We start from the raw sequence: 57,671 nt of genomic DNA on the forward strand, positions 1-57,671 counted from the left end.
GACCAGCCGCATGACGTGGTACCCGAACGGAGACTCGGTGATCCCCGACTGATCGCCCACCTTGGCGAGGGCGAAGAGCGCATTGACGAAGCGGCCGTCGAGCGTGCCGCCGCCGCGCGTCCGGCCGTCGGCGGCCACGGGAGGGAGCACCTCCACGCGGACCTCGAGGCCGGGCGTCTTGGGTCCGTCGGCCAGGGCGAGGAAGTCGTCGGGGGACTTGGCCGACGCGACGGCGGCGAGGATGCGCTCGGCGAGGCGCCGAGCTTCGACCGAAGACTTCCCCTCACCCACGAGCGCCACGGCGTGCACGGCGACGCGCAGCTCGGGGTGATCGAGCTCGAGCCAGGCCTCCTTCGTGAGCGTCGCGACCTCGGCGTCGGTGGGCGGTCCCGCGGCGACGGCCTCGGCCTGCATGCGATCGACGAGGCTCCGCGCCACCGCGGCGCGGACGCGGACGCGCACGGCGGGGCGTTCGTCGACGCCCGTCTCCGCCGCCTCCCGAGCGCCGACGGCGTCGCCCACGAGCCGCTCGAGCGCTTCGTCGCGGGAGAGGTGCGACTCGGCGGCGGTGCGGCCGACCAGCGACGCGGGGATGGAGATCGTGCCGCCCACTCGGGCCACGACGTCCCCCCCGAGCGTCGCCGTGGCGGGCGCCTCTCCGCACGCCGCGCACGCGAGAATGGCCGCGAACAGCCCGAACAGCCTGTGCGCGCCGTGGCGGAGCCTCACGCGCGCGACCCCGAGAAGCGCAGGGCCACGCGCAGGGCCAACGCGCCGGCGACGAGCCAGAGCAAGGCGCGGAGATCGGCGGCGCCCGCGAGGGCGACCCCGCCCCACCCGAGGGCCGCGCTGCCGGCGCCCGCGAAGAGCAACGCCAATGACTCGTGCGACCCCATGGTGGCGCAGGATAGCGGTCCGGCCCAGTCCCACGCAAGCCCGGAGCGCGGATTATTTCGCTATCATTTCAACAGCTTAACAACTACCTGGCGCTGAGCTCGAGCCCGAGCGCGAGTCCGCCGACGACGAGCGCCACGGCGGCCCAGCCGTAAGCGCCGCGGTGCACCTTGCGCGACCTCCCGACCTGACCGGCGACCGCGATCTCGGCGAACACCCCGAGCACCGCCATTCCGGCGAGCAGCGTGTAGAGCCGGACGAGCAGCGCGCGCTCTCTCGGCAGTGCCTCCCACCCGATCGCCTGGAGCGCCGCGGCGAACGCGACGCCCGCGACGAGGATCACGCCCCGCCATCGGGCCGAGCGCTGCCGTGGCGGCAGCCGACCGCGCTCGATCACCCGCGCGTCGTCGGCCTCGCGGCGCGGGAACGCAGGCGCCGCCAGCGTGAAGGCGAAGGCGCCCCAGCCGAGCATACCCATCACCCCCCGCACGGCGTCGAAGCGCGAGGGGCCGACCGCGGCAGGCACGAGGGCCCAGACGAGCAAGCTCGAGCCCACGAGGCCCCACAAAGAGACGTTCCGAGCGACGTGGGGCCTGTCGCGATCGATGGCGATCGCCGCCACGAGGGCGAGCGGGCCGAGGACCACGAGGATCCGCGTCTGCCACGGGACCCCTCGCGCCAAGCCGCAGCTCGCCACGGTGACGGCCCACGCGTACAACCCGGGAATGGCGGCCTGGGACGAGGGACCGAGCGACGCGAGACGCTCAGCCGGGCTCTTCACGGCGACACCTCGCCTCCGGCTCGGGGCCGCCATCGACCTTCGTTCGCCCCTTCGGGGCTCACTTCCCGGTTCATGGCGACACCTCGCCTCCGGCTCGGGGCCGCCATCGACCTTCGTTCGCCCCTTCAGGGCTCACTTCCCGGTTCATGGCGACACCTCGCCTCCGGCTCGGGGCCGCCATCGACCTTCGTTCGCCCCTTCGGGGCTCACTTCCCGGTTCATGGCGACACCTCGCCTCCGGCTCGGGGCCGCCATCGACCTTCGTTCGCCCCTTCGGGGCTCACTTCCCGGTTCATGGCGACACCTCGCCTCCGGCTCGGGGCCGCCATCGACCTTCGTTCGCCCCTTCGGGGCTCACTTCCCGGTTCACGCGGGCGCCCCTTGGCCGAGCCGACTGGCGGAGACGAGCCCGTCGGGGCCGGTGAGCTCGCGCGCCGACGACAGCCCAAGCGCGCTCCACAGGCCCTTGTCGAGCAGGTGCGAGGGGCGCACGTTCTGCAGGGCCGCGAGCATGATCTGCTTCGTGCCGGGGGTCTTCGCCTCGAGGTCGTTCAGCATCGCGCCGACGACCTTGCGCTGCAGCTGGTCTTGCGAGCCACAGAGATCGCACGGAAGCACCGGGAACTGCCGCAGCCGGGTGTACTCGGCGATGTCCTCCTCCGCGCAGTACACGAGCGGCCGTATGACCACGTGCCCCTCCCCTGAGACGAGCACCGGCGGCATCGCGGCGAGCTGCCCCGCGAAGAGCAAGTTCAAGAGGAGGGTCTGGAGGATGTCGTCCCGGTGGTGACCGAGCGCGATCTTCGTGCACCCGAGCTCGCGCGCCACGCGGTACAGGATGCCGCGGCGCAGCCTCGAGCAGAGCGAGCAGAACGTCTTCCCGGCCGGGATCTTCTCGGTGACGATGGAGTACGTGTCCTCCTTCACCATCGTGAAGTCGTGGCCCTCGGCCGCCATGTAGTCGACCAGGGTCTCGGCGGGAAACCCGGGGTGCCCCTGGTCGACGTTCACGACCTTGAGCTCGAATCGGATGGGCGCGCGGCGCTGGAGCTCGCGGAACCGGTCGAGCATCGTGTAGCTGTCTTTGCCGCCGCTCACGCACACCATGACCCGATCGCCGTCGGCGAGCATTCCGAAGTCGGTCACGGCGCGCGCGAAGGCGCGGGAGAGGCGGCGTTCGAGAGCGACGGCGTCCATGTTCCTTCAACTACCACGAGGCGCGCGGGACACGAGGCCGGCGTGCGCCCGAGCGCCAAAGACGCCCGAGGCGACCGCCGACGTCAGCCCGCGGCGAGGACGAGCTCGAGGAACGTGAGCACGCCGTGCCCGGTGCCACCCTTGGGGTTCCACGCGAACGAGCGGTCCGCCATGGCGGGGCCCGCGATGTCGCAGTGGATCCAGTTCTTCGCGTTTCCGATGAACTCGCGGAGGAACAGCGCGGCGGAGATGGAGCCGCCCCAGCGGTCGCCAGTGTGCTTCAAGTCCGCGACTTCGCTCTTCATTTGGTCGCGGAGCTCTTCCAGCAGTGGCATGCGCCACATGTTCTCGCCGGAGACCTTCACCGCCGCTTGGAACGCGGTGGCCGCCTCCTCGGTGGCGGCGTACCACCCGGAGCACGTGTTGCCGAGGGCCACCACGCAGGCGCCGGTCAGCGTCGCGTTGTCGACGAAGAGATCGGGCTCGAGCTCACGCGCGTACGCCATGGCGTCCGCCAGGACGAGGCGGCCCTCCGCGTCGGTGTTGACGATCTCGACCGACTTGCCGTCGAGGGAGCTGAAGATGTCACCCGGTCGGTAGGCCGCGCCGTCGGGCATGTTCTCGGCCGCCGCGAAGATGCCATGCACTTCGACATCGGGCTTCAGCGCCGCGATGATGTGCATGAGGCCGACGACGTTGGCGGCGCCCGACATGTCGTGCTTCATCTCGCCCATGCCGGCCCCCGGCTTGATGCTGAGACCGCCCGAGTCGAAGGTGACGCCCTTTCCGACGAACACGATGCGCTTCTTCGGCTTCGCCGGCGTCCAGCTCATGTGGACGAGGCACGGCTTGCGCTCGCTGCCCTGGCCCACGGCCTGGAGCAGCTTCATGCCGCGGCGCACGATCTCCTTGTAGTCGAAGACCTTGATGGCGAGGCCGCTGCCCTTCGCCATTTTCTCGGCGAACTCCGCGAGCGAGTCGGGGTAGATCACGTTCGGCGGCTCGTTCGACAGGTCGCGCGCGATGTTCACGCCGGCGGCGACATGCTGGGCGAGCTCGACGGAGGCCTTCATGGACGCGCTGACCTTGCCCTCCACCGCCAGCGTGACGTGGCCAAGGTCGGCCTTCGGCTTGCGGTCGCCGGTGAGGTACTTCGAGAACCGGTAAGCCCCGAGCTCGATGCCCTCGACGACGAAGCGTGCGCGCGCCTCGAGGCCGTCGGGGAGGGCCACGACGAGGCGCTTCGCCTTGTCGGCGTTGGCCGCGCGGCCGACCTTCGCCCCCACGGTGCGCAGATCGCCGTCCGTGAGCTTCTCCGGGTCCCCCAACCCGTAGATGATCACGCGATCGGCCTTCAGCTTACCGAGCGTGGGCAGCGAGACGACCTGGTCGCGCTTGCCCTTGAACTCGTCTTTCTTGATGAGCTTCGAGAGCTGACCGCCGAGCGCCTTGTCGACCGCGTCGAGGCTACCCTTGCCCTTCCGCTTCGTGCCGTCGAGCGACCACACGAAGAGCGCGAGGACGTCGGCGGATTCCTTGGTCGGATCGGTCGCGCGGAGAGTGAACTTGACGGTCATTCGAGGTCCTCGGGCTGGGCTGCGCCTTCGCGCAGAAGGGGGGCCGTCGCTATACCCGATTTCGGACCGCTCTTGTGCAGGATCGCCCGGCGCGCCGCGTCATGGCGCCGGGCGCCTCACCCGACGAGCGCCGGACGCGCGCCTCGGGTCATGCCGAGGTGGGGGACAGCGTCCGGCACGGTCGCGAACGAGCTGCGGCCTGGAACGCCGTCGACGCGCAGCGCGAGCGAGGTCGGGGCGGTCCCGAACGCCCACGCGACGCGGCACGGGAGGGAGAGCTCGACGCCGCTCACGGCGTCGGTCGCGCGCACGACGAGGCTCGCGCCGGCCTCGACCGGGACGGGCGACACCACGAACAGCGCCGCGGCAGTGACCGACCGGAGCTCAGCCGAGACGATACGGCCCGCCCCGATCAGATCGACGGTGGCGGTGGGGTTCGGGCGCGCGAGAGGCCCAGCGGTGGGCAGCTTCAGCTCGGGCGTGACCAGCTGCAACAGCGAGAGCAGCTCGATCTGCTCTGCGCCCGTGAGGGGCTCCCCCGCCAGGTCGTGGCGGGCCTTGAGACCCCAGAAGCGAACGAGGAAATCGAGCTTCTCCATCATGACGCACCTTCTTTCGAGGTCACGCGAGCCGTGCGGGGAGTTGCAGCGCCCGTGCCAGCGGCGTGTGAACCCCTCTCCGACGTTCGAGAACGCGATTCGACCTGACGGGTCGAACGCCGCGCGAGGCCAGGCCGTTCCGTGCGGCGCGCGGCCGGGCCACCAAGTGAGAGATCGCGGTGCTCGCGAGCACGGCCGAAGCCCGCCACCCGCGTCTGCGGGATCGCGCGCGCCTACGTGTGGCGCAGCAAACCTTTCCTCGCCGCGACTCGGGCGCCATGGCGCGGCCACTCACGGCTTGCGTGCGCCCCTCCTCGCGGCGAAAGTACCCGCGCATGCGTACTCTCCCTCCACGCGCCCCCCGCGCGCGGCTCGCCGGTCTGCTCGCCGCGTTCGCCGCGTTCGCCGGGCTCGCCGCGCTCGGCGCGCTCGCGGGGTGCGCGCACGGTGGACCGGCCGTGTCGCTCGCGGAGGGCCCTCGCTCGTACAACGGGAGCGAGTACGGCCAGGTGATGGACCGGTGGACGCGCTCGCACAGCCTCGTGCGCCTGCCGACCGTGGACGATCGCCTCACGGTCACGTCCACCTACGAGGGCTGGGACTTTCGCTGGTCGTACGCCATGCGCTACGCGCGCGACTACCGCCTGAGCGCGGCGGAGCGGCAGGCGCTGCTCGACGCGAGCCTTCTCGAGACGCAGACCGCTCACCGCTTTCAGATCGCGCTCTACGGGAACCTGCCGCCCCGGATGACCGACCTGACCCGTCCAAACGCCGCCTGGGTCGTCCGGCTCATTGACGATCGCGGCAACGAGACCGCGCCGATCCGCGTCGAGCAGGTGCTCCGCCCTACGGCGATCGACAAGGCGTATTTCCCTTACCTCAGCGTCTGGCGACAAATCTTCCGCGTCGACTTCCCGCGGAAGAAGGCGGACGGATCGCCGACCATCGCGACGAACGCGCGCTGGTTCGCGCTGCAGTTCTCCGGCGCTTACGGCCAAGACGTGGTCACGTGGGACCTCGTGGGGGCCGCGCCGGGGCCGGAGGCGGCTCGCTGAGCGCCTGTCGCGCGCGGGCCCGCGGAGGGGTACGCTAGGCCGCGCGTGCCCCACGACCTTGCCCCGTCTTCCCGGCTTGCCCGACCCGACCCGCTCGCCCCACGGGCCGGGCGCCACCGCGGCCCGCGCGTGGCCGCGCGTGTTCTCGTCGCGCTGCTGTGCGCGGGGGCGTCCGCGCACGCGGCGGGGCCCGTCCTGCACGAGCGGATTCCGCCCGATCCGCGCGAAGACGTGGCGCTCGCGGTCAGCCTCGACGGTGAGCTGCCCGCCGCGATCAAGACGCGGAGCGGGCTCGTCAGCGCGCCCGATCCGGTCGCCCCAGACGACACGAAGCGCCCCCCCTACGCGCCCAGCCGAGGCGCTGGCGGCGCCCCCGACGCGACGTTCACGGCCGATCGCGACACACGCAAGCCAGACACCCTGCCATACGACGAGCCGTTTCGGCCCTCGACCGCGCCGTTCAAGCGCCTCGCGGCCTACGACGCGGTCGACGACGACTTCATGCTCTTCGTGCGGAGCCCGAGGCTGACGCAGGTGTCGCTGCACAGCGGGCCGGTGATCGAGGCGGTCGAGGAGACCTTCTACGCCGACCTCGTGATCGATCTCGCGCCGGGTGACCGCTCTCGCATTCCGACGGTGGGCCCCGGCACGCGCATCGTGAAGGCGCGCGCGGGCGTGGGGAGCCAAGACGTCCCGTTTCGCGTCGTCCACGACGGCGCTGACAACTGGTTCGTGGAGGGCGACACCCCCACGCGAGCGCGCCTCGTGATGCAGCTCGCGGCGCCGCGCGCGGCGTTCGGCGGCGTGTTCGGCGAGACCACGTGGGACCACCTGCCCAAGGTCCCGCCGCTCCCACCGCGCGTAGCCGCCGCACACGAGCCGGTCGCGCGGTCCCTCGGGCTCAGCCGTGGCCTCCCACCGCACGAGAACGTGGCGCGCATGGTCGCGTACTTCCGCTCCTTCGAGGACTCGTCGGAGAGCCCGCCGCAGGTACGTGATATCTACACAGATCTCGTGCTCTCGAAGAAGGGCGTGTGCCGCCACAGAGCCTTCGGGTTCCTCATCACCTCGCTCGGCCTCGGCATTCCCACGCGCATGATCGCCAACGAGGCCCACGCCTGGGTGGAGGTCCACGACGGACAGCGCTTCGTGCGCGTCGATCTCGGCGGAGCGGGCAACATGTTGAGGGAGCCGCTGTCGACGAACGTGCCGTTCGAGCCGCCCCCTGATCCGTTCTCGTGGCCGGTGGGGGCCTCGCGGGGCGACGATCTTGGCGGGCGGGCCGCGGCGCCCGGCTCCCCTCGCGCTCAGGACCCCGACGCGGGGGCGGGCGGCGCGCTCGCCACGCCGAGCTCGAGCGCGAGCGGCGCGAGTTCGAACGGAAACGCGAACGACCCAAGCGCGAGCGGGAGCGGAAACGCGAGCGGAAGCGCGAGCCGGGACGACGACGCGCGCTCGCCCCTCGCCCATCGGCCGCGAGCGGCTGTCGCGCTGCACATCGCGGTGAGCTCGGTCTCGCGCGGAGGCCGGCTCGAGGCGTCCGGCACGGTCACCGCCGACGGCGAGCCCTGCCCCCGCGCGCCGCTCGAGCTCGTGCTGCGCGAGAAGGGCGGGCACGAGACCACGCTCGGCGCGCTGGTCACCGACGCCGAGGGGCGCTATTCGGGCGGCGTGTCTCTTCCCCGTTCGCTGCGCGTCGGCGACCACGACGTGTTCGCGCGGACCGCCGGCGACGCGCGCTGCGGCGGAGGCGCTTCGAAATGAGCGCCGCCTTCGTGCCATTCCTGTACGAGCTCCGCGCCCGGAAGGTGAAGGTCGGTCCGCAGGAGGCGGTGTCGCTCGCGAAGGCGATGATCTTCGGACTCCACGAGAGCTCGCTCGACGGGTTCTACCACGTCGCCCGCGCCATCTGCGTGCACCGGGAGACCGACCTCGACGCCTTCGACGAGGCCTTTTCGGCTCATTTCAAGGGCATTTCCGCCGCCAGCACGACGCTGCTGAAGGAGCTCGAGGACTGGCTCTCCGATCCGGTGCTCCGCAAGCAGCTCTCCGCCGAAGAGCTCGCCGCGATCGAGTCGCTCGACATGGAGGCGCTCCGCAAGCAGTTCGAGGAGCGCATGCGTGAGCAGCGCGAGCGGCACGACGGTGGCAACCGCTGGGTGGGCACGGGAGGCACGAGCCCGTTCGGAGCCCACGGCGCGCACCCCTCCGGGCTGCGGGTGGGGCCGGCCGGCGGCGGGCGGAGCGCGATGGGCGTCGCCGACGCGCGGCGCTTCCGCGGCTACCGCTCCGATCTCGTGCTCGACGTCCGCCAGATCGAGGTCGCGCTGCGCAAGCTGCGCGTGTTTCTTCGCGAGGGCCAGCAAGACGAGCTCGACATCGACGAGACCGTGCACGAGACGGCGCGCAACGCCGGCGAGCTCGAGATCGTGCTGCGGGCCCCGCGCAAGTCGCACACACGCGTGCTCCTGCTCATGGACGTCGGCGGGTCGATGGATCCCCACTCCGAGGTGGTCTCGCGCCTGTTCTCCGCCTCGAAGCGCGCCTCGAACATCCGCAGCTTGAAGACCTACTACTTCCACAACTGCGTCTACGGCCGGGTCTTCGAGACCGAGCGGTTCACCGACCCCGTGCCCGTAAAGGACGTGCTCGAGCAGTGCGGCCCCGAGTGGAAGCTCGTGCTCGTGGGAGACGCGGCCATGCACCCGACCGAGCTGCTCGGCGCGGGCGACTGGGAGTATTACTCGCGCGGAGGCGTGGAGATGCTCCCGGGCGTGCGCTGGCTCATGCGCCTCGCCGACCACTTTCGACGCGCCGTCTGGCTGAACCCCGACCCGCCCACGTACTGGCGCGGCGGCACCGCGGAGCAGATCGGGAAGGTGTTCTCGATGTTCCAGCTCACGCTGGACGGCCTCGGCGAGGCCGTGCACCACCTGTCGCGCGGGGACTCGCGCGGCAAGTAGCGCACGGCACCGCAGGTCAGGTGCCGGGCTTCTTCGGCGCTGCGCTCGGCTTCGGCGCCGGCGCGGCCGAGGGCTTCGGTGCGGCCGAGGGCTTGGGGACGGGCTTCACGGGGAGGGCCGCGGGCTTCTTCGCGCTCGCGCTCGCGCTGGGCGCGGCGCCCGGGCCGTCTTCGGGATCGCCGGTGGGCGCGGCCGTCGCGCTCGCGGTGGGCTTGGGCTTCACCGGCGCGGTGACCGCCGGCTTCGGGGGTGGCGGCGCGGGCTCCTCCTCCTGGTTCGCGTACACGATGGCCGCGATGATGCCGACGACGGTGAGGATCGTGACGACGAGAAAGAAGATTTTCCAGAACGAATACGGCGCTTTGCCAACAACCTCTCCGGTCTGCCCGTTCACCAGGAAGCGGTAGACCTTGTCGTTGTAGCGGTAGGCGGCGATCCAGACGGGCAGCAGGATGTGCTTGAACGTGACCGCCGTGTAGTTGTTTGACACGCTGAGCGAGCGGTGCGTGTCGCCGCCGATGTCACCGGCGCAGCGCCCCTCCTGCACCTGCGCCATCTTCTGCATGCCCACACCCCACGCGGGCATGAGGTCGAGCGAATAGGCCTCGGCCCGCCAGCCCGCGAGGTAGTGCGGCGCGTAGGGGATGAGCTCGCGGGTGTTGAACGAGGAGAACTTGTCGACCAGGTCGGTGGGCAGACCCTTGCCCGCGCAGACGAGCGTGTCGTCGAAGAAGTCGTTGCGCGAGCCCCAGGCGGACTCCCAGCGCGTGCGCTGCACCTGGCGCGTGCGCGTCACCGACTGACCGTTCTCGTAGGAGGTGTAGGTCTCGGTCTCGTAGTAGTACCAGCCTCGCTCGGCGGTCCAGTTCGAGTAGACGTGCGAGTCGAAGGTCCAGAAGGGCACGTAGACGCCGCCCATCTCGTGGACCTTGGCGAGCTTCGTGAGGTCGTTTGGGCGAAACCAGAGGCTCGCGAGCCACTTGCCGAAGAGGCCGTTCGCGCCCTCCTTGTTGATCTTGAACGGGACGAGGCTCTCGGGGCGAATGGCCTGGTCGTTCGTGTGGGCTTGAAGCACCTGGTGCGAGCCGCAGAACGCGCACGCCGTGGTGCGCTCGCCCTCGCCGACGTTGACCGTGGCGCCGCAGTCCTTGCAGTTGATCGTCGTGACCTGCACGCCGAGACCCTTGGCCGCCATCTGCATCCCCTGCTCGATGGGGATCTCGCGGACGCCGCCGCCCTGCTGGACGACCTGACCACCGGGCGCCTGCACGAGCTCGGGGCGGGTCTGCACGGCCTGCTGGTGCCCGCAATAGGGGCACTTCATGGCCTGGGCGCCGGCGTCGTAGTTGAGCTTGGCTCCGCACTGGGAGCAGGGGAACGATTGGGCGTCGCCGCCGGCGGGCTGGGTCATGGGTTTCCTTGGGCGGACGAGTCTACCGCAATCGAGACGGGGTGTGGTCCATCGCCTTACCGCGGCCCAGGCGGGGCGTCGGCGAGGCCGGCCACGTGCTCCTTGCCCTCCCTCACGTCGACCGACGAGCCGACGAGATCGTGGCCAATCGGCTCGTACTTGCCGCCGAGGCACCGCGCGAGGAACGCCTCGGTGAGCGCGTTGAACGACGTTTGGTTCTCCGGTCGGGCGAGGCCGTGCCCTTCGTCGGGATACACCGCGTAGGTGATCTTGGCGCCCGCGGCCTTCGCCGTGGCGACCAGCCGATCGACGTCGGCCTGTGGAACGACCCTGTCGCGCGCGCCGTGACCTACCAGCAGCGGCCGCTGGATCTTCGCCGCGTGCGTGATGGGAGAGCGCGCGGCGAGCAGCTCACGCCCCTCGGTGGTGCGCGGGTCGCCGACACGCCGGCGCATCTGCTCGAGCTCGTCGATCCAGGTCGGCGGGATGGAGCCGAGCAAGCTCTCGAGGCTCGGGGAGCCCGCGATGTCGACCCCACACGCGAACGCGGCCGGAGTGAGCGCGAGCGCGGCCAGCGTGGCGTAGCCACCGTACGCGCCGCCGACCAGCGCGGTCTTCCCCTTGACGGCGATGCCCTCCGCCTCGGCCCACGCGACCGCGTCGACGAGGTCGGCGTTCATCTTCGCGCCCCACTCGCGGTCGGCCGCGCTGACGAACCCCTTGCCGAAGCCCGTGGAGCCGCGAAAATTCACGGCGAGCACCGCGTAGCCGCGGCTCGCGAGCCACTGCGCCTCGGGCACGAGCCCCCACGAGTCGCGAGCCCAGGGGCCTGCGTGCACGACGAGCACCATCGGGAGCGGCGCCGTGGGGCGGCCGTCGTGATCGGGATCGGCGCCGCGCGGCAGCGTGAGATAGCTCACGAGGGGGAGCCCATCCCGCGAGCGGAGGACCCGCGCGTGCATCGGCTCCAGTGGCAGCGCCTCGAGCGCAGTCGAGGCAGAGAACAATAGCGTTATCGAGCGCTTAGACTCAACCCGGCGAGACCCAAGCCGCGGCCTGTCGTACCGGTAGTAGCGCGTGGGCGCGTCGGCGGCGTGCACGGCGACGAGCCAGCGGGTGTCGTCGAGGCTGCGCGTGATGATGTCGAAGCCGTCGCCGTGAGCGAGCTCGCGGAGCGCCTCGAGATCGGGCGCGAGCGCGTCGCCGACGAGGTGCCAGCGCACCTTGTCGTAGGTCGCCTGCACGGCCTGCGGCGCCTGCGTGAGCGGGTCGAGGGTGGCGCCCTCCACGTCGGCTTGCCCGTCGTCGACGAGGACGCTGGCCTGGCCGCCGGCGAGGTCGATCGAGACCAGCGAGGCGGTGTCTCGCGCGCGGCTGTCGGTGAGAAAGAGCCGCTGGCCGGCGGCGTCCACGCCGAGCACCGTGGTGGTGAGGGCGTCGTCCGCGGGCACCTTCCCGAGCGGCGCGAGCTTGCCCCCGCGGGTGGCCGCGTAGAGCTCGGAGCTCCCGTCGGGGAGGTTCCTCGTGGCCACACGCGGGCGCAGGTTCGCGTCGAGCACGAAGCTCGACATCTCCGCCTCGTTCTTGACGAGGAGCCGGCGGGCGCCCGTCACGACGTTCACCGCATAGAGGTCATGAAAGCGGGGCGCGCGGTCGTTCAGGCCGAGCACCACCTCCGCGGGGCGGAGGCGGCTACGACCCTCGATGCGCGCCTGTATGCGCGCGAACGGCGTGAGGTCCTTGTCTTCGCGGGTCGCGACGTCCACCGAGTGAACGTGGAAGTTCTCGTCGCCGCCCTCGTCGCGGCGAAAGAGCACGTGCTTGCTCGTAAAGGCCCAGGCATAGCTCCGGACGGCGCGGGTCTCGTGGGTCACCGCGACGGCGCGCGACGGTTCGAGCGCAGGCGCGACGAACACGTTGTGCACGCCCTCCACTCGCGCAATGAACGAGACCCAGGCCCCGTCGGGGCTGAGCTTCACGGCGCTCCGCTCGGGCGGGGCGAAGAAGAGGCCGCGGCGGGGCAGAGATGGATCGGGCGAGCCGGTCGCGGCGATCTCGCGCGGGGCGGGCGGCGTCGACGGGGCGGGGGCGCTGCGCGCGACGCTCGTCGGCGTGTGCGGCGGGGCGCCCGCCTCGCACGCGGCCACGGAGACGACGAGCGCGACGAGGGGCGACGAGGCGCGTGACGGTCTCATGGGTGCGTTTTACACAATTCTCGGGGCTCCGGCGCGCGGCGCGCGACCACGCCCCGGCGCGACGCGCCCGGGGCTTCGTGCTCTACTTGCACTCCCGGCGGCTCCGCGAACCATGCGACTCTTCTCTCACCTGCGTCCGCTCCCTCGCCTGGCGCCGCGCCTCGTGGCCGCGCTCGCGCTCGGAGCCTCCACGCTGTTCGCGAGCCCCGCCTTCGCCGATCGCGTCGCGGTGCTCCCGTTCCCGCCGAGCGAGCCGCGCGCCCAGTCGGCGACCGAGGCCGCGGTGGTCGCGCAGCAGCACTCCCTGCCCGCGGCGCCCGATCTGGCGCGCGGCGCCGCGGCCGTCACCGACGGGAGCGCCGACACTAGCTCGGAGTACCGCGCGTTCGGGCGGGCGGCCGCCGCCGCGTGGACCGTCCGGGGTACGGCGACCCCGCGCCCCAACGGCTACCGCCTCGAGCTCGAGGTCTGCCAGGTGGAGACAGGCCGGGTCGAGCTGCTCGCGCGCGAGGTCGACGACGTCGGCGAGGTGCCTCAGATCGGGGAGATGCTCGCGCTGTTGCTCCGTCACGAAGGGATCGCGAACGCGCGGCTGCCCTGGGAAGGCGGACCTCCCAAGGCGCCGGCCCTCCCCCCGACGCCTCCGACGCCTCCGACGCCTCCGACGCCTCCGACGCCTCCGCCGGTGGAGCACGCGTACGCGGAGGGTCGACCGCTCGCGATCGGCGCGTCTCTCGGCGTGGCGGGCGCGGTGGGACGGCCCTCCAACGCGACGGGGTCCGCGACCCTCGTGCTGCTCGGAGCGTCGGCCGCGTACCACGTGGAGTCGGCGCCTGGGCTCGAGCTCCGAGGAAACATCGAGGGCGCCGTCGCGGGGCCTGGCGCGCTCGCGATTGACGTCGGCGCGAGGTATGCGCTGCCGCTCGTGGCGTCACGGCGGCTCTTCCTGCTTCCCGACGTTGGGCTCGGCACGTTCGTGACGCTCGGCGCCCAGCGCGACGCCCGGTTCTGGGCGCGCGGCGCGGCGCTCGCGTCGCTTGGGCTGGGCGATCGCGTGGCCCTGGAGGCCGGGCCGTGGGTCGGCGTCACCCCGGGCGGGAGCGGCACGCTCGTCTTCGTGGGCGCGACCGCACGCGCGCTCGTTCGGTTCTGAACTTCGGGGTCCTGCCCAAGCGTTCCGCGTGCTAGCAGCAGCCCCGTGGACACACACGTCTCCACACACATGTCCGCACGGGCCTCCGCGCAGGTCGAGCTCCCCACGCGCCTCGCCACGCGCGCGCTGGCCGGGCGCGTGGCGCGGCGGCTCGTACCCGGCGACCTCGTGCTGCTCGAGGGCGAGCTCGGCGCGGGGAAGACGTTCTTCGCTCGCGCGCTGCTTCGCGCGCTCGGCGTCCCCGCGGCGCGAGCCATCACGAGCCCCACTTTCATCCTCGTGAACGAATACGAGGCGACGCGCGGCCCGGTGCTCCACGCGGACCTGTACCGGCTGCGCGAGTCGGCGGGGGAGGCGGGCGAGGCGCTCGCGCAGGAGGCTGCCGCGCTCGGCCTGAGAGAGCGGCGCGGTGAAGGGGCGGTGGTGCTGGTCGAGTGGTCTCGAGGCGCAGAGGAGGTGCTCGGCCCGGCGGCGCGACTGCGCGTCGCGCTCTCCATCACGGGCGCGCATGCCCGCCAGGCTACCCTCACGGGGGACCTCGCGGCGGCGCTCGGCGACGAGCGCCAATGAAAATGGAGCGCCCCGATCCGGTCATCGCGCTGGGCCTCGCGCTCGCGCTCGCGGGAGCCGGCGCGCTCCTCAGGCCGCGCGGAGGGGGAGAGCATGCCGTGGAGTCGGCGCTCGTCGCCGGCCGGGCGCGCTACGCGCTCGACCTCGGTCGCGGCGTGGTGCGCGTGGCCGACGCGCTGGGCGGCGAGTCCCTCCCGATCGAAATGGCGGTGGTCGTGGACGGCACGCTCCGGCCGCTCGCGGGCGCGACCACGGGGCCCCGGACCCGCCGCGTCGTCCAGGTGATCGCGGGCGCCGTGACCGTGAAGGTGATGGTGCGGATCGACCACGGCGTGCTGCGCGCGCGCGTGCTCGAGCCGGAGCGCCTCGCCCCCCACCGCGTGGAGCTCCGCTACGAGCTCACGGCGACCTCGCCCGTCTGGGTGCCCGGTGGCGGCGAGCTCGCGGCAGGGGCGCCGCTCCCGATGAGCGCGGCTGTGCTGGACACCGGTGCCCACCCGCTCGTCATCGCCGCGCCCCACGGCGGTCACGCGGTGCTCGTACCCCTCGCCGGGAAGCACGAGCCCGCCGATCTCGACGCCGGCGAGGCGGAACGCGGCGACGACGACGGCGACGCGGGCGCTCCTCTCGAGCTGCCCGAGGAGCCGACGTCGACGGGGCGCCTGGTCGTGACCACGGAGAGCCTCGCGCCGCCGCCGAACCCGAGCCCCACCCCGACCAGCGGCTCCCTCGACGCAGGGCGCGCGACGGCCCCCGAAGGGGGCGCTGGCCCCGACGCCGCCATGCGCTCGCTCGACGCGGGCTCGGTGCACGCCGGCGACGACGGCGACGGCGACGGCGAGGGCGAGGCGGACGACGCCATAGACGAGGCCGACGGCGACGACGCCTCGGCGCCGGACGCGTCGACCGCCCCGGGCGACGGCGGGGAGGCTCGGCCCCCGGCGCGCCCCGAGCTCGTGGTCTTCCTCGGACGCTCACCCGCGGGCCTCTACGGCCAGCTCTACAAGCTGCTCGGGCTGCCGACGGCGCGCGTCGCCGGGCGCGTAACCGGCGCCACGGGCCGGCCACTGCTCTTCGGCGTAGACGACACGGGTCGCTCGCAAGTGCGCACGCGCGTGGACGCCGACGGGCGCTTCTCGGTGGAGGTGCCGCGCTCGGTGGAGCAGTGGTTCGCGATCGAGGGCACCGCGACGAGCGCCCCGCTCCGCTACCCACCGGGCACCGAGTGGCCGCTCGTGCTCGACCTGTCGCCGGGCGGCGAGCTCGCCGTGAAGGTCACCGATCCGGACGCGCGCGGCGCGCTACCGGCGCGCGTGTGGGTGCACGGCATCGACGGCACGCTCGATCCGTCGTTCGGACCCCACTTCCGAGCTTCGGGCGCCGGTCCCCTGATCGACGCGCTCACGGGCGAGCTCGTGACGCCGCTCCCGAAGGGGCGCTACCGCGTCGAGGCCACCCACGGCCTCGAGTGGACCGTGGACGCGCGCGTCGTGGAGGTGCGCAGCGGCAAGCGCGAGCGCGTGGATCTCTCGCTCCGACACGTCGTCGCGACGCCCGGCCTGGTTGCGTGCGATCTACACGTACACGCGCGACCGAGCTTCGACTCGCAGGTCTCGGTCGAGGACCGCGTCACCACGCTCGTGACGGCCGGCGTCGAGTTCGCCGTCCCCACCGAGCACAACATCGCAGGCGACTACGGGCCCGCGATCGCGGCGCTCGGCGTGGGCCAGAGGTTCGCGAGCGTCACCGGCGTGGAGGTCACGACGTTCGGGCCGCGCTACGGGCACTTCGGGGTCTTCCCCTACCCCACCGACGTCCCGGTGCCGCCCTACAAGCAGGCGCGCGCCGGGCAAATGTTCGCCGCGGCGCGCAAGGGCGATGCGACACGGATCGTGCAGGTCAATCACCCACGAATGGGCAAGGGGATTGGCTACTTCAACATCGCCATGTACGACGCCAAGTCCGGCATCGTGCCTGGGAAGATGCGCACCGACTTCGACACGATCGAGGTCTACAACGGCTATGAGATCCAGAATCCTGCGCAGGTGGAGACGGTCCTCAAGGACTGGCTCTCGCTCCTCGCGCACGGCCGCAGGTACGCCGCCACGGGCAGCTCCGACTCGCACACCGTGCAATACAACTGGGCCGGCTACCCGCGGACCTACGCCTACCTCGACACGGCGACGGCCGGCGAGCCGGGTCACCCCGCGGACGGCAAGGCCGTGGTGGCGGCGCTGAAGGAGGGCCGCTCTCTCGTCACGAGCGGCCCCATCGTCGAGCTCTCGGTGGCGGGAGGGCGCCCGGGCGAGGAGGTGACGACCCACGACGCCTCGGTGGTCGCGCACGTGCGTGTGGTGGCCGCGCCCTGGCTCGACGTCACGAGCCTCGAGCTGATGCTCGACGGCAAGTCGGTCACGACACGCGCGATCCCCTCACGCCCCTCGAAGGTGGGCGCCGAGGAGGGCACCCTCGCGGAGGCGCAGACACGCGCGGTCCGCTTCGAGGGAGACCTCCCAGTGTCCCTGGGCCCAGGCCACCATTTCCTGGTCGCGGTGGCGCGCGGGAAGCGCAACGTAGACGACGTCCTGCCGTTCATGCCCTACGCGCCCATGGGCTTCACGAACCCGGTGTGGGTGACCGCGGGCCCCTGAGCCCACTCGCCCGATAGGCCGGAGCGGCACGACGCCGAGATCACCCGCCGCGTTGGGTGGACCTTTGGTAACCTTCGACGGCCAACGACCATGAACGCGCGCGCCCCACACGATCCCCCGCCGGGCACGCCCTTCGGGCGATACCGACTTCTGGAGCGCCTCGGCAAGGGCGGGATGGCCGAGGTCTTCAAAGCGAAGAGCTTCGGGGTCGAGGGCTTCGAGAAGATCGTCGTCATCAAGCGCATCCTCCCGGAGCTCGCCGAGAACCCGCTCTTCGTTGACATGTTCATCTACGAGGCCAAGCTCGCCGTGCGCCTCTCGCACGCGAACATCGTGCAGGTGTTCGACCTCGGCATCGCGAAGGCCGAGGGCGGGCCCGGCTCCTATTTCATGGCGATGGAGCTCGTGCACGGCTTCGATCTCGCGACGCTGCTGTCGCGCTGCCGGCGGCTCCAGCGGCCTCTGCCGCTCGAGATGTGCGTGTACATTGCATCCGAAGTGGCGAAGGGGCTGGACCACGCACACCGCCGACGCGACGAGCAGAACCTGCCGCTCGGCATCGTGCATCGCGACGTCTCGCCGCAGAACGTGCTGCTCAGCTTCGAGGGCGAGGTCAAGGTCACGGACTTCGGCATCGCGAAGGCGCGCGGGGCGCTGGAGCCCACCACCGTGGAGGACACCCGCGCGAGGAAGCTGCACGGGAAGTTCGCCTACATGAGCCCCGAGCAGGCCATCGGGGAAGATGTGGACGCGCGGAGCGATCTCTTCTCGCTCGGCAGCATGCTCTACGAGTGCATCACGGGCGTGAACCCGTTCAGCGGACCCACCACGTTCGAGACCCTGCGGCGCGTGCAGATGTGCGAGCACCCGCCCGTCGAGCTGCTGCGGACCGACATCCCCTCGGACCTGGCGGCGCTCGTGAAGCAGGCCATGGCCAAGGACGTGGGCGCGCGCTTTCAGGACGCGGGGCGTATGTACGAGGCGCTGCTCGCGTTCCTGTACCAGCAGGGCAAGCGGTTCGGCCCGCACGACCTCGCAGAGTTCTTGTCGGGCTACCGCGAGCCGCGGGGCAAGGCCGACTCGGTGATCGAGCCCACGCTGGACACCGAGCTCCCCGCCGCGGCCCTCACGCCCGCGCGCGCCGCCCCGTCGGTCCCGCCGCGCGTGGAGCCCGACTCGGGCCTGCTGGCCGCGGCGGCCGACCTCGGCGAGCTGCGCGAAGTGACGAGCCTCGCGCTGCAGTTCGGGCCGCGCGACGTGAACGATCCCGCGGTACGAGACGAGGCCGCCCTCACACTCGAGCGCTACGGGGGCACCGTGCTGCACAACGACTCGTCCGAGCTGGTCGCGATCTTCGGCCTCTCCGAGCCGGACGCCCGTGACACCGAGATCGCCACGCGCTGCGGCCTCGTGCTGCTCCGGGCGCACGGCGCCGCGCGCCCCAGCGCCGGGGTCACCACGGGGCGCGTACACGTGTCGCCATCGGGCGAGCCCAGCCACGACCACCGCCTCGACGGGCTCGTCGCGGCGGCGCGCGAGCTCGCGCGATCGGGCGAGGGTCTGCTCGCGATGAGCCCTGCGGCATACCGGTACGTACGCGACCTGTTCTCGTTCGAGACGCTCAACGACGTGAGCGCGCGCGGCGCGCAGTCGACCACCCTGGTGGTGCGGGACGTCCGCAAGCTCGCGGAGGCCTTCGGCCGCTTCGTGGGGCGGCGGGACGAGCTGCGGCAAATCGGTGAGGTGCTCGCGCTCTGCACCCGCAGGAAGCTCCGACTCGTGACGATCCGGGGGGACAACGGCATCGGCACCACGCGCCTGCTCGCGGAGATGGAGCGGCGGCTGAAGAAGGGCGGCTACGACTTCGCGATGCACGTCGCCACGTGCCCTCCGCGCGGCGCGGCGTTCCCACGCTCGGGCATTCAGTGCATGTTGCAGGTTCTCTGCGGCCTCCGTGAGGGCGCCACGGAGGCGCAGCTCGCGGAGGTGAAGCCGCGGCTCCGCGCGCTCGGCATGCAGGAAGACGAGGTCGACGCCGTACTCTCGGTGCTCGGCGCGAGCAGCCACAAGGCCAAGTCGGGGAGCGCGGACGCGGCGCTCGTCGCGGGCTTCGCGCGCATGGTGGCGAGCCTCTCCGACGATCAGCCGCAGGTCCTCGCCTGGGACGGCGCGCAAGCCCTGGACGCGGACAGCTTCGAGCTGCTCGAGGCGGTGGTCGGTCGGCTCCCGACGGCGCGGGCGGTGCTCGTGCTGGCCGGGCGGTCGAGCTTCTCTCACCCGCTGGAGCGGTTCGCGTCCCACACCAGCATCGACCTGAAAGATCTCTCGGCCGAGGACGTCGAGCAGCTCATCGCGCTGCGCCTCGACGTGACGCAGGTTCCCCCTCCGCTCCTGGCGTTCGTGCGCGAGCGGGCCGGCGGCCACCCGCTGTTCGTCGAGGAGGTCCTGAAGGGCCTCGTCGACGCCCGGGCGCTCACCGTCACCGATCGCTCGGTCAGCAGCATGCGGCTCGTCGGGCAAGACCTCGCGCTCCCGAAGACCCTCCGCGGCCTCGTGTCGAACCGCGTGAGCCGGCTCGGCAGCGCCGAGCGAGCCCTGCTCCAGGCGGCGGCGGTCGTCGGCGACGAGGTCGAGCTCCCGGTGCTGGCCGCGATGACGGGCGCCGCGATCCCTGCGCTGGCCAAGCTCACGGCGACCCTGAAGGTCGAGGCGTTCGTCGCGGACAGCGGACCGGCCGCGCTCCGCTTCACGTCGCCCATCGTGCGCGAGATCGTGGTCGACGCGCTCACGCCGAAGGCCGGCGTCGCGCTCCACGCGGCGGCGGCGACGGCGCTGGAGCAGGTGTTCGCGCGCGATCTTGGCGCCTACGCGGTGCGCATCGCGACGCACCTCTACGAGGCGGGCGAGCGCGAGCGCGTCGCCTCGTATTTCGCGATGAGCGGCAAGCGGCGGCTCGCAGCGCGTCAGCTCGAGGCCGCGGCGAGAGACTACGCGCGGGCCATCGAGCTCTGCGACGTCGCCACGCGCGAGCCCTCGCAGCTCACCGAGTGGCTCACGGATCTCGCCGACGCGGTGCGCCTCGTGCGCGCGGCGCCCGAGGCCTTCGAGATGACCGAGCGCGTGGTCGCGCGCGTGGACGCCGCGGGCACGCAGGGCGAGCGCGTCCGCGCGCGCATCGCCTCGGGGCGCATCCTCACCGCGCTTCACGCCTTCGACGCCGCGCGCGCGCAGCTCGCCGAGGCCGAGCGGGTCGCCGGCGGCGACGAGGGCATGACCAAGTCGGTGCTCACCACATCCGCCGAGCTCGCGGCGCGGCAGGGCGACTTCAAGCGCTCCCACGCCCTCCTCGAGCGGCTCGAGACCATGACGTCGGCCGACAGCGCCGACCGCCGGCGCGCCGACGAACACCGCATCCTGCTCTTCCTCGCGGGCTCTCACGCGGCGCTCGGCAACCAGCAAGACGCGCGGCGGTACCTCGCCCGGGCCGAGCTCCTGCTCCCCGGCGACGCATCGGCCGAGTGCGAGCGCCTGAAGGCGGCGGCCCTCGTGGCCTATTTCGCACGCGACTTTCGGGGCTCGGCCGCCGCGAGTGAGCGCGCCGTCGACGCCGCGCGCGAGCTCGGCCTCGGCTACGAGGTCGCGCTGAACCTGCACAACCTCGGCGACGCGCTCGTGCGGCTCGAGGACTACCCCCGCGCGTACGGCGCGTTCAAGCAGTCCCTCGCGCTCTGCGACGAGGCCACCTTCGACCGCCTCGCGAGCCACAACCGCATGTTCTTGGCGTTCCTCGACGCCGTGAACGACGACAGCGCCGGTCTCGTGCAGCTCCACCTCGGCATCAGCTACGCCGAGGCGCGCGACTTCACATGGGACGTGCTCACGGGGCGCTGGCTCCTCGCCAAGCTGTTGCTCCGGAAGGACGATCTCAAGTCCGCGCGCGCCGAATACGAGAGGCTTCGCCGCATGGCGAAGGGCGTCGGCAACCACCTCATCGAGGGCGACTGCGACGAGGCGCTCAGCCTCATCCCCCGAGCCTGACGGATTCCCGTGGCGCCGCGTATACTCCCGGGCGGTGAGGATCACGCGCGCGCACCTCTTCGTGGGATCCCTCGCGCTCGCGGGATGCGGCGGCCCGCGGCTCGCGCGCGACGGCACCCTCGTGCTCCCGCAGGAGGGCGGCAACGGGTCCGTGCTGACGGCTAACGGTGTAGAATACACCGATCGCATCTCGAAGCCGACGCCCGTGGTCTCGCGCGATCCGAACGAGCCCTGGCGCGCCCCGATCGGCTTCATCCTCCCCCGGGACGGCCGCTTCGTCGAGACGAGCCGGCCCACGGTCTTGGCCACCACGGGCCTCGGCATCGTGCTCCGGCCCAGCGACACCCGCGTGCCCTCGTGGGGTGGTGAAGTGCTCGTGCGGGTGGACGTGCTGGCGCCCGCGGCCGAAGGCAGCGCCCGCTGGGGCGAGAACGTCGTGCTCGTGGTCGACGGGCGCGGCGCCGACACCCTGAGGCTCGCGGAGGCCGCCCTCGAGCAGCTCGCCGGCCGCGACCGCGTGAGCATCTGGGACACCGCCGGGCCGCGCCTCGTGCTCCCGTTCGTACCCGCGAGCAACCGCTCGATGGCGCTCGCCGTCCTGGAGAAGCGCCTGTCGGCGAGCACGCCCGGCGCCCCCGATCTCGCCGCGACGCTCACCCGCGTGTCGGCCGCGATGCCGAAGGGCCCGGCGGCGGCGCGTGTGCTGCTGCTCACCAGCGGCGCGTCCGATCCGTACGCCAAGCCCACCGCGACCGCGCTCGAGGCGCTCGGACGCACGAGCCTCTCGGCGGTCGGGACCACGCCCGTCAGCGACTACGGGCGCCTGTCCGCGTTCACGGCGCTGAGCGGCGGCACCACGGGCGCCGCGGCAGACGTCGAGGCCCGCGTCGAGGCGGTGCGCGAGGCCATCCCGGTCTCGGGCGTCACGATGTTTCGCGACGTGCGCCTCACGTTCGAGGGCACGCCCGCGCCGTCGCACGTGCTCGAGGCGACCGGCGGCGACGTGCGGTGGCGCCTCGACGCGGGCGAGCTCGCGCTCGGCGACGTGCGCGCGGGCGAGGCTCGCACCGAGGTGCTCCGGGTGACCGTGCCCATGTGGGTCCCGGGCGAGCGCTTCCACTTCACCGTGACGGCCACGTACAGCCCAGCCGGCCCAGCCGGCGCGACCGGCTCGGCCGGCGCGAGCGGCACGGGCAGCGCGGGCCCGCGGCGCGCGTTCGCGGCGACGTTGCCCTGCGTGTACGACGACAACCTCGAGCGGATCGCGAAGTCGCGGAACGGCGACGTCATCGCGTACGCGTCCGCGATGGCCACCCTGAAGCGCCTCGATGCGGCCTTCGTGGGCTCGAGCGTGCAGTCGATTCCTGGGGGGTTGCGAGCACTTGCTGAGCTCCACGCGCGATCGATGGCGGCCCTCGCGCGCGACATGAAGGACCCCGCGATCGCCGCGCAGGCCGATCTCCTCGGCGCCATCCTCGGCGCCACACGGTGAGCGGACGCGCCTGACGCGCCAGCGCGATCGCGATCGCGATCGCGCCTACACTGCGCCGCGGATCAGCGCACCAAGCGACGCGTGCATCCGCCCGTTCGTCGCGAGGACGCTCCCGTCGCGCACGTCGACGGCCCTGCCGGAGACTGAGCTCACCGCGCCGCCGGCCGCGCGGACGAGCGCCGCGCCGCCCGCCAGGTCCCACGGGTTCAGGCGCTTCTCCCAGTAGCCGTCGTAGGTGCCGTCGGCGACCAGGCAGAGGTCGAGCGCCGCAGACCCGCACCGCCGCACGCCACGGCACCGCCGCTTCACAGCCACGAACGCGGCGAAGTTGTTGTCCTCGTTGGTGGCGCGATCGTACGGAAAGCCGGTCGCGAAGAGGCTGTCTTCCAGGTCGGCCGTCGCGCTCACGTGGCAGGGCGCGCCTGAGCGCAGCGCCACGAGCGGCTCGCCTTCCACGGTGGCGGCGCCCACGAAGACGAGGCCGAGCGCGGGCGCGGCGACCACCCCCACCACGGGCAGCTCGTCGCCCTCAGCTCCGGCGGGCACCACGAGGCCGATCGACACGGCAAAGAACGGGTGCCCGTGGACGAAGTTGGTGGTGCCGTCGAGTGGGTCGACGAAGAACGTGGGGCGGCCGCGAGGCGACTCGCCGCCGTACTCCTCCCCCACCACCGCGAGGCCCGTGCGCTCGAGCCGCGCGAGGACCAACCGCTCAGCCTCGCGATCGAAGCGCGTGACGAGATCGCTGCGCCGCGCCTTGTGCTCGACGTCGAGCGGCGCGCGAAACCCGGTGAGCAGGTGGGCCGCCGCCTCGCCGGCCGCCTCCTTCGCGACCTCGAGCAGCTCGAGGAGTGTGCCGTCCGTGAGGCGCTCGGTCATTGTCAGTCACGCTCCCTAAGCGCCGCGAGCAGCTTCTGGTGGATCCCGCCGAACGCCCCGTTCGAGAGGAGCGCCACCGTGTCGCCTGGGGCCGCGTCGCGCGCGAGCTGCTCGACGATGGCGTCGACGCTCTCGGCGTTCGTGGCGTGCGCGCCGATCTCGCGGGTGAGCCGGGCGACGTCCAGGCGCTCCGCGTCGGGCACGTTGGTGCGCCCGAGCGGGGCGAAGACCACGCGATCGGCGCTCTCGAACGCGCGCGGATATTCGGCTTGGTGGAGCGCGCGGCAAGCCGTCGCGCTGCGCGGCTCGAAGACGGCGAAGAGCTTGCCTGCGCGGTGCTTCTGCCGGAGCGCGCGGAGGGTCTCGAGCACCGCCGTGGGGTGGTGCGCGAAGTCGTCATACACGCGGACGCCGGCCGCCTCTCCGACGAGGTCCTGCCGGCGCTTCACGCCTTCGAAGGTCGCGAGCCCGGCGCGGAGCTCAGCGAACCCAATGCCGAAGCCCTCGGCGCAGGCCGCGATGACCGCGAGCGCGTTGCGCACGTTGTGAGCGCCCGGGCTCGTCATGGAGAAGCGCCCGGCGGACGAGCCGCCCACGAAGACGTCGAACGCCTGCACGCCGGCCTCGTCGATGGGGACCGGCGCTGCCAGCCAGGTCGGCGGCTCGTCGCGCTCGTCTCCGCCCGGACTGGCGATCGCGTCGCCGTCGAGCGCCACGTACACCACGCGGCAGCGCGCGCGCGCGGCGACGGCGCGCACCTTGGGATCGCGCGCGTCGACCACGAGCAGACCGCCCGCGGGCAGGGCCGCGACGAGCCGCTCGAACTCGCGCACGTACGACGCCTCGTCCGGGTAGATGTCGATGTGGTCGTGCTCGATGCTCGTGAGCACCACCACGTCGTCCTCCGACACCCCAACATAATCGAGGAATTTCGGAGCTTTATGCCAGTAAACGGCGTCGTATTCGTCGCCCTCGACGACGAACGGCGCGCGCCCTCGAGGGGCCGTGGAGGTGCCCCCAAGGCGGTGCTTCACCCGCCCGATCTTGGCGCCCTTGCCGAAGTTCTTCGGCACGCCGCCGATGAAGAAGCCGGGCTCGGCGCCGGCCTTCTCGAGCAGCCACGCGGCCATCGACGAGGTCGTGGTCTTGCCGTGCGTCCCGCAGACCACGAGCGCGCGGCGACCCTCGAGGAAGTGCGCGCGGAGAGCGCCCGACATGCTGGTGCGCGGAAGGCCGCGCGCCTCGACGGCCTGCGCCTCCGGGTTGGTGGCGCGGATGGCGTTCCCCACGACGGCGAGGTCGACGTCGCCGGCGACGTGCGCGGCGTCGTACCCCCGGAGACAGCGCACGCCCGCGGCCTCGAGCGCCGGGCCGATGGGGGGGTCGAACGCGAGATCCGACCCGCTCACCTCATGCCCCGCCTCGACGAAGAGCGCGGCGAGCGCGCCCATCCCCGTGCCCGAGACCCCGACGAAGTGGACGCGCACGTCAGGCCTTTCGGAAGGTGAACGCCTCGTCCACCACGTCGACGTGCACCACCGACCCGGGCGCGTAGCCCCCCGCGAGGATCTCCTCGGCCAGCGGGTCCTGGACGTTCTTCAGGATGGCGCGCTTCAGCGGCCGCGCACCGAACGCGGGCTCGTAGCCGAGATCCACGAGGCGGGTCTTCGCGGCGTCCGACAGCTCGAGCCGCAGCTCGCGATCTACGAGCAGCTTCTCGAGGCGCTTCAGCTGGATCGTGACGATGCCAGAGAGATCCGGCTTCGACAGGGGGCGGAAGATCACCACGTCGTCGATGCGGTTCAAGAACTCGGGCCGGAGGAAGTTTCGCAGCTCCTCGCGGAGCACGTCGCGCAGGGCTTCGCGGCCGTCGGCCGACTCGAAGAGCTTCGCGTCGGTCTCCAGGATGCGCTGCGACCCGATGTTGCTCGTCATGATGACGACCGTGTTCGAGAAGTCGGCGGTGCGGCCGCGGCCGTCGGTGAGCCGACCGTCGTCCAGAACCTGGAGGAGCAGGTTGAAGACGTCGGCGTGGGCCTTCTCCACCTCGTCGAACAGCAGCACGCTGTAGGGGCGTCGACGGACGGCCTCCGTCAAGAAGCCACCCTCCTCGCTGTCGACGTAGCCGGGCGGCGCGCCGACGAGGCGCTGCGCCATGTGCTTCTCCATGAACTCGCTCATGTCGAGGCGGGTCATCGACTGCTCGTCGTCGAAGAGAAACTCGGCGAGCGCCTTGGCGAGCTCTGTCTTCCCCACGCCGCTCGGCCCGAGGAAGAGGAAGCTCCCGATGGGCTTCCCCGGATCGCGGAGGCCCACGCGGCCGCGCCGCACGGCCTTGGAGACGGCGCGCACGGCCTCCTCCTGGCCAACGACCCGCGCGCTGAGCCGCGCCTCCATCTTGAGCAGCTTCTCGCTCTCCGCCTCGAGCATCCGCGCGATGGGGATGCCCGTCCAGTCGCCCAGCACCACCGCGACGTCCTCTTCGGTGACGATGCGGGTCGCGCCGGCGGTCTCCGACTCGCGCGAGACCGCCCCCTCCGCCGCCGCGAGGCGGCGCCTCACGTCCGGCAGCTGCACGTGCTCGAGCTCACCCAACTTCGCGAAATTATGTTCTTTTCTCGCGACCTCGAGCTGCGCTTCGAGCTTCGTCAGCTCCTCACGGAGCGCGCCCGCGGCGGCGAACGCGCCGCGACGCGAGTCGAGCTTCACGCGCATGTCGGAGACGCTCGGCTCGAGCTCGCGGATCTCCTTCTCGATGCGCTCGCGGGTCTTGCGGCTCATGGGGTCTTCGTCGTGGATGACGCCCGCGAGCTGCGACTTGAGGGACGCGAGCCGGCGGATGGCGTCGTCCATGTGCGCCGGGATGCCGTCGAGCTCCACCCGCTTGCGGGCGGCGGCCTCGTCGAGCAGATCGAGGGCGTTGTCGGGCAGCGCGCGATCTTGCACGTAACGCTTCGCGAGCCGCACCGCGGCGACCACGGCGGGATCGCCGATCTGCACCTGGTGGTAAGCCTCGTAGCGCGTCGCCACGCCGCGCAAGATTTCGATCGCCTGCTCCGGCGTCGGCGCGTCGATCGAGAGCGTCGTGAAGCGGCGCAGCAGGTTCGGGTCCTTCTCCTGCAGCTTGCGTACGCCTTCGGGTGTGGTCGTCGCGAGCAGGCGCACCTCGCCGCGCGCGAGCAGCGGCTTCAGCAGATCGCCCACGCTCGCGCCCGCGCCGCCCTGACCGAGCAGCGACTCGAGGCCGTCGATGAAGAGCACCGTGTCCTTTTGCTTGACCAGGGTGAGCACCTGCTTCAAGCGCTCCTCGACCTCGCCTCGCAGCTTCGCGCCGGCCATCAGCGAGCCCACCTCGAGCTCGTGGATGACGAGACCGGCGAGGTTGTGCGGCACGTCTTCGGCGGCGATGCGCGAGGCGAGCGCGCCCACGATGGCGGTCTTGCCGACGCCGGGCTCTCCCACCAGAAGCGGGTGGTTCTTCTGGCGGCGTTCCAGGATTTGCAGGACGCGCCGCACCTCGACGTCGCGCCCGATGACGGGGTCGAAGCCCACGTCGCGCGCGCGCGCCGTGAGATCGTTCGTGAAGCGCCCCACCCCGGCGCCGGTGTCGGTCGTGGCGGACGGCGACGCGGCTGCGCTCGCGGGCACCTCGCGGGGAACGCTGTTCAGCGCGTCCATGTGCGAGCGCAGCGAGCCCGGCCCGAGCCCGAACGCCTGAAGGACGACGGCGGCCGGCCCGCGGATCTCCTGGGAGAGCGCGTTCAGCAGGTGCTCGACACCCACCAGGCTCTTGTCGGCCTCCTTCTCGGCCCGACCGAGCAGCTGCAGCGTCGCGGTCGAGAGGTACGCGAGCCCGCCCTGCTCCTTTGGCAAGCGAGAGAGCTGGGTCTCCGCCTCCACGGCGATGTCGGTCGCCGACGCGCCCGCCTTCTTGAATACCTCCTGTACGCCACGATCGCGCTCGATCGCCCGCGACAGGAGGTGCAGCGGGAGGACCTGGCCGTGCTTGCGCTCGTCGGCGAGCGCTTGGGCCCCGGCCACGAGGGCCTTGGCGTCGGGGGCGTAGCGCTCGAGATGAATGGTCTGTTCGACTCCCATGGGGAGCCGATGCTATCACGCGCCCCGAGACGTGGCGCCGCAGTTCGGGGCGCCGCTGAGCCCGGGCCCCCGCAGGCAGTCGCGTGCACTCTGCATGCGTCCCTTCCGCTCCGTCAGCACGGTGCTATCCTCGCGAGCTCATGGGCTCACGCGTCGTCGTGTATGTCACCACCTTCTGCGGGTATTGCGTGCGCGTGAAGATGCTCCTCGACCGCCGGGGGATCCCCTACGACGTGATCGACGTCAGCGGAGATCACGAGCGGCGCGAGTGGCTCGTCGGCGTGACGAAGCGCCGCACGGTGCCTCAGGTGTTCATCGATGGCGTGCCTGTGGGCGGCTTCGACGACGTCTCGGAGCTCGACCGCAGCGGCCGCCTCCGCGAGCTGCTCGACGCGCCACCTCCAGCCCCCCCGGCGTGACCCCGCTCGAGCGGCGAGCCGAGGAGGAGCAGGGAAGCACCGCGACGCAAGCCGGCGAAGCGCCGATCAAGCGTTCGGCGCTCTAGATGCCGAGCCAGGGCGCCGCGGGCACGGTCTGGCTGCCGCGGCGGATCTCGAAGTAGAGCATGGCGCCGTGCCCCTCGTCGCCCACGGTGCCGAGCCGCTCGCCCGAGCCGATGTCGTCGCCGACCTTCACGTCGATCGACGCGAGGTTCGCGCTGACCGAGTAGTAGTGCTCGCCGTGGTCGAGGATCACGATGCGGCCGTAAGCGCCATAGCGATCGGCGAACGCCACGCGGCCCGCGAACACGGCCCGCACCGCCGTGCCGAGCGGGGCGCGCACCTCGAGGCCGGGGCCGTCGGTCCCCTCGCGGTGGGCCTGCCGGGTCTCGGCCCGCCCGGTCACGGGGAACAGCAGACGGCCGCGCGCTGCGGTGAACCCGCCAAACGCCGTGTCGGCCGACGCGCCGGTGCCGCCATACACGGCCACGTACCCACCGCCGGGCCCCGCGGACGTGAACGCTTGGTCGAACGCCACCTGCCGGCGCTGGTCGTCGGCGGCGGCCTGGCGAGCCGAGTCCATGGCGCTGCGCTGGGTCGCGAGCGAGGCGCGATCGCGGGCGATTCGCTCGAGGCTCCGCGCGAGCTCGCCACCCCGGCCGCGGAGGCGTCGCTCCTCGGCGAGGTCGCTCGACAGCGTGCGCCGCGCGCGCTCGACGCGCATCGCGTGGGTGACCAGCGCGTTGAACCCGCCGCCCACGGGGAGCATGCCGGCGCGCGAGAGCTTGTAGAACGCGCGCCCACGCGCGAGCGCCCGGCCGTGGATGCCGGCGAGGCGCGGCCCGAGCTCGCGGAGCTCTTTCTTGGCGTTCTCCTGCTCGTTGTCGAGCTCGGCGATCTTCTTGTCGAGCGCCTCGAGGGCGAGCGCGGGGGAGTCGGGCGTCGTCATCGGCGCCAGCGGCGAAGGCGGGAGCGTGCGCTCGCCGGGATCGCGCGGCGCCGCGTGCACCGCTCCGGCGACCAGCGCGAGGAGCACGAGCACCCCTCCGCCGAGCCGCGAGGCGGGCGAAGCGAGCGACGCGCGGCGCTGCGGTTCGAGCGCGCGCACCGCTACACCGTCACGAGCTTGCGGAGGCCCAACGAAGCGGCCGTCATCCCCAACATGCCGCCAACACCGACCATGCCCAGCGCGACCTGCCAAGGGAGGAACGAGGGCTCGACGCCGACGAGCATCGCGAGCTCTCCGTCGAGCCGCGCGCGCACCACGAAGAACAGCACGGCGAGCAAGGCGATCGCCGCCGACGCCCCGATGGCGCCCTGCGCGCCGCCCTCGAGGAGGAAGGGGCCCTTCACGAAACGATCGGTCGCCCCGACGAGCTTCAACACCTCGACCTCGGTCTTGCGGCGCTGGAGCGCGAGCCGGATGGTGGAGCCGACGACGGCGAGCACGGACGCGAACACGACGAACGCGAGCAGGAGGGCGGCGGTGACGCCCCCGCGCACGAGCTTCGAGAGGCGCGCGGTCCACACCTGGTAGGTCTCGACGTCGTCGACCGCGGGGAGCTGGCGGATCTTCGCGACGGTGCCGTCGAGCTCGGCGTCGGTCATGTCGGGCCGGACCTCGAGCTCGAGCGAGGCGGGGAACGCCTCGACGGGGAGCGAGGCGAGCTCCGAGGCCGCGCGCGCCTCGCTCGCGCTGAACTCGGCGCGCGCCTGGCCGCTCGACACGTACCGCGCCGACAGCACGCCGGGCACCTTCTCGAGCGCCTTCTTCAGGTCGTCGATGTCCTCTTGGGAGGCGCCGTCCTTGAAGTAGATCGAGGCGCGGCCGGCGTGGGCCCACCGCTCCTCGACGGCGCGGAGGTTCGTGACCACGAGCAAGGCAGCGCCGAGGCACACGAACGCCACGGCGAGCGAGAAGATGCTGAGCGCGTGCAGGCGCCACTCGCGCAGCATGCCTCGCCGGGCCCGGCGGGTCGTGTTCAGTGAGGCGTCGATCATGGCGAGCGCGGGTCCTGAGCGAGCGGGTAGATAGCAAACTTCACTAACGTATTCGCTCGGTTAAAGTGGCAGCTCGTTGTCGTACAGGTCTTCTTCGGGGGTGGCCACGCCGCCCCGCACGTCGACGGCCTTGCCCTCGTCGAGGACGATCACGCGGCGCGCGCGCTGGTCGAGCAGAGAGCGGTCGTGCGTGGCGAAGAGGACCGTGGCGCCGGCCTCGTTGATCTCCTCGAAGAGCCCGAGGATGTCGATCGCGAGCTGGGGATCGAGGTTGCCCGTGGGCTCGTCTGCGAGGACGAGCGCGGGCTCGCCGACGATGGCGCGCGCCACCGCCACGCGCTGCTGTTCGCCGCCGCTCAGGACCCCGGCGAGGTCTTGGCCGCGGCCGTTCAGGCCCACGCGCTCGAGCACCTCGCCCACCCGCGCGCGAATGAGCCGCGGCGAGAGGCCGATCACCTCGAGGGTGATGGCCACGTTCTCGAACACCGTCCACGACGAGACGAGCTTGAAGTCTTGGAAGACGACGCCGATGTTGCGTCGAAGGAACGGGACGGAGTCGTCGCGGAGGCGGGCGACGTCGCGGCCCATGAAGAGGATGCGGCCCTCGTCGACGCGCTCGGCCCGGTAGAGCATGCGGAGCAGGGTGCTCTTGCCGGAGCCGCTTGGGCCCGTGACGAAGACGAACTCGCCGCGCTCGATGATGAGGTTCATCCCCCGCAGCACGGGCGCGCCCGCGCGGTAGGACTTGAAGACGTCCTCAAACATGAGGATGGGCCGCTGGGCGGCCTCTCGCGTGAAGCGAGCCCCCGGTCGGAGCATCGGTTTGAACGATCGTTCTTCGTCCATTGGGGACATGCCTTGGCGGTAGCAGGAACGATACGAGAGCACCAACTTTTCAGCAAGCCAGGGGCCAGGCCCACCCGAGACCACACAAGTGCCTGTAACCACTTACTTTGTTATGAAAGTTTGGGGCAATTGAATGAAGCGCGTGCGTGGGAAGTCTCTTGACGACGACGCGCTTTCTCCGTTGCATCGGCGAGACCGCCAAGAACGGGAAACAGGTCGAGGGAGTTCGCATGAAGAAGGTCGTTCTGGGGTTGGCCACCGCCGTCGCATTTTTCGCCACCGGGGACGCCGACGCGCAGCCGTCTGTGCGCGGACTGGGCCAGCCCGCCGCGGGCCAACCGGCCGCGCCGAGCGCAGGCTTCACCGTCAACAACCGCGCGATGCACGCGGTGCCGTTCTCCGGCACCTCCGACGTGATGAACATGCAGAAGCTCTCGGCCCTCCGCGCGCGGCAGCCGAAGCCGTGTGGCCCGACCGAGGTCGCCCCCGGCGTGTGGGTCCGCATCGACTGCCACCTCGACACCTCGCGCATGATGAAGGCGAGCGTCCACTTCAGCCCGGCGAAGATGCGCCTCGCGAAGCAAGGCAAGCTCGCGACGCGCCCGTTCACCACACGCGCGGGCGGCGCCCTCGCGCCGACCAACCGGAGGTTCTCGGGCGGCGGCGGCGCGACCCCCGCGCCGGCTCCGGCCCCGGCTGCCGGCATGAGCGAGCGGGCTGGCACCCCGGGCGCCTCGACCAACACGGGCACCGAGCGCGGGTCGTACCCGGCGGTGGTCGACCACCGCGGCGAGGCCATCGAGGGGCCCGTCAAGAACCAGGGTTACGTCGGCTCGTGCACCGCGTTCGCGCTCTCAGCCACGCTCGACAACGCGATCCGCCGCGCGGGCATCCAGGAGGCCAGCTCGCCCTCGCACATCTGGTCGTTCTACGCGATCCCAAAGATGTCGGCCGCCGGCGACACGAACCTCGGGCAGAGCATCGCCTCGTGGACCACCTGGCCGTACAGCGGCAAGGAGGCGTGCAAGATGAGCTCGCCCCAATACGAGGACTGCGGCGACGTCTACAACGTTCGCCCGGGCACGGCGCGGCAGGACAGCACCTACGTCGCGAACCTCAACAAGGCCACCCAGAGCGGCACCTTCAAGATCGGCGCCATCGAGCAGCTGAAGACCCTCCCGCCCGACATGGACGAGCTCGAGGCGACGCTCGCGAGCGGCGCCGACCTGTGGATGGCGATGAAGATCGACGGCTCGAAGTTCTCGAAACTGAACAACTTCGTCATCCCCGACTGGACCACCGCGCAAATCTCCGGCGGCCACGCCATGGCCATGTCCGGCTACCGCAGACTCCCGAACGGCAAGCGCGAGTTCTTGCTCCACAACTCGTGGGGCACCTCGTGGGGCGACCAGGGGTACGCCTGGGTGAGCGAGAAAATGGTGGCGACCATGATGCACTACGCCTTCCGCGTGAAGCTGGAGGGCCAGGCGCCGCCCGCCGCCGGCCTCACCGACGACGACTGCGCCTGGGACGAGCTCGTCGACAGCGCCACCGGCCGGTGCGACAAGATCTGCTCCGACGATTCGCGCCCGAACAACGGCTGCGGGAGCACGGCGTCGAAGCGCTGAAGAGTTTGGCGGCCGCCGGCTATCGTCCCCTGGAAGCGTGATCCCGTGGGTCGAGGGTCATCGGTCGAAGAGGAGCGCGGGGGTGCTCCTTTTTCGACGCCGGTGGCAGGAGCCTCACTGTTCGCGGGTTCGCCGAGTGGGTTCTCGCGGCCCTTCTGATGCAATCTACACGGAGCTCCGTCAGCCGCCGAACTTGAGCGGGTAGCCCGCGACCTCGGTGGGGAGGGCCGCAGGCGGGAAGGTCCACGTCTTCACGTCGCGCAGGAGGCACGCCTCGACCGAAGGGCTCTTCAGCGTGCTGCTCACGATGGAGGCCGCGCCGACCTGGCCGCTTGGCTCGATCCGGAACTGAACGACGACGTCGCCTTTGAGCCCTGGCGTCTTCAGCGCCTCGGCCGCGTAGCAGGCGCGGAGCGACGCCGTGTGGGCGACCACCGTCCGACGGATCTTGTCCGCAGGGAGACCTCGCGCCGCGCCCGCGTCAAGCGCGGCGTCGGGCCGCGCGCCCGCGTCGAGCGGGTCGGATCGCACGCCCGCGTCGAGCGCCGCGACGGCGACCGCGTCCGCCGGCGCGGCGGGCTTCACGGTGACCGCCAGCAGCTCCTCGGGGATGGGCCGGATCGCGCCCAGCGCCTGCTTGAAACGCGCGACGACCGAAGGCGGTGGTGCGGTCGCCGCCGGGTCGTCGGCCCCGCCACGGTCCGGGGGCGGCAGCTCCGCGGGGAGCGCGCGCAGCACGCCAAGGCGACGCCACGCCTCCCCTTCGGCCGCGACCCCCACGGGGAGACGGGTGGGCTTCGCGCGCGACGCGAGCCCGAGCGAGGCGCCGTGAGCGAGCAAGCTGACCACCAGCGCGAAGACCGCCATGCCCTCGATCCTCGCGCTCCTCGGCGGCGGCGTAGCGACGGACACGTGCTGGAAGAAGAGCCCGAACTGTCCGTACTGAAGGACGCCGTGGTCGCCGGGCATGATGGGCACCGGGCCACCTCGGCCGATCTCCACCGGGTCTTCGGCTCGCCCACGGAGCTTCAGCAGCCCGCCCACGGCTCCGGTCGCGTCGAGCACCCAGCCGCCGTCGACGGCCTTGATGGGCGTGGGGCTCGGGGCGAGGCCGTCCGGAAGTGGGAACGAGGCGTGGCGGTGCTCGCCGAAGACGAACGAGCGCCCCCCAGCCAGTGTGCGGAGCGCGAGTACGGTCGTGCCCCACACGCACGCGACGCGGAGCACTTGCGCGCGGAGGACCGCGGGCTCGGTCATCCTTTCACCCGGAAGCGGTAGGTGTTGTAGCGATCGAGCGTGCTCCCGGCGTCTTCCCAACCGTACCGGTAGCGGCCGACGTGCCACAGGCGGACGCTGGTGTCGGCGAACAGCCCGAACCCCGCGGCGCGCGCGCGCTCGAAGAAGGCGTAGTCCTCCGTGAGGTACCAGGGCTCGGGGTCGTCGTCGGAGTCGAGCAACATCGGAAGAAAATACGGAACGACCGGGCGCTTGAAGCGGCGGTTGCACACGGGCAGCCGGCACACCTCACGGATCGCCTCGTAGACCTCGCGCCGGGTGTGCACGAAGCCGAGGCCGGCGTAGCGCACCGAGAGGAGCCCTCCCGATTTTCCGAACACGATCTCGTCAGTGCCTGGGTGCACGTAGCAGGCGAGCTCGCGGGCGCCCTTCTTGGCGTAGAGGCCGCAGGTGAGCGGGCGGTCGTGGGCGCGGAGGCGCGCCACGTCGGCGGCGTCGAACGCGATGTCCGCGTCGATCCAGAAGAGCTCGTCGAACCCGTCGGCGAGGGCGTCGGTCGCGAGCTGGCTCCGCTGGAGATCGATGCCCGCGCTCGAGGAAGCGCGGCGGACGATGTAGCCCTCCTCTTCGAGGCGCCCGAGCGCGCGCTCGCACTCGATCTCGATGTGCCCGCTGTAGGGCACGAGCACGACGCAGCGGGAAGGATCCATGGCGGCTTCGCCGACTCGCGGGGCCGACGCGACGCGCGTTCGGGACGGGAGGGCCGCGCAAGTCAAGCCGGTGCCGCCCGAGGTGTCAACGCCGCGCCTCGCCCGCGCGCACGCGCAGCGCCTCTCGTGGCAGACGAGCCGGCGGGGAGCCGGGCACCGCCGCGCACGCCCGGCGCCACCTTTTCCGATTCGTCGCGTAGCCTCTCGTCATGGTGCTGAAGGCAAAGCGGAGCGCGTGCGCGCTCACGATCGGCGGCCTCGATCCGGGCGGCGGCGCCGGGGTGCTCGCGGACGCGAGGGCGTTCTCGCGGGCGGGCGTGCTCGGGTGCGCGGTGACCGCGACCCTGACCGTACAGTCGACCTCGGGCCTCCGCGCGGCCCGCGCGCTCGACCACGCGGAGCTGGAGGCGCAAGCGCGCGAGGTGCTGCGCGTGCAGTCCGTGCGGGCAGTGAAGACGGGCGCGCTCGGCTCGGCCGCGAACGTACGCGCGGTGGCGCGGCTCCTCGGCCGACACGCGGAGCTGCCCGCGGTGGTGGACACCGTGCTGCTGCCGACGCGCGGCTCGGCGCGCCTGCTCGCGAGCGGCGCCGTCCGCGCGCTCCGCGACCAACTCTTGCCCCACGCCACCCTCGCGACCGTCAACGTGCCCGAGGCGGAGGCGCTCACGGGAATGCGCGTCACGCGGCTCGCGGAGGGCGAGGCCGCCGCGCGCGAGCTCCTGAAGACCGGCGTGTTCGCCGTGCTCGTGAAGGGCGGGCACCTCACGGGCCGACACGCGACCGACCTGCTCGTCGGCCCCGACGACACCCTCGAGCTCCTGCGCGACCGCCTCGATCTCGGGCCGACACACGGCACCGGGTGCACGCTCGCGTCGCTCATCACCGGGCGCCTCGCGCGCGAAGAGTCGCCGGCGCGCGGGTGGGACGACCTCGTGGCGGCGGTGCGCTGGGCGAAGCGCGTGCACCACGACGCGCTCTCGGAGGCTCGCGACGTCGGGGGCGATCTCCGGGTCCTCTTCCTCTGATTTCTCAATACATTCCATGAGCTTACTTCTCTCCACGCTGCTCGGCCCGCTCACACCTCGAGCCCCCGGCTCGCTCACTCCACTCGCCGCTTCTCCTGGTCCGTCAGAGGCGACCGCGCCGACGCTCGACCGCGCCGCCCTCGCCGGCTTCGCGGCCGATCGGCTCGGGTTCGCGTTCGTCGGTGGCTACGGCGCCGCCCTCACGTGCCTCGTCCCGTCGATCGGCGCGCGGGCGTGTCTCGCCGCGACGGAGCGTGGCGGCGCGCACCCGCGCGCGATCATGACCACCCTCGGAGAGGCCGACCCGACGGGCGCGCGGCGCCTCGACGGCGAGAAGACCTGGATCACCCTCGGGACGCTCGCCACGGAGCTGCTCGTGGTCGCGCGGCTCGCGCGGCCCGGAGTGGGCGAAGGTCGCCTCGAAGGCAGGGGCTCGCTCCGGGTCGTTCGGCTCCCGGCGGGGCGCGAGGGGATCACGCTGAGCGCGGGCGTGGCCACGCCGTTCGCGCCCGAGGTGCCCCACGCGGAGGCCCGGTTCGAAGGCGTGAGGATCGCGCCCGACGAGGTGCTCGAGGGCGACGGCTACGACGACTACCTGAAGCCTTTCCGCACGATCGAAGATCTGCACGTGCTCGGCGCCGCGCTCGGCTACCTCGTGCGGGTCGCGCGAGAGTACGCGTGGCCGCGGCCCTTCATCGAGCAGGCGCTCGCGGCGCTGCTCACGTTGCGCGGGCTCTGCGCGCTCGACCCGCGCGCACCCCAGACGCACGTCGTGCTCGGCGGCGCGCTGTCGCTCGTGCGCGCCCTCGTCGACGACGCCACGCCCCACTGGGCGCTCGCGCCGGCGGACGAGCGCGAGCGGTTCGCGCGCGATCGGATGCTCCTCGACGTGGCGGGGCGGGTCCGCGCGGCGCGCCTCGAGGCCGCGTGGGGGCGCCTCTCGGGCGCCTGATCCTCCCGGCGCTACACGAAGTCGTCGACGGGCCCCGCGCCCTCGCGGACCACGGTGGGCGGCATCGTGGTCAGGTCGACCACCGTCGTCGGTACGAGCCCGCCCCCGCCGCCATCGACCACCAGGCCCAGGCCCTTGAACGCCGCGTCGATGTCGCGGGCGTCGACCAGCGGGTCCTCGCCCTGCCGCTGCGCCGTCGTGGAGATCACCGGCCGCCCGAGCTCGCGCGTGATGGCGCGGATGATGGCGTTGTCGGGCACGCGGATGCCGACGGTCTTCTTCTTCATTTGCACGAGCTTCGGCACCTCACGCGTGGCGTCGAGGATGAAGCAGTACGGCCCCGGCAGGAGGTGCTTGAGCGTGCGGTACTGGTGGTTCTCCACCACGGCGTAGCGCGCGATCTCCGAGAGATCGGCGCACACGAACGCCAGATCACGCGACCGGTCCATGCCCTTGATGGCGTAGAGGCGATCGATCGCCTTCTTGTTCATCAGGTCACAGCCGAGGCCGTACACGGTGTCCGTGGGGTACGCGATGACCTCCCCGGCGAGGAGGGCGTCGACGGCCCGACGGATCTTCCGAGGCTCCGGGTGATCCGGGTAAATCTCGAGGATCATCGGCTGCGCGCATTACCGCATGGCGGGGCGCGGGTCACCCGAAAGCGCCGCGGCGTCGTCGCGTCCCCGACTCTCGTGGCCAACACTCGTGCGCTTCGCGCTAGTCTGACCCGAGCTCCGTCATGTCGATTGCACTCGTCCCGCCCTGGTTTTTCCGCCTCTTCGGCGCGCTCTTCGGCCTGCTCTGGGGCAGCTTCCTGAACGTCGTGATCCACCGCGTGCCGCGCGAGCTCAGCGTGGTGACGCCGCCGTCACACTGCCCCGCGTGCAAGACCCCCATCAAGCCCTGGCGCAACATCCCGGTGCTGTCGTGGTTCCTGATGGGCGGCAAGGCCGCGTGCTGCGGCGTCAAGGTGAGCCCACGCTACCCGCTCGTCGAGCTCATCGGCGGCGGCGTCGGCCTCGCGCTCGCAGAAACATGTATTCTACAGCACGCCGGCGACTGGTCGCTCTGGCGCGCGCTCGCGGTCTTCGGTGCCACCTTCGCGGTGGCCTTGGCGCTCGTCGCCGCCGCGTTCATCGACCTCGACTTCATGTACATCCCCGACGCGGTGTCGATCGGTGGCGCGGTCGTGGGGGCGGCCACGGCCACGCTCCGCGGCTTCTCGCTGATCGACGCGGTGGCGAGCGGCCTCGGCTCGTTCGTGCTGCTCGCCGGCTTCGATCGCTTCTATCGCCTCGTGCGCGGGCGGAGCGGCCTCGGCATGGGCGACTGGAAGCTCCTGATGCTCGCGGGGGCCTGGTTCGGCTGGCGCGGCGCGTTCTTCGTGCTGCTCGCCGGGTCCGTGCAGGGCTCACTCACGGCGCTCGGGCTCCGCATGTTCGGCGTGAAGATCGGCCTGCCCGAGGGCGTGAAGGAGGAGCTGCGCGAGCTCCGCGAGGCCGCCGACGCGGGCGACGAAGAGGCCAAGAAGGCGCTCGAGGAGGACATGCTGAGCGGGGTCGGCGACGACGACGGCGTCATGCAGTCACCGCTCGCGTTCGGGCCGTTCCTCGTGCTCGCGTGGTTCGAGTTCCTGTTCTTGGGCGACCGCATCCTCCGCGACTACGACGGCTGGCTTCGGGCGCTGTTCGGGTAGTCGGCCCCCGGCGGGGCGCTCTCATGGAGCGCTCCTCGGTGACAAAAGAAGAGAGACCTCGCGCCCTGGGGCGGAGGCCTCTCCTTTTCGCTCGCGGCTCCGCTCAGGCGCGGTCGGCGAGCGGCACGATCTCGCGGGCCTTCGCGCCGGTGTAGATCTGACGGGGCCGGCCGATCTTGGTGGCGCCGTCCTCCATCATCTCCTTCCAGTGGGAGATCCAGCCCGGCAGGCGACCGAGCGCGAAGAGCACCGTGAACATGTTCGTGGGGAAGCCGAGCGCGCGGTAGATGATGCCCGAGTAGAAGTCGACGTTCGGGTAGAGCTTGCGCTCGACGAAGTACGGGTCCTCCAGGGCCGCGGCCTCGAGCTGCTTGGCGATGCCGAGCAGCGGATCGTCGATGCCGAGGTTGGCGAGGACCTTGTCGCAGGCCTCCTTGATGATCTTGGCGCGCGGATCGAAGTTCTTGTAGACGCGGTGCCCGAAGCCCATGAGGCGGAAGCCGGAGGTCTTGTCCTTGGCCATCGCCACGTACTTCTTTACGTCACCACCGTCTCGCTGGATGGCCTCGAGCATCTCGATGACCTCCTGGTTGGCGCCGCCGTGGAGCGGCCCCCAGAGCGCGAGGATGCCCGCCGCCATGCTGGCGAACACGTTCGCACGAGAGCTGCCGACGAGCCGCACGGTCGACGTGGAGCAGTTCTGCTCGTGGTCGGCGTGGAGAATGAGGAGGAGGTTCATGACCTTCTCCACCTCGGGGTCGACCTGGTAGGGCTCGGCCGGGACGCTGAACATCATGTTCAGGAAGTTGGCGCAGTACTTGAGGTCGTTGCGCGGGTAGACGAACGGCTGCCCGATCGATTTCTTGTAGGCGAACGCCGCGATGGTGCGGATCTTGGAGATGAGCCGGGCGTACGTGATCTCGAGCTGCTCCTTGTCCGAGAAGTCGACCTCCTCCGGGTAGTAGGTCGAGAGCGAGCACACCATGGCCGAGAGCACCGCCATGGGGTGCGCGGTCGACGGGAAGCCGTCGAAGAAGTGCTTCATGTCCTCGTGGATGAGAGAGTGCCGCGTGAGGAGGTCGCGCCACCGCTTCAGCTGCGCCACGTTCGGCAGCTCGCCGAAGATGAGCAGGTAGGCCACCTCGATGAACTCGCACTGCTCGGCCAGCTGGTCGATGGGGTACCCCCGGTAGCGGAGGATCCCTTGCTCGCCGTCGAGGAACGTGATGGCGCTCTTGGTGGACGCCGTGTTCATGAAGGCCGGGTCGATGGTGACGAAGCCGGTCTTGGCGCGGAGGTTCCCGATGTCGATCGCGCGCTCGTCCTCAGTGCCCACCACGACGGGGGCCTCGAACGTCACGTCCTTGATCTTGATCTCTACCTTCTCGGTCACGGGGGCCTCCAGGCGGGTCGGGGCGCGCCGAGGCGCGGCGGTGAGTGAGGGTCGCGTATATACTCGCGACGGGTCGCCGAGAGTACTGGAAACTTACGCGGTGCGTAGTGGACCTGCCGCGAGCTGCCCCTGCTCCGCGTGCGGCTGAGGTAGGGTCATGTAGGATCTGCTTGGGGCTCGTCCGCCCGCCCCCCGGTCACTCCGCACCGGTCCGATCACACCCAGGCGTTGTTCAGGATCTCGCCGACGCCACCCGCCCCGGGGACGATGTACTGGTGCTCGTCGAGGCCGCGCTCCTCGCTCCAGCGGCGACCCGGCACCGTCGCGAGCACGTCCGACGCGCTGAGGCCGCGGTCGAGCCGCAGCGAGTAGATGATGGTGTCCGGGTGCGCCGCCAGCACGTTGCGGATGTACTCGGGCGTCACGACGAGGTGCAGCGTGATGCACAGCTTCGGCGTGCCCTCGAGCCGCGTGCGGTAGTGCGTGAGGGCGCTGTTGATCGACGAGCCGGTCGCCCCCATGGGGTCGGGGAAGACCAGGATTCGGTCCTCCACGTCGCGACCAATCTTCGCGTCGTGCCAGGTGGCGCCGATCACCTTGCCGTCGGCGTCGGTCGCGCGCGACATGAACAGGTGGTCTTGCCGCACGCCGGCGGGGTCGAGCACCTCGTTCAGGAGCTCGTAGACCACCTGCGACGGCATGGTGCCGGCGCGCGCGATGCCGATCGTGACGACCTGGGTCGCGTGATCGATCGCGAGCCCGCGGTAGACCGCCTCGGGCGACTTGATGACCATGCGGGTGGGCACGGCGACGCGCTCGCGAGGGAACTCGGCGGCGACGACGACCTCCGCGAGCTTCTCGTAGAGGGTGCGCACGAGGCGGCCCACCTCCGGCTGGACCGTGTCGCGGGCGCAGAGGCGCGCGAGCTGCGTCCACGCCAGCGGATCGTCGAGCAGGTGGACGTTGGGGCCGTATTCGTGGGCGATCTCGAGGGGCCGGTAGCGACTCGTGGCGTACGCGCTCTCCACCATGGGGGGCATGATGGCCCCGCCGCGCGCGCGCGTCTAGATGGGAGTGGTGTGAGCTCAGCGCCGCTTCTTGCGGCGCCGGTTGTGGTGCAGCACGAGCTCCCCGTAGTCGGGCGTGACTGGAGCCTCCCCGCCTCGATACTGCCCGGCCGCGGCCTTCGCGTACTCGGGGAGCGCGGCGACCATCGCGTCGAGCTCGGGCAGCGCCGCCACTCCGCGCGGCCTCGCCCACGTGTCGAGCGCGGCCGCGAGCTCGGCGATGCGCACCCCGCGCAGGTGTCCGCGCCGAGCGAGCTCCGCGTAGCTCTTGGCGAGCCCCTCGCCATCGAACCGGTGCTGCACGACGAGCTCGATCGCGACCCGGAGCACGCTCTCGGCCGGGACGCGGCCGTCCTCGAAGACGACGAGGGCCGCCTGCAGGTAGTTGTAGAAGGGCACGACGCGGCGCCCGTACACGTCGAAGTCACCGGGCGGCGACTGCCCCTCGAGGTGGATGAGGACCCGCTCGAGGACCTCGCGCTTCGGGATGGCCTCGGCGTACTCCGCGATCTGCTCGGCGACGTCTTCGTAGACGCGACCGCCCGAGCACACCCGCGCGAGCTCGGCGGCTGTCACTCGACCGGCAACCACATCGCCATACAGGCAGTACACGAACGCGTCGGCCTCCGCGTCGTCCCCGAAGAGGGTCTCGCGTACGCCCGCGGCGGCGATCTCCGGCACGGCCTCGGCGCAGCTCTCGAGGAGCGCGGGCAGCTTGTAACCAAGCTGATCTCGCAACGCGCGAAAGCGCAGGCGCAGCACGTTCTTCAGGTTCGGCTTGAGGACGAAGCTCTGCCAGGTGATGCCGTCGAGGCGGAGCTTGTCCTCGAGGCGCCCGCGCATCTGCTCGGGTGAGCCGGACAAGATGTGGACGGCGACCCCCGCCGCGCCCATCTCGCGGAGCAAGGTGGACGCGCCCGGGTTCGTGCGCTTCTCGTCCGCGCGCTCGAAGGCGGTGCGGATGAGGTCCTTCATGGTGTCGAACTCGGTGCGAAGATAGGTCTTGTCGAGGTCCCACCGCGCGATGTGGGGCGGCACCGCGCTCACTTGGGGACCCTCGGGGCGGCGGGAGGCCGGCTGCTCGCGCGGGGCTTCGTCGCCGCGGCCCTCTTTGGAGGCAGCGCGCGCGGCGGCAGGATGTCGGACTCGGTCGTCAGGCGCTTCGCCAGGAAGATCGCCGCGTCGAGCTTCTGGAAGCTGCGCGCCTTGTAAAAGCGCAGCGCGTTGTCGTTGTTCTCGGCGACCTCGAGGACGAGGTGCGTGCACCCTGCAAGCTTCGCCATGTGCTCCAGCTGCTCGAGCACGAACGAGCCGATGCCGAGGCCCTGGTGCCCGGGGTGCACGGCGATCTCGTCGACGAACAGGGGGCGCATGTCGCGCCGGGCGAAGTAGCGGTGGTTCATCCAGTTGTCGGCTCCGATGTCGAGGGCGCACTCGGCGTAGCCGACGATGGTGGTGACCCCACCGGTGCGCAGCTCGAAGAGGAGCTGCTGGATGCCTTCCTCCTCGTAGACCTCGAGGAACTGCTTCTTCGAGCGCGGGCGCTGGTACTCGACGGTCTCGCGGTTCACGTCGCGGAAGCAGAGCTTCAGGAACTCCCAGGTCCTCGGGAGGTCGCGCCGGTGGATGCGACGCACATGGATGGCCCCCTCGTCGGAGGCCAGATCCGGCAGCACGTCGCCCGGGGTCGCCGCCTTCTTGCGCTCACTCGCTACGCGTCGCGCCATCGCCTCGCAGTCTACGCCAAGTCCGCCCGCGTCGAAGCCGATCGTCACTTGGCCGCTGCCGGGCGGCTCTCGTCCCCTGCAACCGCGTCGACGAATCGGCGCGGTCAGCGCGGCGGCGTACACGACAGGGCCGGGGCGGTCGCGCAGCCGCCCGCGCAAGCGACGCGGACGCGGCGGCCGAGCGCGCAGAAGGTGAGCGTCGCGCCGTCGCACCGCGGCGGCTCGTCCGCGGCGCAGTCGTTCTTGCCGAGGACGTAGCACCCAGCGGTCGTCGCGGAGCCGTCGCACCGCAGACCGAGGGCCCCGCAGTCGACCACCGACACCGCGCTCTTCTCGGTGCCGCGGGGGCCGGTGCACGCGACGAGGCGATCGCCCTCGCAATAGCGTGCCCCTGGCGCCGAGCACCTGGGCGAGCCCTCCGCTTCGCACGACGCGCGCTCGAGACCGTCCGCGTCGGTGCGCGCCACACAGCGCGTGCCGGCTCGACAGGGGATGCGCTCCGCGGCTCCGTCGACGCACGAGATGACGGCCGCCACCCCCTCGCAGCGCCCCTCTTTCGCACCGGGAGGGCAGAGCGTCGACGAGACGCAAGCGCTCTCCGTGAGGCCACCGGAGTGCTTGATCGCCTGGCACTTGCCGCCGAGGGCGCGACAGTCGACCCGCTCGGCCTCGTCGGCGTCATCGCCGCAGTCGATGAGGGCGTCCCCGACGCACGCGGACCCCTCGCCCGGGTGCGCGCGGCAGTAGGCCACCGCGGGCGCGTCGCCCTCGCCCTCGCACGCGTGCACGGCGGCGCAGGTCGAAGCCCGCGTCGCGCAGGTTTGGGCGGCGCTCGGGGCATGGGCAGGGGAAGAGCCAAGGTCGGCGAGCCACGCCGCAACGCAGCGGCCGGGATCGCGCGCGCCCTCGCCCGCGTGACCGTGGGCGCACGAGGCGCGGAGGACACACGCGCGGGTCGCGTCGGCGAGCCACGCCGGATCGCGGCGAGCCTCGGGGGAGCTCGCGGGCGTGCACGCCGCGGCGAGCGCGAGGCCCGCGACGAGCGCCGCGACGACGCTCCCCGCCCGCGAACGCGCGATGCGAGCTGCTCCACGGGGCGACGATGGGGGCGTAGGGAAGCTCACTCCGGCCTCAGGAGACGATCGCCCGCTTCATTTGCTCGAGCGACAGCAGGAGGTCCTTCGACCCCGACTCGAACGCGAGCGGGAGCGCCTCGGCGAGGTAGCGCTCGGCGTCGCGTGGGCGATCGCGCCCGATCGAGACCTGCGCCAGCGCCCCGAGCACGCGCGCGCGCTCAGCCCCGCTCGGGCCGGCCATGTCGAGCGCCTCGCGCAGCACGCCCTCGGCGTCGGTGAATTGCCCCGAGGAGGTGAGCGCGTGGCCCAGCTTGCGCGCGAAGATGAGCACGGCGCGCACGGGATCCTCCAGCTCCCCCCGGAACAGCTCGCGGCGCGCGAGCTCGAGCCCGCGGCGCAGCGCCGTGATGCGGCCAGGGGTGTCACCGCGAGCCTCGCAGAGCGTGCTCACGCGCTCGAGCAGGATGAGGGCCTCGAACGTGTTCTGCGAGAAAAACAGGTGGATCGCGCGGATCTCGACGGGGTCTTCGAGGCTCTCGCCGACCTCGGAGGCCACCGCGTGGAGCTCGCGGCGCACCGCCGCCGGGATCGTGGAGAGGACGACGTCGCGCAGGAGCGGGTGGCACGTGGCCCACAGCGGCGCGCCGACGACCATGCCCGCCTTCTCGAGGGTCTCGAGGGCCTCGTTCACCTTGGTCTTGGGCGCGACGAGGCGCACGAGGGTCTCGGCGGTGACGCCGTCGCCGTAGACGCAGACGGCCTGGAGCACTCTACGCGCGTCGCCCCACAGGCGCTCGACGCGCGACGCGATGATGTCGCCGACGCGGGAGGGGACCGTCCCGCCTTGCTCGAGCGAGAACCGGAGGAGCTGCTCGATGTAGAGCGGCGCTATCCCGCGCGGCGCGACCACGGACGCGAGCTGGCCGGCCGCGGCGCCGAGCTCGATGGCCAGATCGGTGCCGAGCCCCATGAGCACGCGGGCCGAAGCCGTGCTCGCCGACCAGCCGGGATCGTAGCCCGGCGGGTAGGCCGCGACGAGCAACGCAGGCACGAGCGGCGGCTCGCCGACGGCGTCCGCGAACGCCGCGCGGCTCGCCCCGTCGACGAGGTTCAGGTCGTCCACGGCGAGGACCACGCGCTTGTTGCCCGCGCGCTCGCTCGCGCGCACGACCGCCCAGCGGAGCGCCTCGGCGACGACGAAGCGGCGCTCGACGTGCGAGAGCCCCTCGCTGAGGTTGCCCGGCGCGAACACGTCGGCGAGCCCACGGCGCGCCTCGGCGCCGGCGTTGGTCCAGTCGCGCGGCGTGCCGCCGCCCTCCGGGAGCTGCGCGAGCCCGACGATCGCGCGGCGGAGCGCGAAATAGCCCACCTCTGCCCAGAAGCCGTCGGGGCCCGTCTCGACCACTACGTGCCCCGCGTTCCGCGCCCGCGCGAGGAACTCACGGAGCAGGCGCGACTTGCCCATGCCGGCCTCGCCGACGACGCGCGCGCCGACGAGCGAGCTCGTCGCGTCCGCGAGGCGATCGTCGAGCCACGCCAGGTCTTCGTCGCGACCGACGAACGACAGCGGGAAGCCCGTCGGGCGCGCGACCGCAGGGGCCGACGGGCGGGGCGGGCTCTGCGCGTGCGGGGGCTGAGTGACCCCGCCGCGGATGAGCGAAGCGCCGCACTCGCCGCAGAACTTCTGCTTCTCCGGGTTCAATGTGCCACACATGCCGCACACCATCCCACCCTCGGGCTGGCGGGCGTGCCGCTGCTCCACCTCGGCGAGGGCGGTCGTGAGCGCCGCCGCGAAGACGTCGGCGTTCGGGAAGCGGTCGTCGGGGGACTTGGAGAGCGCGCGGAGACACACCTCCACGATCGCGTCGGGGAGCCGCCGGTCGGGCGCCACCTCGCGAGGATCGCGTGGCGGCTGCGACAGGTGCATGAGCACGACCTGCGTAGGTGACTCGGCCTCGAACGGGATCTGCCCCGTGAGCAATTGATAGAGGATGACGCCGACGCCGTAGAGGTCGGAGCGCGCGTCGAGCGGATCGCCGCGGCCTTGCTCGGGGCTCATGTACTCGGGCGTGCCGCAGACGATCCCCGCGCTGGTGACGTTGCGGACGGGCGCGTCGACGCGGATCTTGGCGAGGCCAAAGTCAACCACCTTGACGAAGTCGACGCCGGTGCGCGTGGGCTCGAGGATGATGTTCTCGGGCTTCAGGTCGCGGTGGATGATCTCGAGGTGGTGCGCTTCGGAGAGCGCTCCGAGCACCTGCTTGAGCACGCTGACGATGCGCCGGACCGCGAGGGGCCCTTCCTCGTACTGGATGCGCGCGAGGTCCTTGCCGCGCAGAAACTCCATGACGAGGTAAAGCTGGCCGTCTTCGGTCTTGCCGAAGTCGATGATGCTCACCGAGTTCGGGTGGTTCAGCCGGCTCGCCGCGCGCGCCTCGATGATGAAGCGCGCCGCCGTGCTCTCGTCACCGATGAGGTGAGGGTGGATGATCTTGATGGCGACGGTGCGGCTCAGCGCGACCTGCTCGGCGCGGTAGACCCGCCCCATGCCGCCGACCCCGATGAGCTCGAAGATGACGTAGCCGCCCGGCAGGACCCGCCCGATGAGCGGATCCGAGGGGCTCTTCTGCATCTTCGTGAGGTTGAAGCCGCAGCTAGGGCAAAAGCGGTGCTCCTCGTCGCACTGCGTGCTGCACTGGGGACAAAGGAGCATGGCTCGGTGTCACCCTACTCGGCGCGAGGCCGCGTGAAAAGAGAGAGAATTCGCGGGTCTCGCTTGAGGTGGGCCATCCCCCCTCATCGAGACCCGGTGTAGGCCGCCCCGGCGGAGCACGCTCGCGGGGGTGCCCACCGATGGATACGTTCCGGGGTCACCGACGCGCGCCTCCCGCTGATCGCGACGGCGTGCGGCGCGCGCAGAGACCGGCGAAGCGCGTCAGCCTGGGCCGGCAGGTCGACTCGCGGAGCGGGCCACGGGCACCTGCGAGGATCGTCAGTCCACCGTGATGGACTTGCTCACGTTCTTGGGCACGTCCGGGTGCACGCCGTGGTCGGCGATGCCCAGCCTGTCGAGGTAGGCCTTCTTCAGGAGGCTCATCTTCAGGGCGAGCCGCTGGAGCGCGACGGTGGAAGAGAACGTCGCCATCAGCGTGTCGTTCGTGCGCGGCAGCGTGACGTACACCGAGCGGTACTCGGGGTTGTCGGCCGGGGCCTTCGCCCCCGCGCCGAGGAGCGCCGGGTGCTCCTCCGCGATGACGACGGTGCACGAGCCGCGGATTTTGTGGGTGTTGATCTGCGAGACGGTGAGCGCCACGTCGCGATCGTCGGGGCCGGTGGTGTAGATGAGCGGGTAGTCCGCGTAGAGCTCCTCGAGCACCTCGGTGCGGTCCAGCGAAGCGGCGAGGACGGCCCGCTCGGCGTCGCCGAGCGCGAAGGCGGCAGAGCCCGGCGAGAGGACGGTGTCGGTGGCCGTCTGCACGAGCCGGGCGACGGACTCGGTGCCGAGCCCCGCCGCGGGCGCCCGGAGAACGATCTCCTTCAAGGCGTGCCCGAGGCGCTTCAGCAGGGCGTCCACCTGGTCGGGCCCGATCACGGTGTTGAACCCGAGGATGGTGTTGGGGCCGTGTTTGAACTCGGAGGCCTCGAAGCCCTCCGTGTGGTTCAGGACGACCTCGCGGATCTTGAGCGCGCCCTCCTTCGCCACCGCGGAGATACGCGTGGCGAGCAGGTGAATGCTCGGGCGCAGGTAGAGGAGCTTCGCCGCCACCTCGATGTCGGCGTTGGTGCTCTCGATGGTCTCGCGGATGAGCGCCGGGAGGGAGACGAGCTTCTCCCGGCGGCGCGCGAGCTCACTCGCGGCGAACGCCCGCCCCTCCGCGGTCTTCGCGAGATCGTCGGCGCGACGCTCGGCGACGTGGAGCGCCAGGCAGTAGAAGAGCACCATCTGGTTCATGAAGCTCTTGGTCGCCGGCACCGCGATCTCCGGGCCGCAGCGAAGCGGGATGAGCAGCTCGCTCTTCTCCTGGGCCAGGGTCGAGTTCACGTTGTTGACGAGCCCGATGCGCTTCACGTCGAGGCCGGTGGCGATGACGTCGTTGAGCACGTCGATGAGGTCTTTGGTCTCGCCGCTCTGGCTCACGGCGACGACCAGATCGCCGTCCTTGAGCGACGAGGACGACTGCCCCCGGAACTCCCCCGGGAGGACCGGCGTGAGCTCTATGTGCGCGAGCTCATTGAAGTAAAGGCTCGCCACTTTGGCGGCGTGGTACGAGCTCCCACAGCAGATGACGTAGATTCGACCACGGCGCGCGACCGCCTCGAGGCACATCGCGCCGAAGCGCTCGACCGCGTGAGCGTACTCGCGGACCTCGTCGGCCTCGATCATCGCGTCGAGGAGGCGCACCGCCACCGTGTCGCCGGCGCCTCGCGCCATGGGCAAGAGGTCGGCGAAGAAGCCCCCCTCCGCCGAGTGGAAGGCGCGCGCGCGCTCGACCGCAGGGGGGACGCGCGCGAGGAGGCCCTGGAACGCGGGGAGGTCGACGAGCTCGTGGAAGAGCGCGCGGATGCGGTCGTCGTCGTAGGCGTCCCGGAGCGCGTCGAGGCGGGGCGCGAGGTCGGGGAGCGCCGTGAGCGAGCCGAGCGGGGTGGCAGCGCGCGCCGCGTCGCTTCCGCCGAGGAACAGCGTGATCACGTCGCGGGCGGTCTGCTCCTGCGCGCTGATCTCCTGGTCCATGAACGACTCGAACGGCGGCACGAGCGCTGTGTCCTTCGTGCGCAGGCGGCTGCGGACCGGCTCGCGCGCGAGCACCTCACCCGCGACGACGCGAGTGGCGCCCGTCGGGCCCTTCACCGTGCGATCGCGGACCGCGTAGAGCGTGTGGGCGCCGGGCTCGTACTCGACGAGCTCGCCCTCTGCGAGCGGCACGACCACGCGCGTGAGCTTCAGCACGCTCGAGAGGTCGGACGAAGCGATCGCGAAGCGCCCGCCGGCCTTGTCGCTGCCGAAGCCAAAGTAGAGGCTGGAGCCCTGCTTGATGGCCCAGAGGACGCGCGTGACCGGGTCGACGATGACCGCGGCGTACGAGCCCTCGAGCTTCGCCGCTGCCGCGAGGATCGCCGCGCGCATGCAGCGTCGGCGCGCGTCGGCCGCGGAGACGCCTGGCTGGTCGACCCAGCGCTCGAGCTCCCGAGCGAAGAAGTGCTCGACCGTGTGCACCACCATCTCACCGTCGTTGTCGGACAGCACGGCGTGCCCCTCGGAGAGCAGCCAGGCCTTCAGGTCGTCGCAGTTGGTGACGTTGCCGTTGTGCGCGCCGTAGAGGAAGGTCTTGCAGCGCACGACGTGCGGCTGCGAGTTCTCGGCGTTCACCGCGCCGAACGTCGCCCAGCGCACCTGCCCGCAGAACACGCGGCCCGCGAGGCGCGTGATGCCGAGCTCGTGCACCATCACGGAGGGCGCGCCCACCCCTTTTGCCAGCGTCACGTCGAGGGTGGCCCCCTGGACGGCCGCGCCGGTGGAGTCGTACCCGCGGTACTCGAGCGTCTTCAGCAGCTCTGCCGCCACCTGCCCGAGGTCGTCGCGGTCGTGTTCGTAGACGAGGCCAATGACTCCGCACATGGCGCGACCTCCTAGCACACCCCGCCGAGGCGAGGCCCGCATGCTGCGCGCCCTCGGCCTTCGCCGCTCGGGTTGAGCGGGCCGCGGCGACGGGCGCGCGCGACGCCGGGCCCCAAACGCGGGCGCGCTGCGGTAGGCTCGCGGGGTGCCGCCCGCCGCGGGCCCCGCGCCCGAAGAGAGCCCCCACCCGCACGGGGCGCCGAAGCCGCGCGCCGGGCGCACCCGGCGGCCCGGTCTTTACGTGCAGGTGCTCGTCGCCATCGCGATCGGCGTCGCGCTCGGCGCGCTACGCCCGGAGTGGGGCGTCGCGATGCGTCCGCTCGGCGACGCCTTCGTCAAGCTCATCAAGATGCTCATCGCGCCGATCGTGTTCTGCACGGTGGCCGCGGGGATCGCGGGCATGGGCGACCTCAAGCAGGTCGGGCGGGTCGGCGGCAAGGCGCTCCTCTACTTCGAGATCATGACGACCGTCGCGCTCGGCCTCGGCCTCGGCGTCGTGCACCTCGTCAAGCCAGGCGCGGGAGTGCACGCGAACGCCGCCGCGCTCGACACGAAGGCGCTCGACGCCTCGCTCGCGGCGCCGCGCCCCCACGGCTTCGTCGCGCACCTGCTCGCGATGATCCCCGAGAGCTTCGTCTCCGCGTTCACTAGCGGCGAGATCCTCCAGGTGCTCGTGCTCGGCGTGCTCACGGGCCTCGCGATCGCGTCTCTCGGCGCGCGCGGCGCGTTCGCGACCGAGGCGCTCGAGCGCGCCTCGAAGGTGCTCTTCGCGATCGTGGGGCTCGTGATGAGGGCGGCGCCGCTCGGGGCGTTCGGGGCGATGGCCTACACGATCGGGAAGTTCGGGGTCGGCACGCTGGGCAGCCTCGCGAAGCTGATGGGCACCTTCTACGCCACCGCGCTCTTCTTCGTGTTCGTGGTGCTCGCCGGCGTGCTGCGCGCCACCCTCGGCCTCTCGATGGTGCGGCTGCTCCGCTACCTCCGCGAGGAGCTCGTCATCGTGCTCGGCACGTCGTCGTCGGAGTCGGCGCTGCCCCGCCTCATGGCCAAGCTGGAAGGGCTCGGCGCGAAGCCGGAGATCGTGCGCCTCGTCGTGCCCACGGGGTACTCGTTCAACCTCGACGGCACCTGCATCTACCTCACGCTCGCGTCTCTGTTCGTGGCCCAAGCGCTGGACGTCCAGCTGACGCTCCGCGACGAGCTCTCGCTGCTCGCCGTGCTGCTCGTGACGTCCAAGGGGGCGGCGGGCGTGACGGGGAGCGGCTTCATCACCCTCGCGGCGACCCTCGCGGCCACAGGCAGCGTGCCCGTCGCGGGGCTCACGCTGCTGCTCGGCGTCGATCGGTTCATGAGCGAGGCGAGATCCCTCACGAACTTCGTGGGGAACGCGGTGGCGACCCTGGTGGTCGCGCGGTCCGAGGGGGCGCTCGACCTCGAGCGGGCCCGCGCGGCGCTGGCGGGCGAGGCTCGCCGCCAGGCACCGGAGCCCGAGTAGCGGAGGCGGCGCGCGAACGGCACGCAAGGAGTTGGCCCGAGTGAGGGCGCTTTCGTAGGCTTCGCTCGTGGCGGAAGCACCGGAGAGACCTCGACTCGGAGAGCTGCTCGTGAGCGCGGGCCTGCTCGCGAGGGCCGACCTCGACGCCGTCGTGCGCTCCAAGGAGCCCGGCCAGAAGCTTGGCCAGGCGCTCGCCGCGCGGGGCCTCGTGACAGAGCAGCAGGTGACCCAGGCGCTCAGCCAGGTGCTCAGCGTGCCGTGGGTGTCGCTCTACCACGTGGACTTCTCTCCGCAGCTCCTCGCGCGGATACCCCGCGAATTTGCTGAGAAATACGCCCTCGTACCGATCTTCGTGAGGAACGTCCGTGGGCAGGGCGAGACCCTCTACGTGGCGACGGACGATCCCACCAACGAGGCCGCCCTCGCAGAGGTCTCACGCCTCGCGGGCCTGCCCACGCGCCCGATGATCGCCTCGACGTCGGACATCCAGGCGACCATTCGCACCCACTACGGCGCCGCGCCGCCCGCCGCCTCCGCCGCCGGGGCGCGCGTGGAGCGGGCGCCCGACCCGCTTGGCGACCTCAAGGCGACCCGGCGCGACGTCCCTCACCGGCCGCCACCTCAAAGCGCGGTCCAGGCGCCGCCGCCGGCGCCGCCTGCTCCACCGCCGCCGTCGCCCGCGCCCCCCGCGCCGCCGCCCGCTCCTGCAGCCCCGGCCGAGCCGCAAGCCCCGGCGGCGCCACGCGCACCGGCGAGCGCGCCCGAGGCCCCGGAGTCCGGACCGGACTCGTTGCGCGGGGTGCGACGACGCACGAGCTCCTCGCTGACGTTGCTCGACGGCACGACCGTGCTCGTGCCCTCGGCGAAGGGCGGCGAAGAGGGGAAGATCACGGCCCGCGACATCGTGAGCGCCCTCCGCGCGCGCACCCACGGCGCGGACGCCCCGGAGATCCTAGGCGAGAACCCGCGATGGGAGGCCTACGTGGCCGCGCTGCTCTCACTGCTGCTCCGCAAAGGGCTGGTCTCGGAGCGCGAGCTGCTGGACGAGCTGTCGAGGGTGTAGCGAGCGCTACGAGCGCGCCTCCGCCCTGCGGCGCACCCGGGCCTCGACCGCGAACAGCATCGGTGGCAGGAGCAGCCCGAGCCCTACGGAGAGCAGCGCGACGCGGTCCATGCCCACGAGCGACCGGTCGGCACGCTCCGCCAGCAACGTCGCCGAGACGATCGCGCCCGTCGCCGACGCGAGGTGCTGCACCGCCGACTGCACGCTCATGAACGCCGCGCGTTGCGAGGGCTCCGGCACCTTGCTCGTGAGGGTGTTGTACGAGAGGTTGCGAATGCTCATCGAGAACATGAAGCCCATGAAAATGGCGACGACCGGGATCGCCGGCGGAGTGAGCGCGAACCCGAGGACAATCACGACGGTGAGGAGCAGCGTCCCCACCGTGCCCACGCGCGCCGAGCCGAAGCGGTCGACGAGCGGACCGACCGCGCGCATCGTCGCGAAGCTGAGCGCGCCGCCCGCCATGTAGAGCAGACCGAGGCGCCCCGCTGGGAAGCCGAGGTTCAGCAGGGTGTACGCCGCGATGTTGGGGACGAGGACGAACGAGGCGCCCATCGCGACCCACGTCATGCCGAACGAGAGGAGGATCTCGGCCTGCGCGAGGGTACGGAGCTCTCCCCACATCGAGCGCTCGCGCCGGTCGTCGATGTGGCCCCGCAGCACGGGCAGCCGCGCGAGCGCGACGCCCGAGACCGCGAGGCCGAGGCCCGCGGTGAAGACGAAGGGTGCCCGCCACGAGACGCGCTGCGCGAGCTCGAGCCCGAACGGAACGCCCAGCACGGAGGCCGCCGCGAAGGCGCCCATGACCTTGCCCATGGCCTTGCCCCGGCGCGCGGTGGGGACCACGTCGGCGATGATCGACATCGCGATCGACGTCGCAGGACCGCCGAAGAGCCCCGCGAGGACGCGCGCGGCGAGCAGCGAGTGGAGGCTCCACGCGAAGGCGCCGGCGAGCGTGCCCGCCGCGAGCCCCACGAGCGCGACGGAGAGCGCGAGCTTTCGCTCGAACCGGTCGAGGAAGAACGCGCCCGCGAAGCCCGAGACGGCCGCCGCGGCGGTGTAGCTCCCGGTGACCCAGCCCGCGTCGGACTGAGCGAACGCGAGGGCCTTCGACATGAAGGGGCCGAGCGGGCTCACCATCATAAAGTCAAGGATATTGACGAACTGGACGGCCCCCACCAGGAACACCACCGTCGCCTCGCGCGCGTCGCTCGTGGAGTCGGGCGCGTCTTCGACCTCCGGCACCGCCCGACCGTAGCAAAGACTCTGCGGCGCGACGACCTTCGCGGGAGCGCTAGCGGCTGCTAGAAGCCCGGCTCGTGACCCAACGCCCGGAACAGCCACTCGCGTGGACCCCCGACTCCTGGCGTAACCGCCCGCTCGGACGGCACGCCCCCTACCCCAGCTTGGACGGCGAAGGCAGCGAGGTCGACGCGGTGACGCGCAAGCTCTCGTCGCTGCCACCGCTCGTCACCTCCTGGGAGGTCGAGCGGCTGAAGGCGCTGGTCGCCGACGCGCAGGAGGACCGGCGCTTCCTCCTGCAAGGGGGCGACTGCGCCGAGACTCTGGACGACTGCCAGCCGGGCATCATCGCGAGCAAGCTCAAAATCTTGCTGCAGATGTCGCTCGTGCTGGTCCACGGCGGCAAGCGGCCCGTCATCCGAGTGGGGCGCCTCGCCGGGCAATACGCGAAGCCGCGCTCGTCGCCCGAGGAGGTGCGCGACGGCGTGCGCCTCCCGAGCTACTTCGGCGACCTCGTGAACCGCGCCGAGTTCACGGAGGAGGCGCGCCGGCTCGACCCGAGGGCGATGCTCGCGGCGTACTCGCACGCCGCCATGACGCTGAACTTCGTTCGCTCGCTGGTCGAGGGCGGCTTCGCCGACATGCACCACCCCGAGCAGTGGGACCTCGCCTTCCTCTCGCGCGCCGGGCTGTCGTCCGATCTCCGTGCGGAATACACGCACACCTCGCGGGCCCTGGCCGAGTCGCTCCGCTTCATGGAGGCGCTCGGCGAGCGCACCGTCGACCACCTCACGCGGGTCGAGTTCTTCACGAGCCACGAGGGGCTCAACCTGCGCTACGAGTCGGCGCAGACTCGCCGAGTGCCGCGGCGCGAGGGCCACTACAACCTGACCACCCACCTGCCCTGGCTCGGCGATCGCACGCGCGACCTCGACGGCGCGCACGTCGAGTATTTCCGCGGCCTCCAGAACACCGTGGGCGTGAAGCTCGGCCCCTCCGCCACCCCCGACGATACGCTCCGGTTGGTCGAGCGCCTGGACCCCGCGAACACGCCCGGGAAGCTCCTGCTCATCACGCGCATGGGCAGCTCGCGCGTCGAAGAGCGGCTGCCTGCCGTGGCCGAGGCCGTACGGCGCGCCGGTCGCCGCGTGCTCTTCGTGTGCGACCCGATGCACGGCAACACGACCACCACGGCCGCCGGCGTGAAGACCCGAGACCTCGGCGACATCCTGCGCGAGATCGAGTCGACCTTCGACGTCCTCGAGGCCTCGGGCACGCACCTCGGGGGGGTCCACTTCGAGCTCACCGGGGAGGACGTCACCGAGTGTACCGGCGGCGGCCTGGGCGAGGGGGACCTCGATCGCAACTACGCCAGCGTCTGCGATCCGCGCCTCAACTACCGGCAGGCGCTCGAGATGGCCTTCTGCATCGCGAAGCGGCTCGGGAGACGGCCCGCGCCGGCGGTGCACGGAACGTAGGCGCGCGGCGCAGAGATTTGCTAACGAGGCGCCGTGCACGAAACGGCAAAGCGCGACTCGCGTCCGCGGGCGGTGCTCGTGGGGGTGCAGCTCCCCGACACCGACCCGACCTCTTTCCAGGCGAGCCTCGACGAGCTCGCGCGGCTCGTGACCACGCTGGGCTACGAGCCCGACCTCGTGGTCACGCAGAAGCGCGACAGCTTGTCGCCAGCCGCCGTGCTCGGCGAGGGCCGGCTCCACGACCTCGCCGAGGCGACCGGCGGTAGCGGGCACACCGGCACCACGGTGCCGCGCACGAAGGACAAGGCCCGCGTGCGGCGCGAGGGCGAACAAGGCGCGCGCGAGGACCACGCCAACGAGCACGCACACGCCCAGCACGCCCGGGGCCACGGCCACGACGACGACGCCCCGCGCGGACACCGGCAGCCCCACGAGGAGACCGTGAGTCCCTTCGCCCTCGTCGCCATCGACCACGACATCACGCCGAGCCAGGCGCGAAACCTGGAGCGCGCCACCGGCGTCCAGGTGCTCGACCGCACGGGCATCATCGTGGAGATCTTCCACCGCCACGCGAAGAGCCGCGAGGCGAAGCTCCAGGTCGAGATCGCGCGCCTCGCGTACACGGCCCCGCGCCTGCGCGAGTCACCCACCGGCAAGGAGCGCCAGGCGGGGCGCGGCGCCGGCGAGGCCGCGCTCGAGCTCGATCGGCGCAAGATCCGCGATCGCATCGCCGAGCTCAAAGAGGAGCTCGAGCTCGTCCAGAAGGACCACGACAACCGGCGGGCCCTCCGCCAGAGCGCGCGCCGCGTGGCGCTGGTCGGCTACACGAACGCCGGAAAGTCGTCGCTCATGCGCGCGCTCACCGGCAGCCACGTGCTGGTCGAGAACAAGCTCTTCGCCACGCTCGACACGACCGTGCGCGCGCTCCACCCCGAGGTGAAGCCGCGCGTGCTCGTGTCTGACACGGTGGGCTTCATCAAGAAGCTCCCGCACGATCTCGTCGCGTCGTTCAAGTCCACCCTCGACGAGGCCCACGAGGCTTCGCTGCTCCTCCACGTCGTCGACGCCTCGGACGCCACGTTCCGGGCGCAGCTCGAGGTGACCCGCGAGGTCCTCGCCGAGATCGGCGCGACGAGCGTGCCCAGCCGCATCGTCCTGAACAAGACCGACCTGCTCAGCGAGAACGCGGCGCGCCTGCTCGCGGCCGAGTACCCGGACGCGCTGCTCGTCTCCGCGCACGACCCGGCCGGCGTCGCGGCCCTGCGGGAGTACATCCTCGCGTTCTTCGACGAACGAGACGAGGAGCGCGCGTACCTGGTGCCCTACGCGGAACAGGCGCGCGTCGCGGAGCTGCACGAGCACGCGCGCGTCGTGGGGGAAGAGTATGGCGAGGCGGGCGTGCGCGTCCGCGCGCGGGGCGACGCTGAGACGCTCGATCGCCTGGAGAAACGTGGGCTTCGACGAGCCGAGTGACCCGACACGGTGAGGTCGGGAGCCCTCACCGACCCGCGTCGTGTCGTGCGGGCGGCGCCGCTCACAGGGAGTTTGGCGGCTCGCGCGAGAAAGTGCGAGCATGCGGACGATGAAGATTCGCTCTCTATGGTGGGCGGCCGTGCTGCTCGGGACGCTGGTGGCCGCTGCGCCGCCGGCGATCGCCGCGGGCCCGGTCAAGGAAGCAAAAGAGAAACTCAAGGAGGAGAAGAAGGAGCTCAAGGAGGCGCGCAAGAACGACGGCGGCGTCGCCGATGAGAAGAAGGACGTCAAGCAGGCCGCGGACGAGCTCCGCGAGGCCCGCAAGAAGCGCCGCCAGGAGCACCTCGCCGAGATGCGCGCAAAGTGGGGCGAGATCCTGAAGAAGCCGGGTGTGAAGGAGGAGATGCGCGTCCACATGCGGCGCATGTCTCGCCTCCGCCGCATCGAGCACCTCGCGAAGGAAGGGAAGAAGGACGCCATCGCGAAGCGCGCCGCCGCGGCGATGGAGAAGGAAAAGGCCCGCCACCAGAAGAAGATGGACGAGCTCAAGGGCCAGGCCGCGCCGGCCGCCTCGGGAGGTGCAAAGTGAAGCGCTCGACGAAGGTCTCCCTCGTATCCCTTGTCTTCGGCGCGCTGAGCGTCGCCGCCGTCGCGTCGCTGGCTGGTTGCGACGACAAGAAGGCCCCCGACGTGCCCGCGGTGACCCCGCCTACGCCCTCGGCCGTGCCGAGCGCGGCGGCGAGCGCGGCGCCCTCCGCGGCTCCGTCGGCGGTCGCGGCCGTCGAGGACGACACCCCGACCGAAGAGGACTTCGAGGAGGAGTCGGGCGCGATCACGGAGGCGAGCCTCGACAGCGAGCTCGCGAAGCTCGAGGCCGAGATCAAGTAGCGCCGCGCCTCGCGCCTCCCGCTGGGCCCGCTCGCCGTCCCCCGACGCGACGCGGGCCCGCTCTCATTTTCCCCCGTGTCGGGGCGCCACGAGTCGAGACCCGAGGCGGCGACTATACGCGCGCGATGCGCCCCCGCGAGAGCACCACGAAGCGCCGCGCGAGGAGCGCAGAGACCACGACGAGCCCGGCGAAGAGCCCCCACCAGAGGCCAGGGGCGCCCATCCCGAAGCGAAAACAGAGGAGCAGCGCGAGCGGGCAGCCGACGGCCCAGTGTGCGCCCACGTTGGCCCAGAACGGGAACTTCACGTCGCCCGCCCCGCGCAGCGCGCCGGCCGCGACGCTCTGTACCCCGTCGAACACCTGGAAGAGCATCGCCACCCGCATGAGCGCGACGGCCGTGCCGATGACGCGCGCGTCTTTGGTGAACAGGCCCACGAGGAACGCCGGCACGAGGAAGAACACGAGGCTCGCGACTCCCATGTAGGTTGCACCTACCGCGAGACCGAGCAGGCCCGGGCGGCGCGCGGACCGGCCCTCGCCCACGGCGTAGCCCACGCGCACGCTCGTGGCGCTGGAGATGCCCTGCGCGCCCATGAAGGTGAAGCTCGAGAGGCCGATGACGATCTGATGGGCGGAGACCGCGTGCTCGCCCAGGAGGCCGGCGATGACGCCCACGGCCGCAAAAACCCCGATCTCTGCGCTGAGCTGCAGACCCATCGGGACACCGAGACCGAACACCCGGGCGAGGGTCGGGGCGCCGTCCGACGAGGCCTCGCGGCGTCGGAGCGCGGCGCGCAGCACGACGACGACGAGCACCAGGTTGGCGAGCGCGTTCGCGACTCCGGCCCCGAGGGCGCCCCGCGGGCGCAGGCCCACGGCCGGCAGCCCCACCGCGACGAGCGCCGCGTCGCCTTGGACGAGCAGCGCGCACGCCGCCACGTTCACCACGTTCGCGACCACGGCGGCGACCAGCGCCGGGCGCGTCTCGCCGTGCGCCTGGAGGAACGACTTGATCGCGAGGAACGCAGGAAACAAGAACATGCTCGGCGCCTGCGCGACCAGGT

Annotated in this window: 45 protein-coding genes (2 of these 45 cut by a window edge); 19 read left to right on the forward strand and 26 right to left on the reverse strand. The window is 71.7% G+C overall.

Annotation, left to right across the window (positions count from 1 at the left end):
* The 6 genes from IPQ09_14270 to IPQ09_14295 form a co-directional block, all read right to left on the reverse strand.
* A protein-coding gene (locus IPQ09_14270; GenBank protein ID MBL0195365.1) for a peptidyl-prolyl cis-trans isomerase crosses the window boundary here: on the reverse strand, positions 1-729 show its 5' portion. The gene continues 225 nt to the left of window position 1, outside the view; the window shows 729 of its 954 coding nt (coding positions 1-729); the start codon lies at positions 727-729; the stop codon falls past the left edge of the window.
* Positions 726-896 carry a hypothetical protein gene (locus IPQ09_14275; GenBank protein ID MBL0195366.1) on the reverse strand — a complete coding sequence of 57 codons (171 nt, stop codon included), beginning with the start codon at positions 894-896 and terminating at the stop codon, positions 726-728. Before IPQ09_14275 ends, IPQ09_14270 begins: the two co-directional genes overlap by 4 nt.
* Positions 897-979: 83 nt before the next feature.
* Positions 980-1,675, reverse strand: a complete 696-nt coding sequence (locus tag IPQ09_14280) for a hypothetical protein (GenBank protein ID MBL0195367.1) — start codon at positions 1,673-1,675, stop codon at positions 980-982.
* A 366-nt stretch (positions 1,676-2,041) separates the two neighbouring features.
* Positions 2,042-2,872 (reverse strand): tRNA 2-thiocytidine(32) synthetase TtcA, encoded by an 831-nt coding sequence (gene ttcA / locus IPQ09_14285; protein MBL0195368.1) that lies wholly within the window; start codon positions 2,870-2,872, stop codon positions 2,042-2,044.
* Between the two features lie 83 nt (positions 2,873-2,955).
* Complete coding sequence (locus IPQ09_14290; GenBank protein ID MBL0195369.1) at positions 2,956-4,449, reverse strand: leucyl aminopeptidase; 1,494 nt, start codon at positions 4,447-4,449, stop codon at positions 2,956-2,958.
* Between the two features lie 116 nt (positions 4,450-4,565).
* Entirely contained in the window at positions 4,566-5,051 is a 486-nt protein-coding gene (locus IPQ09_14295) for a hypothetical protein (protein MBL0195370.1), read from the reverse strand.
* A gap of 332 nt (positions 5,052-5,383) precedes the next feature.
* On the opposite strand from IPQ09_14295, the gene IPQ09_14300 reads away from it, so the two are divergent.
* The 3 genes from IPQ09_14300 (at position 5,384) to IPQ09_14310 (ending at position 9,066) form a co-directional block, all read left to right on the forward strand.
* Positions 5,384-6,103 carry a hypothetical protein gene (locus IPQ09_14300; GenBank protein MBL0195371.1) on the forward strand — a complete coding sequence of 240 codons (720 nt, stop codon included), beginning with the start codon at positions 5,384-5,386 and terminating at the stop codon, positions 6,101-6,103.
* A 129-nt stretch (positions 6,104-6,232) separates the two neighbouring features.
* A complete protein-coding gene (locus IPQ09_14305; GenBank protein ID MBL0195372.1) occupies positions 6,233-7,867 on the forward strand; it encodes a transglutaminase domain-containing protein in 1,635 nt (544 codons plus the stop codon).
* Positions 7,864-9,066, forward strand: coding sequence for a VWA domain-containing protein (locus IPQ09_14310; GenBank protein ID MBL0195373.1), 1,203 nt, complete (start codon positions 7,864-7,866; stop codon positions 9,064-9,066). Before IPQ09_14305 ends, IPQ09_14310 begins: the two co-directional genes overlap by 4 nt.
* 16 nt (positions 9,067-9,082) lie before the next feature.
* Here IPQ09_14310 and IPQ09_14315 read toward each other — a convergent pair whose 3' ends face one another.
* Together IPQ09_14315 and IPQ09_14320 are read right to left on the reverse strand one after the other, a co-directional pair.
* A complete protein-coding gene (locus IPQ09_14315) occupies positions 9,083-10,477 on the reverse strand; it encodes a hypothetical protein (GenBank protein MBL0195374.1) in 1,395 nt (464 codons plus the stop codon).
* Between the two features lie 56 nt (positions 10,478-10,533).
* Complete coding sequence (locus IPQ09_14320) at positions 10,534-12,672, reverse strand: S9 family peptidase (GenBank protein ID MBL0195375.1); 2,139 nt, start codon at positions 12,670-12,672, stop codon at positions 10,534-10,536.
* Between the two features lie 112 nt (positions 12,673-12,784).
* Between IPQ09_14320 and IPQ09_14325 the strand changes: the two genes are divergently transcribed.
* From IPQ09_14325 to IPQ09_14345, 5 genes are all read left to right on the forward strand, one after another.
* Positions 12,785-13,825: a hypothetical protein gene (locus tag IPQ09_14325; protein MBL0195376.1), complete on the forward strand. Its 1,041-nt coding sequence runs from the start codon at positions 12,785-12,787 to the stop codon at positions 13,823-13,825.
* 69 nt (positions 13,826-13,894) lie between these two features.
* A complete protein-coding gene (gene tsaE / locus IPQ09_14330) occupies positions 13,895-14,395 on the forward strand; it encodes a tRNA (adenosine(37)-N6)-threonylcarbamoyltransferase complex ATPase subunit type 1 TsaE (protein MBL0195377.1) in 501 nt (166 codons plus the stop codon).
* Entirely contained in the window at positions 14,392-17,046 is a 2,655-nt protein-coding gene (locus IPQ09_14335; protein ID MBL0195378.1) for a CehA/McbA family metallohydrolase, read from the forward strand. The genes tsaE and IPQ09_14335 overlap by 4 nt, the downstream gene beginning before the upstream one ends.
* A 90-nt stretch (positions 17,047-17,136) precedes the next feature.
* Complete coding sequence (locus tag IPQ09_14340) at positions 17,137-21,084, forward strand: protein kinase (GenBank protein ID MBL0195379.1); 3,948 nt, start codon at positions 17,137-17,139, stop codon at positions 21,082-21,084.
* A 34-nt stretch (positions 21,085-21,118) separates the two neighbouring features.
* On the forward strand, positions 21,119-22,576 hold the full coding sequence (locus IPQ09_14345) for a VWA domain-containing protein (protein MBL0195380.1): 1,458 nt from the start codon (positions 21,119-21,121) through the stop codon (positions 22,574-22,576).
* A 45-nt stretch (positions 22,577-22,621) separates the two neighbouring features.
* Here IPQ09_14345 and IPQ09_14350 read toward each other — a convergent pair whose 3' ends face one another.
* The 3 genes from IPQ09_14350 to IPQ09_14360 are packed head-to-tail and all read right to left on the reverse strand — an operon-like array spanning position 22,622 to position 27,553.
* Positions 22,622-23,455, reverse strand: a complete 834-nt coding sequence (locus IPQ09_14350) for an inositol monophosphatase (protein MBL0195381.1) — start codon at positions 23,453-23,455, stop codon at positions 22,622-22,624.
* Between the two features lie 2 nt (positions 23,456-23,457).
* Complete coding sequence (locus tag IPQ09_14355; GenBank protein MBL0195382.1) at positions 23,458-24,942, reverse strand: UDP-N-acetylmuramate:L-alanyl-gamma-D-glutamyl-meso-diaminopimelate ligase; 1,485 nt, start codon at positions 24,940-24,942, stop codon at positions 23,458-23,460.
* Between the two features lies 1 nt (position 24,943).
* Positions 24,944-27,553 (reverse strand): AAA family ATPase, encoded by a 2,610-nt coding sequence (locus IPQ09_14360; GenBank protein MBL0195383.1) that lies wholly within the window; start codon positions 27,551-27,553, stop codon positions 24,944-24,946.
* 140 nt (positions 27,554-27,693) lie between these two features.
* Here IPQ09_14360 and IPQ09_14365 point away from each other — a divergent pair, with 140 nt between their 5' ends.
* Positions 27,694-27,972, forward strand: a complete 279-nt coding sequence (locus IPQ09_14365; protein MBL0195384.1) for a glutathione S-transferase N-terminal domain-containing protein — start codon at positions 27,694-27,696, stop codon at positions 27,970-27,972.
* A gap of 82 nt (positions 27,973-28,054) precedes the next feature.
* Here IPQ09_14365 and IPQ09_14370 read toward each other — a convergent pair whose 3' ends face one another.
* The 3 genes from IPQ09_14370 to ftsE all read right to left on the reverse strand — a co-directional run bounded on the left by IPQ09_14370 (position 28,055) and on the right by ftsE (position 30,759).
* Positions 28,055-29,101, reverse strand: coding sequence for a peptidoglycan DD-metalloendopeptidase family protein (locus IPQ09_14370; protein ID MBL0195385.1), 1,047 nt, complete (start codon positions 29,099-29,101; stop codon positions 28,055-28,057).
* A 2-nt stretch (positions 29,102-29,103) separates the two neighbouring features.
* Positions 29,104-29,979, reverse strand: coding sequence for an ABC transporter permease (locus IPQ09_14375; protein MBL0195386.1), 876 nt, complete (start codon positions 29,977-29,979; stop codon positions 29,104-29,106).
* Positions 29,980-30,054: 75 nt separating this feature from the next.
* On the reverse strand, positions 30,055-30,759 hold the full coding sequence (gene ftsE, locus IPQ09_14380; protein MBL0195387.1) for a cell division ATP-binding protein FtsE: 705 nt from the start codon (positions 30,757-30,759) through the stop codon (positions 30,055-30,057).
* Positions 30,760-31,070: 311 nt separating this feature from the next.
* Between ftsE and IPQ09_14385 the strand changes: the two genes are divergently transcribed.
* Positions 31,071-32,468, forward strand: a complete 1,398-nt coding sequence (locus IPQ09_14385) for a C1 family peptidase (protein ID MBL0195388.1) — start codon at positions 31,071-31,073, stop codon at positions 32,466-32,468.
* Positions 32,469-32,648: 180 nt separating this feature from the next.
* Here the strand turns inward: IPQ09_14385 and IPQ09_14390 are convergent, their stop codons facing one another.
* Together IPQ09_14390 and IPQ09_14395 are read right to left on the reverse strand one after the other, a co-directional pair.
* A complete protein-coding gene (locus tag IPQ09_14390) occupies positions 32,649-33,725 on the reverse strand; it encodes an AgmX/PglI C-terminal domain-containing protein (protein ID MBL0195389.1) in 1,077 nt (358 codons plus the stop codon).
* Complete coding sequence (locus tag IPQ09_14395) at positions 33,722-34,414, reverse strand: hypothetical protein (GenBank protein MBL0195390.1); 693 nt, start codon at positions 34,412-34,414, stop codon at positions 33,722-33,724. Before IPQ09_14395 ends, IPQ09_14390 begins: the two co-directional genes overlap by 4 nt.
* A 209-nt stretch (positions 34,415-34,623) precedes the next feature.
* On the opposite strand from IPQ09_14395, the gene IPQ09_14400 reads away from it, so the two are divergent.
* Entirely contained in the window at positions 34,624-35,439 is an 816-nt protein-coding gene (locus tag IPQ09_14400) for a hydroxymethylpyrimidine/phosphomethylpyrimidine kinase (protein ID MBL0195391.1), read from the forward strand.
* A 16-nt stretch (positions 35,440-35,455) separates the two neighbouring features.
* Entirely contained in the window at positions 35,456-36,391 is a 936-nt protein-coding gene (locus tag IPQ09_14405) for an acyl-CoA dehydrogenase (protein MBL0195392.1), read from the forward strand.
* Positions 36,392-36,402: 11 nt separating this feature from the next.
* Here the strand turns inward: IPQ09_14405 and IPQ09_14410 are convergent, their stop codons facing one another.
* A complete protein-coding gene (locus tag IPQ09_14410; GenBank protein ID MBL0195393.1) occupies positions 36,403-37,008 on the reverse strand; it encodes a threonylcarbamoyl-AMP synthase in 606 nt (201 codons plus the stop codon).
* 122 nt (positions 37,009-37,130) lie between these two features.
* On the opposite strand from IPQ09_14410, the gene IPQ09_14415 reads away from it, so the two are divergent.
* Complete coding sequence (locus tag IPQ09_14415; protein ID MBL0195394.1) at positions 37,131-38,087, forward strand: prepilin peptidase; 957 nt, start codon at positions 37,131-37,133, stop codon at positions 38,085-38,087.
* A 103-nt stretch (positions 38,088-38,190) separates the two neighbouring features.
* On the opposite strand, the gene IPQ09_14420 is transcribed toward IPQ09_14415, so the two are convergent.
* From IPQ09_14420 to IPQ09_14450, 7 genes are all read right to left on the reverse strand, one after another.
* On the reverse strand, positions 38,191-39,480 hold the full coding sequence (locus IPQ09_14420; GenBank protein ID MBL0195395.1) for a citrate synthase: 1,290 nt from the start codon (positions 39,478-39,480) through the stop codon (positions 38,191-38,193).
* Positions 39,481-39,695: 215 nt separating this feature from the next.
* A complete protein-coding gene (locus IPQ09_14425) occupies positions 39,696-40,511 on the reverse strand; it encodes a uracil phosphoribosyltransferase (GenBank protein ID MBL0195396.1) in 816 nt (271 codons plus the stop codon).
* A gap of 54 nt (positions 40,512-40,565) precedes the next feature.
* Positions 40,566-41,594 (reverse strand): hypothetical protein, encoded by a 1,029-nt coding sequence (locus tag IPQ09_14430; protein ID MBL0195397.1) that lies wholly within the window; start codon positions 41,592-41,594, stop codon positions 40,566-40,568.
* A complete protein-coding gene (locus IPQ09_14435) occupies positions 41,591-42,274 on the reverse strand; it encodes a GNAT family N-acetyltransferase (GenBank protein MBL0195398.1) in 684 nt (227 codons plus the stop codon). The genes IPQ09_14430 and IPQ09_14435 overlap by 4 nt, the downstream gene beginning before the upstream one ends.
* A 104-nt stretch (positions 42,275-42,378) precedes the next feature.
* Entirely contained in the window at positions 42,379-43,398 is a 1,020-nt protein-coding gene (locus tag IPQ09_14440) for a hypothetical protein (protein MBL0195399.1), read from the reverse strand.
* 7 nt (positions 43,399-43,405) lie between these two features.
* On the reverse strand, positions 43,406-46,063 hold the full coding sequence (locus tag IPQ09_14445) for a protein kinase (GenBank protein MBL0195400.1): 2,658 nt from the start codon (positions 46,061-46,063) through the stop codon (positions 43,406-43,408).
* A gap of 279 nt (positions 46,064-46,342) precedes the next feature.
* Positions 46,343-48,967, reverse strand: a complete 2,625-nt coding sequence (locus IPQ09_14450) for an SIS domain-containing protein (protein MBL0195401.1) — start codon at positions 48,965-48,967, stop codon at positions 46,343-46,345.
* Between the two features lie 145 nt (positions 48,968-49,112).
* Between IPQ09_14450 and dctA the strand changes: the two genes are divergently transcribed.
* On the forward strand, positions 49,113-50,462 hold the full coding sequence (gene dctA / locus IPQ09_14455) for a C4-dicarboxylate transporter DctA (protein MBL0195402.1): 1,350 nt from the start codon (positions 49,113-49,115) through the stop codon (positions 50,460-50,462).
* A 67-nt stretch (positions 50,463-50,529) separates the two neighbouring features.
* On the forward strand, positions 50,530-51,525 hold the full coding sequence (locus IPQ09_14460) for a hypothetical protein (GenBank protein MBL0195403.1): 996 nt from the start codon (positions 50,530-50,532) through the stop codon (positions 51,523-51,525).
* 6 nt (positions 51,526-51,531) lie between these two features.
* Here the strand turns inward: IPQ09_14460 and IPQ09_14465 are convergent, their stop codons facing one another.
* Positions 51,532-52,668: an MFS transporter gene (locus IPQ09_14465; GenBank protein ID MBL0195404.1), complete on the reverse strand. Its 1,137-nt coding sequence runs from the start codon at positions 52,666-52,668 to the stop codon at positions 51,532-51,534.
* 176 nt (positions 52,669-52,844) lie between these two features.
* Between IPQ09_14465 and IPQ09_14470 the strand changes: the two genes are divergently transcribed.
* The 4 genes from IPQ09_14470 to IPQ09_14485 all read left to right on the forward strand — a co-directional run bounded on the left by IPQ09_14470 (position 52,845) and on the right by IPQ09_14485 (position 56,606).
* Positions 52,845-54,245 carry a 3-deoxy-7-phosphoheptulonate synthase gene (locus tag IPQ09_14470; protein MBL0195405.1) on the forward strand — a complete coding sequence of 467 codons (1,401 nt, stop codon included), beginning with the start codon at positions 52,845-52,847 and terminating at the stop codon, positions 54,243-54,245.
* Positions 54,246-54,278: 33 nt separating this feature from the next.
* Entirely contained in the window at positions 54,279-55,718 is a 1,440-nt protein-coding gene (hflX, locus tag IPQ09_14475) for a GTPase HflX (GenBank protein MBL0195406.1), read from the forward strand.
* Positions 55,719-55,827: 109 nt separating this feature from the next.
* Positions 55,828-56,307, forward strand: coding sequence for a hypothetical protein (locus IPQ09_14480; GenBank protein ID MBL0195407.1), 480 nt, complete (start codon positions 55,828-55,830; stop codon positions 56,305-56,307).
* Positions 56,304-56,606, forward strand: coding sequence for a hypothetical protein (locus IPQ09_14485; GenBank protein MBL0195408.1), 303 nt, complete (start codon positions 56,304-56,306; stop codon positions 56,604-56,606). The genes IPQ09_14480 and IPQ09_14485 overlap by 4 nt, the downstream gene beginning before the upstream one ends.
* Before the next feature lie 112 nt (positions 56,607-56,718).
* Here the strand turns inward: IPQ09_14485 and IPQ09_14490 are convergent, their stop codons facing one another.
* Positions 56,719-57,671, reverse strand: partial view of an MATE family efflux transporter gene (locus IPQ09_14490; protein MBL0195409.1) — the 3' portion only. 388 nt of this gene lie beyond the right edge of the window; the window shows 953 of its 1,341 coding nt (coding positions 389-1,341); the start codon falls outside the window, past its right edge — the gene reads right to left on this strand; it ends in the stop codon at positions 56,719-56,721.

It is taken from the genome of Myxococcales bacterium, from assembly GCA_016720545.1.
In the GTDB taxonomy this organism is placed as follows: domain Bacteria; phylum Myxococcota_A; class Polyangia; order Polyangiales; family Polyangiaceae; genus JAAFHV01.

Bases quoted from the DNA above. Each gene is read 5' to 3' on its own strand.
- IPQ09_14275 (MBL0195366.1), bottom strand. From the start codon at position 896: ATGGGGTCGCACGAGTCATTGGCGTTGCTCTTCGCGGGCGCCGGCAGC.
- ttcA (MBL0195368.1), bottom strand. From the start codon at position 2,872: ATGGACGCCGTCGCTCTCGAACGCCGCCTCTCCCGCGCCTTCGCGCGC.
- IPQ09_14290 (MBL0195369.1), bottom strand. From the start codon at position 4,449: ATGACCGTCAAGTTCACTCTCCGCGCGACCGATCCGACCAAGGAATCC.
- IPQ09_14295 (MBL0195370.1), bottom strand. From the start codon at position 5,051: ATGATGGAGAAGCTCGATTTCCTCGTTCGCTTCTGGGGTCTCAAGGCC.
- IPQ09_14300 (MBL0195371.1), top strand. From the start codon at position 5,384: ATGCGTACTCTCCCTCCACGCGCCCCCCGCGCGCGGCTCGCCGGTCTG.
- IPQ09_14310 (MBL0195373.1), top strand. From the start codon at position 7,864: ATGAGCGCCGCCTTCGTGCCATTCCTGTACGAGCTCCGCGCCCGGAAG.
- IPQ09_14315 (MBL0195374.1), bottom strand. From the start codon at position 10,477: ATGACCCAGCCCGCCGGCGGCGACGCCCAATCGTTCCCCTGCTCCCAG.
- IPQ09_14320 (MBL0195375.1), bottom strand. From the start codon at position 12,672: ATGAGACCGTCACGCGCCTCGTCGCCCCTCGTCGCGCTCGTCGTCTCC.
- IPQ09_14325 (MBL0195376.1), top strand. From the start codon at position 12,785: ATGCGACTCTTCTCTCACCTGCGTCCGCTCCCTCGCCTGGCGCCGCGC.
- tsaE (MBL0195377.1), top strand. From the start codon at position 13,895: ATGTCCGCACGGGCCTCCGCGCAGGTCGAGCTCCCCACGCGCCTCGCC.
- IPQ09_14335 (MBL0195378.1), top strand. From the start codon at position 14,392: ATGAAAATGGAGCGCCCCGATCCGGTCATCGCGCTGGGCCTCGCGCTC.
- IPQ09_14340 (MBL0195379.1), top strand. From the start codon at position 17,137: ATGAACGCGCGCGCCCCACACGATCCCCCGCCGGGCACGCCCTTCGGG.
- IPQ09_14350 (MBL0195381.1), bottom strand. From the start codon at position 23,455: ATGACCGAGCGCCTCACGGACGGCACACTCCTCGAGCTGCTCGAGGTC.
- IPQ09_14360 (MBL0195383.1), bottom strand. From the start codon at position 27,553: ATGGGAGTCGAACAGACCATTCATCTCGAGCGCTACGCCCCCGACGCC.
- IPQ09_14365 (MBL0195384.1), top strand. From the start codon at position 27,694: ATGGGCTCACGCGTCGTCGTGTATGTCACCACCTTCTGCGGGTATTGC.
- ftsE (MBL0195387.1), bottom strand. From the start codon at position 30,759: ATGTTTGAGGACGTCTTCAAGTCCTACCGCGCGGGCGCGCCCGTGCTG.
- IPQ09_14385 (MBL0195388.1), top strand. From the start codon at position 31,071: ATGAAGAAGGTCGTTCTGGGGTTGGCCACCGCCGTCGCATTTTTCGCC.
- IPQ09_14390 (MBL0195389.1), bottom strand. From the start codon at position 33,725: ATGACCGAGCCCGCGGTCCTCCGCGCGCAAGTGCTCCGCGTCGCGTGC.
- IPQ09_14395 (MBL0195390.1), bottom strand. From the start codon at position 34,414: ATGGATCCTTCCCGCTGCGTCGTGCTCGTGCCCTACAGCGGGCACATC.
- IPQ09_14400 (MBL0195391.1), top strand. From the start codon at position 34,624: ATGGTGCTGAAGGCAAAGCGGAGCGCGTGCGCGCTCACGATCGGCGGC.
- IPQ09_14405 (MBL0195392.1), top strand. From the start codon at position 35,456: ATGAGCTTACTTCTCTCCACGCTGCTCGGCCCGCTCACACCTCGAGCC.
- IPQ09_14410 (MBL0195393.1), bottom strand. From the start codon at position 37,008: ATGATCCTCGAGATTTACCCGGATCACCCGGAGCCTCGGAAGATCCGT.
- IPQ09_14415 (MBL0195394.1), top strand. From the start codon at position 37,131: ATGTCGATTGCACTCGTCCCGCCCTGGTTTTTCCGCCTCTTCGGCGCG.
- IPQ09_14425 (MBL0195396.1), bottom strand. From the start codon at position 40,511: ATGGTGGAGAGCGCGTACGCCACGAGTCGCTACCGGCCCCTCGAGATC.
- IPQ09_14435 (MBL0195398.1), bottom strand. From the start codon at position 42,274: ATGGCGCGACGCGTAGCGAGTGAGCGCAAGAAGGCGGCGACCCCGGGC.
- IPQ09_14445 (MBL0195400.1), bottom strand. From the start codon at position 46,063: ATGCTCCTTTGTCCCCAGTGCAGCACGCAGTGCGACGAGGAGCACCGC.
- IPQ09_14450 (MBL0195401.1), bottom strand. From the start codon at position 48,967: ATGTGCGGAGTCATTGGCCTCGTCTACGAACACGACCGCGACGACCTC.
- IPQ09_14465 (MBL0195404.1), bottom strand. From the start codon at position 52,668: ATGATGGTGAGCCCGCTCGGCCCCTTCATGTCGAAGGCCCTCGCGTTC.
- IPQ09_14480 (MBL0195407.1), top strand. From the start codon at position 55,828: ATGAAGATTCGCTCTCTATGGTGGGCGGCCGTGCTGCTCGGGACGCTG.